57 protein-coding genes (2 of these 57 cut by a window edge) are annotated in these 57671 nt (G+C 35.5%); 10 read left to right on the forward strand and 47 right to left on the reverse strand.

Features of this window, described 5'->3' with window-relative positions:
- Positions 1-479 carry the 3' portion of a TetR/AcrR family transcriptional regulator gene (locus CBF35_RS07160; protein WP_126779567.1) on the forward strand. The gene continues 121 nt to the left of window position 1, outside the view, so 479 of the gene's 600 nt are visible here — the last part of the coding sequence; its start codon lies off the left edge, out of view; it ends in the stop codon at positions 477-479.
- A gap of 55 nt (positions 480-534) precedes the next feature.
- Here the strand turns inward: CBF35_RS07160 and CBF35_RS07165 are convergent, their stop codons facing one another.
- From CBF35_RS07165 to CBF35_RS07200, 8 genes are all read right to left on the reverse strand, one after another.
- Positions 535-2376, reverse strand: coding sequence for an ABC transporter ATP-binding protein (locus CBF35_RS07165; RefSeq protein ID WP_126779569.1), 1842 nt, complete (start codon positions 2374-2376; stop codon positions 535-537).
- Positions 2377-2391: 15 nt separating this feature from the next.
- Positions 2392-4773: an ABC transporter ATP-binding protein gene (locus CBF35_RS07170; protein WP_126779571.1), complete on the reverse strand. Its 2382-nt coding sequence runs from the start codon at positions 4771-4773 to the stop codon at positions 2392-2394.
- Positions 4770-5219: a MarR family winged helix-turn-helix transcriptional regulator gene (locus tag CBF35_RS07175; RefSeq protein ID WP_126779573.1), complete on the reverse strand. Its 450-nt coding sequence runs from the start codon at positions 5217-5219 to the stop codon at positions 4770-4772. The genes CBF35_RS07170 and CBF35_RS07175 overlap by 4 nt, the downstream gene beginning before the upstream one ends.
- Positions 5220-5471: 252 nt before the next feature.
- On the reverse strand, positions 5472-6251 hold the full coding sequence (locus tag CBF35_RS07180; RefSeq protein WP_126779575.1) for an ABC transporter ATP-binding protein: 780 nt from the start codon (positions 6249-6251) through the stop codon (positions 5472-5474).
- An 18-nt stretch (positions 6252-6269) separates the two neighbouring features.
- Entirely contained in the window at positions 6270-7310 is a 1041-nt protein-coding gene (locus CBF35_RS07185) for a taurine ABC transporter substrate-binding protein (RefSeq protein ID WP_126779577.1), read from the reverse strand.
- 2 nt (positions 7311-7312) lie between these two features.
- Positions 7313-8092, reverse strand: a complete 780-nt coding sequence (locus tag CBF35_RS07190; protein ID WP_126779579.1) for an ABC transporter permease — start codon at positions 8090-8092, stop codon at positions 7313-7315.
- 72 nt (positions 8093-8164) lie between these two features.
- The gene (locus CBF35_RS07195) at positions 8165-9868 is read right to left on the reverse strand and encodes an FAD-dependent oxidoreductase (RefSeq protein WP_126779581.1); all 1704 of its coding nucleotides are present in this window, start codon (positions 9866-9868) and stop codon (positions 8165-8167) included.
- Between the two features lie 57 nt (positions 9869-9925).
- Positions 9926-11227 carry a YeeE/YedE family protein gene (locus CBF35_RS07200; protein ID WP_126779583.1) on the reverse strand — a complete coding sequence of 434 codons (1302 nt, stop codon included), beginning with the start codon at positions 11225-11227 and terminating at the stop codon, positions 9926-9928.
- Positions 11228-11423: 196 nt separating this feature from the next.
- Between CBF35_RS07200 and CBF35_RS07205 the strand changes: the two genes are divergently transcribed.
- Entirely contained in the window at positions 11424-12296 is an 873-nt protein-coding gene (locus tag CBF35_RS07205; protein ID WP_126779585.1) for a LysR family transcriptional regulator, read from the forward strand.
- Positions 12297-12456: 160 nt separating this feature from the next.
- Here CBF35_RS07205 and truA read toward each other — a convergent pair whose 3' ends face one another.
- Positions 12457-13197, reverse strand: a complete 741-nt coding sequence (gene truA / locus CBF35_RS07210; protein ID WP_126779587.1) for a tRNA pseudouridine(38-40) synthase TruA — start codon at positions 13195-13197, stop codon at positions 12457-12459.
- 164 nt (positions 13198-13361) lie between these two features.
- On the opposite strand from truA, the gene CBF35_RS07215 reads away from it, so the two are divergent.
- The 4 genes from CBF35_RS07215 to CBF35_RS07230 are packed head-to-tail and all read left to right on the forward strand — an operon-like array spanning position 13362 to position 16063.
- Positions 13362-13736, forward strand: a complete 375-nt coding sequence (locus CBF35_RS07215; RefSeq protein WP_126779589.1) for an ArsR/SmtB family transcription factor — start codon at positions 13362-13364, stop codon at positions 13734-13736.
- Positions 13733-14668 (forward strand): ABC transporter ATP-binding protein, encoded by a 936-nt coding sequence (locus CBF35_RS07220; protein ID WP_126779591.1) that lies wholly within the window; start codon positions 13733-13735, stop codon positions 14666-14668. Before CBF35_RS07215 ends, CBF35_RS07220 begins: the two co-directional genes overlap by 4 nt.
- On the forward strand, positions 14661-15431 hold the full coding sequence (locus tag CBF35_RS07225; RefSeq protein ID WP_126779593.1) for an ABC transporter permease: 771 nt from the start codon (positions 14661-14663) through the stop codon (positions 15429-15431). The genes CBF35_RS07220 and CBF35_RS07225 overlap by 8 nt, the downstream gene beginning before the upstream one ends.
- A 29-nt stretch (positions 15432-15460) precedes the next feature.
- Entirely contained in the window at positions 15461-16063 is a 603-nt protein-coding gene (locus tag CBF35_RS07230) for a GNAT family N-acetyltransferase (protein ID WP_126779595.1), read from the forward strand.
- Positions 16064-16147: 84 nt separating this feature from the next.
- Here the strand turns inward: CBF35_RS07230 and CBF35_RS07235 are convergent, their stop codons facing one another.
- The 6 genes from CBF35_RS07235 to CBF35_RS07260 are packed head-to-tail and all read right to left on the reverse strand — an operon-like array spanning position 16148 to position 22914.
- A complete protein-coding gene (locus CBF35_RS07235; protein ID WP_126779597.1) occupies positions 16148-17002 on the reverse strand; it encodes an ROK family protein in 855 nt (284 codons plus the stop codon).
- Positions 16999-19002, reverse strand: coding sequence for an alpha-amylase family protein (locus tag CBF35_RS07240; RefSeq protein WP_126779599.1), 2004 nt, complete (start codon positions 19000-19002; stop codon positions 16999-17001). The genes CBF35_RS07235 and CBF35_RS07240 overlap by 4 nt, the downstream gene beginning before the upstream one ends.
- Positions 19002-19967 (reverse strand): glycosylasparaginase, encoded by a 966-nt coding sequence (locus CBF35_RS07245; protein WP_126779601.1) that lies wholly within the window; start codon positions 19965-19967, stop codon positions 19002-19004. The genes CBF35_RS07240 and CBF35_RS07245 overlap by 1 nt, the downstream gene beginning before the upstream one ends.
- 16 nt (positions 19968-19983) lie before the next feature.
- Positions 19984-21300, reverse strand: coding sequence for a Sapep family Mn(2+)-dependent dipeptidase (locus CBF35_RS07250; protein ID WP_126779673.1), 1317 nt, complete (start codon positions 21298-21300; stop codon positions 19984-19986).
- 12 nt (positions 21301-21312) lie between these two features.
- Positions 21313-22038, reverse strand: coding sequence for a GntR family transcriptional regulator, LSA1692 subfamily (locus CBF35_RS07255; protein WP_126779602.1), 726 nt, complete (start codon positions 22036-22038; stop codon positions 21313-21315).
- Between the two features lie 24 nt (positions 22039-22062).
- Positions 22063-22914, reverse strand: coding sequence for a YitT family protein (locus CBF35_RS07260; RefSeq protein ID WP_244922577.1), 852 nt, complete (start codon positions 22912-22914; stop codon positions 22063-22065).
- Positions 22915-24114: 1200 nt separating this feature from the next.
- Between CBF35_RS07260 and CBF35_RS07265 the strand changes: the two genes are divergently transcribed.
- Positions 24115-24441 (forward strand): hypothetical protein, encoded by a 327-nt coding sequence (locus CBF35_RS07265; protein ID WP_126779603.1) that lies wholly within the window; start codon positions 24115-24117, stop codon positions 24439-24441.
- Positions 24442-24676: 235 nt separating this feature from the next.
- On the opposite strand, the gene CBF35_RS07270 is transcribed toward CBF35_RS07265, so the two are convergent.
- The 25 genes from CBF35_RS07270 to CBF35_RS07390 all read right to left on the reverse strand — a co-directional run bounded on the left by CBF35_RS07270 (position 24677) and on the right by CBF35_RS07390 (position 46506).
- Complete coding sequence (locus CBF35_RS07270) at positions 24677-25330, reverse strand: helix-turn-helix domain-containing protein (RefSeq protein WP_126779605.1); 654 nt, start codon at positions 25328-25330, stop codon at positions 24677-24679.
- Positions 25331-25517: 187 nt separating this feature from the next.
- Positions 25518-26048: a hypothetical protein gene (locus tag CBF35_RS07275; protein ID WP_126779607.1), complete on the reverse strand. Its 531-nt coding sequence runs from the start codon at positions 26046-26048 to the stop codon at positions 25518-25520.
- Positions 26038-26670: an ATP-binding cassette domain-containing protein gene (locus CBF35_RS07280; protein WP_126779609.1), complete on the reverse strand. Its 633-nt coding sequence runs from the start codon at positions 26668-26670 to the stop codon at positions 26038-26040. Before CBF35_RS07280 ends, CBF35_RS07275 begins: the two co-directional genes overlap by 11 nt.
- Before the next feature lie 14 nt (positions 26671-26684).
- On the reverse strand, positions 26685-27407 hold the full coding sequence (locus tag CBF35_RS07285; RefSeq protein WP_126779611.1) for a hypothetical protein: 723 nt from the start codon (positions 27405-27407) through the stop codon (positions 26685-26687).
- Positions 27404-28090, reverse strand: coding sequence for a hypothetical protein (locus CBF35_RS07290; protein ID WP_126779613.1), 687 nt, complete (start codon positions 28088-28090; stop codon positions 27404-27406). The genes CBF35_RS07285 and CBF35_RS07290 overlap by 4 nt, the downstream gene beginning before the upstream one ends.
- Positions 28080-28880, reverse strand: coding sequence for a hypothetical protein (locus CBF35_RS07295; protein ID WP_126779615.1), 801 nt, complete (start codon positions 28878-28880; stop codon positions 28080-28082). Before CBF35_RS07295 ends, CBF35_RS07290 begins: the two co-directional genes overlap by 11 nt.
- A gap of 578 nt (positions 28881-29458) precedes the next feature.
- Positions 29459-30031, reverse strand: coding sequence for a hypothetical protein (locus CBF35_RS07300; protein ID WP_126779617.1), 573 nt, complete (start codon positions 30029-30031; stop codon positions 29459-29461).
- Positions 30032-30225: 194 nt separating this feature from the next.
- Complete coding sequence (locus tag CBF35_RS07305) at positions 30226-30774, reverse strand: hypothetical protein (RefSeq protein ID WP_126779619.1); 549 nt, start codon at positions 30772-30774, stop codon at positions 30226-30228.
- Positions 30775-30954: 180 nt separating this feature from the next.
- Complete coding sequence (locus CBF35_RS07310) at positions 30955-31302, reverse strand: hypothetical protein (protein WP_193990027.1); 348 nt, start codon at positions 31300-31302, stop codon at positions 30955-30957.
- A gap of 2 nt (positions 31303-31304) precedes the next feature.
- A complete protein-coding gene (locus tag CBF35_RS07315; protein ID WP_126779621.1) occupies positions 31305-31934 on the reverse strand; it encodes a hypothetical protein in 630 nt (209 codons plus the stop codon).
- 755 nt (positions 31935-32689) lie between these two features.
- Entirely contained in the window at positions 32690-33064 is a 375-nt protein-coding gene (locus tag CBF35_RS07320; protein WP_126779623.1) for a hypothetical protein, read from the reverse strand.
- Positions 33065-33242: 178 nt separating this feature from the next.
- Positions 33243-33548: a DUF4176 domain-containing protein gene (locus tag CBF35_RS07325; RefSeq protein WP_126779625.1), complete on the reverse strand. Its 306-nt coding sequence runs from the start codon at positions 33546-33548 to the stop codon at positions 33243-33245.
- Positions 33541-33756: a hypothetical protein gene (locus CBF35_RS07330; protein WP_126779627.1), complete on the reverse strand. Its 216-nt coding sequence runs from the start codon at positions 33754-33756 to the stop codon at positions 33541-33543. The genes CBF35_RS07325 and CBF35_RS07330 overlap by 8 nt, the downstream gene beginning before the upstream one ends.
- A 126-nt stretch (positions 33757-33882) precedes the next feature.
- Positions 33883-34215, reverse strand: a complete 333-nt coding sequence (locus CBF35_RS07335) for a DUF4176 domain-containing protein (RefSeq protein WP_126779629.1) — start codon at positions 34213-34215, stop codon at positions 33883-33885.
- A complete protein-coding gene (locus CBF35_RS07340; protein WP_126779631.1) occupies positions 34208-35110 on the reverse strand; it encodes a hypothetical protein in 903 nt (300 codons plus the stop codon). Before CBF35_RS07340 ends, CBF35_RS07335 begins: the two co-directional genes overlap by 8 nt.
- Positions 35111-35112: 2 nt before the next feature.
- Positions 35113-36705: a T7SS effector LXG polymorphic toxin gene (locus tag CBF35_RS07345; RefSeq protein ID WP_126779633.1), complete on the reverse strand. Its 1593-nt coding sequence runs from the start codon at positions 36703-36705 to the stop codon at positions 35113-35115.
- A 78-nt stretch (positions 36706-36783) separates the two neighbouring features.
- Complete coding sequence (locus CBF35_RS07350) at positions 36784-37116, reverse strand: DUF4176 domain-containing protein (protein WP_126779635.1); 333 nt, start codon at positions 37114-37116, stop codon at positions 36784-36786.
- Positions 37109-37297 (reverse strand): hypothetical protein, encoded by a 189-nt coding sequence (locus tag CBF35_RS15010; protein WP_228025968.1) that lies wholly within the window; start codon positions 37295-37297, stop codon positions 37109-37111. Before CBF35_RS15010 ends, CBF35_RS07350 begins: the two co-directional genes overlap by 8 nt.
- Positions 37298-37620: 323 nt before the next feature.
- A protein-coding gene (locus CBF35_RS07360) for an IS3 family transposase (protein WP_425330183.1) occupies positions 37621-38747 on the reverse strand; the annotation gives its coding sequence in 2 pieces (ribosomal slippage) (positions 37621-38516 and positions 38516-38747; 1128 coding nt in all).
- Between the two features lie 70 nt (positions 38748-38817).
- Positions 38818-39072: an alpha/beta fold hydrolase gene (locus CBF35_RS07365; protein WP_228026139.1), complete on the reverse strand. Its 255-nt coding sequence runs from the start codon at positions 39070-39072 to the stop codon at positions 38818-38820.
- Positions 39073-39163: 91 nt separating this feature from the next.
- On the reverse strand, positions 39164-40093 hold the full coding sequence (locus tag CBF35_RS07370) for a helix-turn-helix transcriptional regulator (protein ID WP_126779640.1): 930 nt from the start codon (positions 40091-40093) through the stop codon (positions 39164-39166).
- 110 nt (positions 40094-40203) lie between these two features.
- Positions 40204-44565 carry a sacsin N-terminal ATP-binding-like domain-containing protein gene (locus tag CBF35_RS07375; protein ID WP_126779642.1) on the reverse strand — a complete coding sequence of 1454 codons (4362 nt, stop codon included), beginning with the start codon at positions 44563-44565 and terminating at the stop codon, positions 40204-40206.
- A gap of 2 nt (positions 44566-44567) precedes the next feature.
- A complete protein-coding gene (locus tag CBF35_RS07380; protein ID WP_126779644.1) occupies positions 44568-44978 on the reverse strand; it encodes a hypothetical protein in 411 nt (136 codons plus the stop codon).
- A 435-nt stretch (positions 44979-45413) separates the two neighbouring features.
- Positions 45414-45728 (reverse strand): hypothetical protein, encoded by a 315-nt coding sequence (locus tag CBF35_RS07385; protein ID WP_126779646.1) that lies wholly within the window; start codon positions 45726-45728, stop codon positions 45414-45416.
- A 415-nt stretch (positions 45729-46143) separates the two neighbouring features.
- Complete coding sequence (locus CBF35_RS07390) at positions 46144-46506, reverse strand: hypothetical protein (RefSeq protein ID WP_126779648.1); 363 nt, start codon at positions 46504-46506, stop codon at positions 46144-46146.
- A 273-nt stretch (positions 46507-46779) separates the two neighbouring features.
- On the opposite strand from CBF35_RS07390, the gene CBF35_RS07395 reads away from it, so the two are divergent.
- Entirely contained in the window at positions 46780-48357 is a 1578-nt protein-coding gene (locus CBF35_RS07395; protein ID WP_126779650.1) for a hypothetical protein, read from the forward strand.
- 61 nt (positions 48358-48418) lie between these two features.
- On the opposite strand, the gene CBF35_RS07400 is transcribed toward CBF35_RS07395, so the two are convergent.
- Positions 48419-49174 carry a hypothetical protein gene (locus tag CBF35_RS07400; RefSeq protein ID WP_126779652.1) on the reverse strand — a complete coding sequence of 252 codons (756 nt, stop codon included), beginning with the start codon at positions 49172-49174 and terminating at the stop codon, positions 48419-48421.
- Positions 49175-49220: 46 nt separating this feature from the next.
- The gene (rlmH, locus tag CBF35_RS07405) at positions 49221-49700 is read right to left on the reverse strand and encodes a 23S rRNA (pseudouridine(1915)-N(3))-methyltransferase RlmH (RefSeq protein ID WP_126779654.1); all 480 of its coding nucleotides are present in this window, start codon (positions 49698-49700) and stop codon (positions 49221-49223) included.
- A 407-nt stretch (positions 49701-50107) separates the two neighbouring features.
- On the opposite strand from rlmH, the gene CBF35_RS07410 reads away from it, so the two are divergent.
- Positions 50108-51388 carry a S1C family serine protease gene (locus tag CBF35_RS07410; RefSeq protein WP_407290332.1) on the forward strand — a complete coding sequence of 427 codons (1281 nt, stop codon included), beginning with the start codon at positions 50108-50110 and terminating at the stop codon, positions 51386-51388.
- Between the two features lie 55 nt (positions 51389-51443).
- On the opposite strand, the gene CBF35_RS07415 is transcribed toward CBF35_RS07410, so the two are convergent.
- The 5 genes from CBF35_RS07415 to yycF all read right to left on the reverse strand — a co-directional run bounded on the left by CBF35_RS07415 (position 51444) and on the right by yycF (position 57055).
- Positions 51444-52250 carry an MBL fold metallo-hydrolase gene (locus CBF35_RS07415; RefSeq protein ID WP_126779658.1) on the reverse strand — a complete coding sequence of 269 codons (807 nt, stop codon included), beginning with the start codon at positions 52248-52250 and terminating at the stop codon, positions 51444-51446.
- 74 nt (positions 52251-52324) lie between these two features.
- Positions 52325-53137, reverse strand: coding sequence for a two-component system regulatory protein YycI (locus CBF35_RS07420; protein ID WP_126779660.1), 813 nt, complete (start codon positions 53135-53137; stop codon positions 52325-52327).
- A complete protein-coding gene (locus tag CBF35_RS07425; protein ID WP_126779662.1) occupies positions 53137-54456 on the reverse strand; it encodes a YycH family regulatory protein in 1320 nt (439 codons plus the stop codon). The genes CBF35_RS07420 and CBF35_RS07425 overlap by 1 nt, the downstream gene beginning before the upstream one ends.
- Positions 54453-56273, reverse strand: coding sequence for a cell wall metabolism sensor histidine kinase WalK (gene walK / locus CBF35_RS07430; protein WP_126779664.1), 1821 nt, complete (start codon positions 56271-56273; stop codon positions 54453-54455). The genes CBF35_RS07425 and walK overlap by 4 nt, the downstream gene beginning before the upstream one ends.
- A 74-nt stretch (positions 56274-56347) precedes the next feature.
- Entirely contained in the window at positions 56348-57055 is a 708-nt protein-coding gene (gene yycF / locus CBF35_RS07435) for a response regulator YycF (RefSeq protein ID WP_126779666.1), read from the reverse strand.
- Between the two features lie 198 nt (positions 57056-57253).
- Between yycF and CBF35_RS07440 the strand changes: the two genes are divergently transcribed.
- Positions 57254-57671 carry the 5' portion of a hypothetical protein gene (locus CBF35_RS07440; RefSeq protein WP_126779668.1) on the forward strand. 251 nt of this gene lie beyond the right edge of the window, so only the first 418 of its 669 coding nucleotides appear in the window; it begins with the start codon at positions 57254-57256; the stop codon falls past the right edge of the window.

Here is a 57671-nt window from a genome sequence, read left to right on the forward strand (position 1 = left end):
CCTTGAGTGTTAAACAAATTTGTGATGAAGCTAGTGTTAGCCGTTCAAATTTTTATAATCATTTTGACGATAAATATCATTTACTACTTTTTTATCTAAATTTAATTTATCATAACTTACAAAATAAAATTTCTTTTAATAATAATCGGCTAATCTTTGATGATTTTTTATTATACATTCAAGACCATGGCCTTTTTTTCAAATCCTTATTTTCATATGAAAACGGCACGGAACTTAGTAAGTTACTTGAAAATGTAGTAACTGAAGACATTACTAGTTTTTTTAAAGATAGACATTCAAAAGATAACTTAGAAGATAATTTATTAACACAACTTCAAATTGTTTTTCTGACTGGCGCTTTAACTAACACGATACAATGGTGGGTCTGTCACGATTTTCCCGTTTCAATTGCTGAAATCAGCCAAGGACTTGACGATCTGATTAAGCCTGATCTCTTAAATCCACCAAAAAAAGACTAACCTAGCAGCTAAAACTGCTAGGTTAGTCTTTTAATTATCTTAGACTGTTGCTGATTTACTCAGCAACTTCTTCAAATTGTGAATTATAAAGTGAGGCATAATAACCACCTGCCGCTAATAATTCATCATGGGTTCCTTGCTCTTTAATGTCCCCATCTTGCATATAAAGAATCTTATCAGCATCTTTAATTGTTGATAGACGGTGAGCAATGACAAATGACGTCCGTCCTGACATCAAGTTATTCATGGCCTCTTGAATCAAGCCTTCTGTCCGCGTATCAACAGAAGAAGTTGCTTCATCAAGAATTAAAATTGGTTTCTCAGCTAAGATTGCCCGGGCAATCGTCAACAATTGCTTTTGCCCTTGGGAAATATTCGAAGATTCCTCATTTAGTTCCATATTATAGCCACCAGGTAAGGTTTGGATAAATTGGTGAACGTGAGCGGCTTTAGCAGCTTCGTAAACTTCTTCATCCGTTGCTTCTAGACGACCATAACGTAAGTTCTCCATGATCGTTCCTTTGAATAACCAAGTATCTTGTAAGACCATCCCGATGTTTTTCCGTAAGTCACCGCGATTAAAGTCTTTAATATTATGGCCTTCAATTTTGATAGCGCCACTATTAACATCGTAGAAACGCATTAAAAGTTTAACCATCGTTGTTTTACCAGCGCCAGTTGGTCCCACAATCGCCACCATTTGACCTGGCTCAACGTGTGAGCTAAAGTCATTAATAATGTTACGATCTGCCGTATAACCAAAGTTAACATGTTCAAAATCAACCATACCTTCAACGTGATCCAATATGACTGGATTTTCAGCAAACTGAGCTTCTTCTTCTTCACCTAAGAATTCAAAGACTCGTTCCGCTGCCGCTGCCATTGATTGTAACATGTTAGACACTTGGGCTAATTGAGCAATCGGTTGGGTTAAGTTTCTAACGTATTGAATAAAGGCTTGGATATCACCGACGGTAATCGCGCCACTGTATGCCATCATTCCCCCGAAAATCGCGACTGCCACGTAACCTAAGTTACCGACAAAGTTCATGATTGGTTGCATTAAACCAGATAGAAATTGTGATTTCCAAGCTGATTTAAATAAAATATCATTTTGTTCTTTAAATTCTTTTAAAGCATTTTCTTCTTCGTTAAAGAGACGAACGATGTTATAACCACCGATTGTTTCTTCAACTTTCCCATTAATTACCCCAAGATATTCTTGTTGGGTTTTAAAGTATTTTTGTGAGTTTTTCACGACGATCATAATTAAAATTAATGAAATTGGCACAATTAAGACGGCAATCCCGGTCATTTTAACTGAGATTGATAACATCATAATAATGACACCAATAATCGTGAAAGTTGACGTAATCAATTGGGTAATTGATTGGTTCAAGGATTGACCAAGTGTATCCACATCGTTCGTTATCCGTGATAAGACTTCACCTGTTGTCCGACTTTCAAAATAATTCATCGGCATCCGATTAATTTTCTCAGAGATTTCTTTCCGCATTCGGTAAGTGATTTTTTGAGAAATCGTCGACATGATCCAACCTTGGAAAATTCCAAAGAGGGCTGCCACAACATACAAGCCTAGCATGAAGAGCAAGATGCCACCAATTTTCGTGAAATCAATGCCGCCTGTTCCTTGATATTTTTTAATTAAGCCATTAAATAATTCAGTAATGGCTGATGATAAAATTTTCGGTCCCCAGATATTAAAAACCGTCGATGCAATTGCAAAGATGACTACTAGGATCATTGGAAGTTTGTAGCTACCAATATAGGCTGCTAGTTTCTTAATTGTTCCTTTGAAATCTTTGGCTTTTTCGACTTTCGCCATCGGTCCATGTCCACCGCCGCCACGAGGGCGATTTTGATTTTTTTCTGTCATTATATTCGCTCCTCCTTACTCAGCTTCTTCAATGCCTAATTCAGCGTTACTTAACTGTGATTGGGCAATTTCTTGATAGACTGTCGATGTTTCCATTAATTCTTCATGTTTCCCTTGAGCGACAATTTTACCTTGATCTAAAACGATAATATTGTCTGCATGTAAAATCGTTGAAATCTTTTGGGCCACAATAATTTGCGTGGCGTGATTGACTGTTTCTGATAAAGCTTTTCGTAAAGCCACATCCGTCTTATTATCTAAGGCTGAAAACGAGTCATCAAAAATCAAGATTTTAGGATCTTTAGCTAAAGCGCGAGCAATTGATAAACGTTGCTTTTGACCGCCTGAAACGTTCGTTCCACCTTGGGATATTTCCCGGTCATAGCCTTTTTCATCAGAATTAATAAATTCTTCCGCTTGAGCTATTTTAGCCGCATGTTTCATTTGTTCTTCAGAAATTACCGCATCACCAAATGTGATGTTTGAAGCGATATCGCCTGAGAATAACACGCCTTTTTGTGGCACGAAACCAATCAGTTCATGTAATTTATGTAATTTTAATTGTCTAACATCGATGCCGTCGATAGTAACTTGACCTTCTGTCACATCGAAGAGACGAGGAATCATATTAACAATCGTCGTTTTACCAGAACCGGTTGAACCGATAATCGCTGTCGTTTCTCCTGGTTTAGCTACAAAGTTAATATCATGTAAGACATTTTCGTCGGCATCTCCATAACGGAAATTAACACCAGAAAACTTAACTTCACCTTGGAAGTCAGCTTTATCTTGTGGATTACTTGGATCAGTAATCGTTGGTTCTGTTTCTAAAACTTCTTCTACCCGACCAGCAGCCACATTCGCTCTTGGTAAGATGATTGAAACCATTGATAACATCATAAATGACATTACAATTTGCATGGTATAAGTAATGAAGGCCATCATGTCACCGACTTGAAGTTGCCCCATATCCATATTATGACCACCAACCCAAACGATTAGCACGGAAATACCGTTCATCATTAACATCATCATTGGCATCATAATCGACATTGCTCGGTTAACAAATAACTGAGTCTTCATCAAATCAGTATTGGCACCATCAAAGCGTTTTTCTTCATGTTTTTCCCGAGAAAAAGCACGAATAACTGGTAAACCAGTAATAATTTCCCGAGAGACTAAGTTGACTCTATCAACTAAATTTTGTAATGCTTTAAATTTTGGCATTGTGAAAATTAAAAGCGTGCCGACTAACAGCATAACTGCTGAAACAGCGATTCCTAAAATCCAGCCCATGCCTGTGCCTGTTTTATAAACTTCATAAATCCCACCAATCCCTAAAATCGGTGCATACAAGACAATTCGCATAATCATCACGATTGCCATTTGCATTTGTTGAATATCATTCGTATTCCGGGTAATTAATGAGGCTGGTGAAAATTTATCCATCTCTGTGTTAGAGAATTGTAACGTTTTTTCGTACTGACCGACCCGTAAATTACGACCGACAGCGGCTGCGACTAATGATGCAATCAAGCCGACGATAATCGCTGTAACGGCTGCGACTAAAGTTAAACCTAACATTTTACTTCCGGTTTTCAGCATGTAATCTGTTTGAATTTTTTGAATATCCATGTCTAAAGCTTTGTATTCAGCTAAAGTTAATTGGATTCCCACGGTTTTCATTGAATCTGTTCCTAAATCCCCTAAGCCCTCGATTGTTGCTTCACGGGCTGCTTTAACTTTAGCAGGTAAGGCTGCCATTTTAGTATCAAGTTCAGCAGCAATTTTTTGCGCTTCCGCCCCTTTTTCTTGGGCTTCTTTAGCTAAAGCTTGAGCCACAGAGGCTTTTTCAGCGGCTTCCGTTGGATCAGTGGCAGCCATTGCTTCGGCACTAGCAGCTTTGGCTTGTTCGCCTAAGCTAGCCGCATTTGCACCAAGCTCTTGGGCTTTTTCGCCCTCTTGGCTAAAACTTGCAACTTCATCCATGATGACTTTCGCTTCACTGCCATTAGCCGACTCTTTAGATTGTGATGAAGCTAACATCATCATTGGTAAATCAAAAATCTTGGCTAACTTAGCTTCAGTCATGCCATCTTTTAATTTCAATTGATAAACCTCAACTTTTTCACCGTCAATTGTCATTGTCTTCAATTGATAGTTTTCAGCAATTGTTGCTTTTTCCTCTTCAGTCATGAAGAGCTCAATCCCTTGCAGGGTTGTTTGTCTTATTTTAGTCGGAGTGGAATATTCCAGACCTCCTTGTTGAATACCTACGTCAACGATATCTGAAGTTAAGCCTGGCAAGCTTAACTCACTACGAGCTTGTACGAATAATAGTCCAAGAACGACGATGACGGCGTACCAGTATTTGCCAAGATGTTTAAAAATCTTCACTGTTGGTCACCTTCCTCTTTCGGAGTAATTTTGTGGGAGTAATCTATGAAAGTTGCAATTAGCTCAACTAACTTCTTCGTATCTGTTTCTCCCATTAAGTTAAAAATTTTGATCATCTTGTCATGCATCTCTTTTTTCTCTGATTTGGCAACTTCTTTGCCACAATCGGTTAAAGTGACACTGATTCGTCGACGATCATCAGGGTCCATATTGCGAGCAATCATCTGCTTTTTTTCTAAACTGCCTAAAATAACCGCAATTCGCGCACTTGATAAATTTAATGATTCTGCAAGATGTTTCGGACTAGTTGGTTCTCCTAAACGAGAAAGAAACTTAATCACAACAGTTTCACCTTGGTTGCTTTTTTCTAAGCGACTAAAGGCGCCATGACGGTTCTTAACCATTAGATTAATCAGTGTTTGTTCAGCTTCCTCTGCAAATCCCATGAAATTCCTCCTTCTTTCAAAATAGTTACCTTTTGTTAATAGCTAATAGTATTAGTAACTAGCACTACTCGATAATATGGCAAATTTCAAACTATGTCAACAGTCTTGAACTAAAAATTAAAATGAATCCGTTTTATTAGTAAAAACTTATTTTTTATGACAGAAAGAGGCGGGTTCTTACTATAGATAGGTAAGTATTAGCGGTTGCTCATTTTCTCTAACTAAAAAAACATCTCCCACTCAGGAAGATGTTTAACTAATCATTTTTAAAATTGCAAGTTTGTCTTTAATATAATTTTGATCTAATTCAACTTGATAGTCTTTTGTCGTCAAAATTTTCTGGGAATAAGGAACTGTAATTACTTCTTCAATCTCACCTGTGCCTTTTGACATGACTGCGACTTTCGTTCCTAAGGACAAAGCTTCATCAATATCATGGGTAATTAGTAGCAAGGTTTGCTGATTTTCTTGCCATAACTTTCGTAAAAACCGTTGCATTTTAACTTTCGTAATCGCATCTAAAGCACTAAAAGGCTCATCCATTAAAATAATCTCAGGTTGATTCGCTAAGGCTCTAGCTAAAGAAACCCTTTGCTTCATTCCACCAGATAATTCAAAAGTATGACTATCCCCAAAGTCTCGTAAGCCGACTTGTTCCAAATAAAAATCACTAATCTCTCGGCACTCAGCAGGCGTCTTTTTACGAACTTTCGGCCCGTATTCAATGTTGTCTCTGACTGATAACCAGGGATACAACATTGAAGTTTGGAAAACAACTCCCCGTTGCCAATCGGGTTTACTAATCACTGTCCCTGCCATTCGGCAGTTCCCCCTAGTTGGTTGCAAGTATCCGGCAATTAATTTTAACAACGTACTTTTACCACAGCCAGAAGGGCCTACTAGACAGATAAACTCCCCCGCATTAATTTCTAAACTGACGTCTTTTAAAGCCGTCACTGGCCCTTGATGACTGTCATAGACCATGCTAACATTTGCCACATCAATAATTGGCAACCCTTCTTGACCTGACATAACGACTCCCCTCCTAACTTATTTTAATGTTGCTTCCAAATAACTAGTATCAATAAATTGATTAATTGCTGCACTTGTCGGAACTTCTGCCAAAACTCCTTGATCTTTTAAAAACTCTGCCGTTTCTAAAAAGACTTGTGAGAATGCTCCTGGCTTCTCTTGTGTTCCTAAAAACCCTTCTTGTAATTGTTCTTCTTTAGTTAACCAGCGCGTGCCTGCCATTTGTGCTAAGGCTTCTGTTTCTGTTATGTCTAAGGCTTTGGCAGCTGCTTTTCCGGCCTTCTTAGGTTCCTTTTGATACAACTGAACCCCTTGATTCAAAATATCGAGGTAACTAGTCACTAGTTCAGGGTATTTTTTTGCAAAATTTTCGTGGACTAACTCAATGTTAGCCGTTAAATAACCTGCCGCTGCAAGCTCTTGACTATCGATGATTACTTGGCCTTTTTCCTTAAGGACAGACAAGGTCGGCTCCCAAGTATAGGCACCGTCAATGTCCCCTCGTTCCCAAGCTGCGACAATTTCACTCGTCTGCATATCTAACAATGTCACTTGATCAGCTATCCCTGCTTCTTTTAAGCTATTTAGCAAGCTATAGTGAGCAGTTGAACTAAAAGGCGTCGCAATTTTTTTACCGACTAAGTCAGCAACTTGACGAATCTCGGTCTCCCCTTGGACGACTAAGCCTTCACTTGAGCCAATAATTTCATGCAACCAAATTAACTTAACTGGTAAATCTGAGCCTAGAGCCACAACACCATTCGTGTAACCCATTTCTGCAAAATCAATACTGCCAGAAGCAAAGGCTTGATTAGCAGCTACTCCCGAGTCAAAAAAGACAAATTTTTGTGAAATCCCTAGCTCGTCGAAATAAGTTGAAAAATAATTTTCAGCAATTGCCACTTGTTTATCGTTAGGCACTCTAATAATACCAATCCTAACTTCTTTAGGATATTCCTGATCAGCCCCTTGCTTGTTATTAGAGTCACAGCCACTGACTAGAAATAAACTTAGACAGAGGAAACCTAAAACCATCACTTGACCTTTTATTTTAGACATCTTTAACTTTTTCCTTTCCAAAAAATTAATTTTTGTTCAATTTTTCTTAAACCTAAATCGAGTAAGATTCCCGTTAAGCCCATTAAAATGATCCCAACAAACATCACATCGCTTTTCAAGTAACGGGAGGCGTCAATTACCATCCAACCGATACCTGAGGTTGCAGCAATCATTTCCGCCGATACTAACGTCGTATAAGCCACGCCAACAGCTGTTCTGAGACCTGTAAAAATTTCTGGTAAACTTCCAGGTAAAACGATTGTCAGAAAAATTTGACGCTTACTGGCACCTAATGATTCTGCACTTAATAATAATTCCTCACTGAGATTACCAACTGCCGAAACACAAGCTAAATAAATTGGCGCAAAAGCGGCTAAATACAGTAAGGTGACTTTTGAGGTTTCATCAATGCCGAGCCACAAAATTAAGAGCGTGTAATACGCCAAGGGTGGCAGTGGCCGATAAAACTGCACGACTGAATCAACAATCGCTCGAAAAGGTTTGAAATAACCACTTAACAAACCGAGAGGAACTGCTGTCAAGACAGCTAAGGTCGTTGCTAAAGTTAAACGGTACAAACTAATCGCCCCATGTTGCCAAAAAGAAATACCGTTGTAACCCTCTTTCACAATTTTGCCAAAGGTTTTAAGCACTTGGATTGGTGAGGGGACTAAGCGAGAAGCCACCAAACCTGTTTCTGTTAGAAGCAACCACAATCCAATAATCACAAACCACGTTCCCCAAGTTAAAACTTTATATTTTTTTTCAGTGACTTGCTTCATCTAGCTTCACCTTTCCTGTTAAATAAAAGGAGTTAGGTCAATTTCCCTAACCCCTCTTATCTTCATTAATTTTTATAGCAAATCAAAGCGATAATTTGTCATAATCGGTGTTCGCTTTTGCATTTGGTCATTGTAATATTCATACATACTGACCCCTAAGAAGGACCCCATTAAGTTGTAGACATTTGCATAACCTAACATGCCCAAGGCTTTTACCATGTTATAGCTCCGTTGACTTGATAGACAATGAACATAAACAGGTTGATCTTTCGGGATTTCAGACAGGCGTTGACGGAATTGACTAAATGGAATATTAATCGCATTCTTTAAGTGGCCTTCTGCAAATTCATGTGGTTCTCGAGCATCGATGATAAAGGCCGACTGTTCAACTAGCCCTCTAATTTCCGTCACAGGTACTTGTTTGTATTCGCCATTCAAAATATTCAACCCAACAAGAGCTGCCATATTTACAACATCTTTCGCTGTCCCAAACATTGGTGAATAAGATAGCTCTAACTCTTTAAGGTCTTCTAAATTCCCATTCATCGTAATCATTGTCGCAATCACATCAATTCGCTTATCAACATTGCCTTGTCCTAGGGCTTGAGCGCCTAAGATTTGCCCTGAAGGATAAGCAAAGACCAGTTTAAAAAATAAGGGCTTCGCATCTGGCATTAAACCGACTCGATCTTTCGGTATCACATAGGCTGTCCGATAATCTAAGCCTTCTTTTTGACAATCTTTTTCATTTAGCCCTGTTGAGGCGGCATTCATACCAAAGCACTGAATCACTGACGAGCCAATGACCCCTGTGTTCCGATAAGTCTTCCCATACATATGATCAGCAGCAGCTCGTGCTTGCCGTTGTGCGGGACCGGCTAAAGTCAAACGAGTTGGTTTTTTAGTTTGTAAATGAGTCACTTCGATTGCATCGCCGACTGCGTAAATATGTGGAGCTGAGGTTTGATAGTGATGGTTAACTTTAATCCCCCCAGTTTCCCCTAGAGTTAAGCCAGCTTCTTTTGCTAAGGTTGTTTCTGGTGTCACGCCAATTGCCATAATGACTGCGCCGGCTTTCACTTCTTTGCCTGAACTTAGAATAACCGAGTCAGCTGTAATCTCAGTTACAGCATCTTCTAATAATAGCTCGACTTGATTATCAATTATTTCTTTATGTAAAATTTGCGCCATGTCATAATCAAAAGGTGCCATTACTTGATTAGCTGCCTCGACTAATGTGACCTTTTTCTGAGCTAAGTGTAGGTTTTCAGCAACTTCGATGCCGATAAAGCCGCCCCCAACAACAACAACGTCACTAATCTCATTCGCCGTTAAATAGTTTTGAATTCCGTCAATATCAGGAACGTTGCGAACCGTAAAGACGTGGTCTTGGCCAATTCCCTTTATGCTCTGTGGCAAAATTGGGTTAGCACCTGGTGACAAGATTAGTTCGTCATAACTTTCTAAAGTTTCGCTACCTGTGACTGTGTTCTTAACTAGGATTGTTTGCTCAGCTGGGTTAATTTTAATCACTTCACTATTAACTTCTGCCTTGATATTGTATTGTTTATCGAAGACTTCCGGTGTCATTAAGACTAGATTACTAGCTTCTGGCACAATCCCACTTAAATGAAACGGTAAGGCACAGTTGGAGAAGGAGACGAAGGGCCCTCTTTCAAACATCGTAATTTCGGCTGACTCATCAATTCTTCGTGCTCTAGCTGCTGCTGATGCGCCACCAGCGACGCCTCCAACAATTAAAATTCGTTTACTCATTAATAATATCCTCCTCAAATTAATTAAATGTCATACTATCTTTTAAAACTGTGCTACTTATTTTCTAGCTGGGGGAACCATTGACATCTTACCGGCAAATAGTTTCAAACAAGCGACCCCACCGAAACACATAGCCACTAGGAACACCCAGCCGGCAATTGAAAAGGTACTCATCGCTGAATACAAGGCACCGGCATTACAGCCTTTAGCCAAGCGAGCGCCAAAGCCCATCATCAAACCTCCCAAGGCAAAATAACTGCCATCTTTCAAGCTAATTTTGAATTTCCATGAAAAACGACCGGCTAGTAAAAAGGCGATGACCGCTCCTGCGACAATCCCTAAGTTGCGAATCGTCCCACCATCACTTAATAAACCACCATTCACATCTGCGACAATTTTAGTAAAAGCTGGCGAATCAAAAGAGACGCCTAAAGGTTGTAGAACTGCTACTGCCAGTTTCGAAAAGGCACTAGTGACCCCCCATGCTTTCCCCGTTGTTAGTAAGATGAAACTACAGATAAACGCAATCAATAGACCGCCAGTCATAAAGGATAAACGTTCAATAAAGAACTTATGGTATGTCTTAAAACTCCAAAAACCCGAATTGTCTTCTGCTAAGGGTTTTTCAAACTCTTCCCAGTCGCCTAGTGGATTAGCGTAGCTATTTGTTAATTTTCGTTTTTGCTCATAATTAACTGTCAGCCAATAAATCACACCGATTCCGATTAAAGACAAGCCAAAGGCCCCAAGGTAACCAAGATAATCTGGTAAATAAGCTTGTAAACCAACTTTCCCCAAGGCTGATTGATCCACAGTGTAACGGGCCCATTCCCCTGGTGCAGAACCAAGAACGAAAAAGATAAACGCAATTAAAGCCCGACCTTCGCCTTCTCCCATATCCGTTAACGTACCTGAAGCACAACCACCGGAAAAGATCATACCCATTCCGAAAATAAAGCCGCCAATAATCGTTGCAATATTAGCGAAGTGGACATTTTGAGTACCTGGAATAATCAAGTCGCTGTCGCCAGCGATAAAGGCCGGAACTGCGCCATTTTGTGCTGCAAACCATTGGGCGCCTAAAAAGACTAACATCGTAACCGCTAACATTACTAATAAGGCTTTCGTTAAACTTCCCTCTCCACGAACGTAAATTCTTTTAATGCCCCCGGCAAAACCAAACCGTGCTCGAGTTAAAACTATTCCTAATAAGATTCCTGATAATAATTGCAGTGGTAAAATAGCTTTAATCGTACTCAGGTAAAGTCCCAAACAAAAGAGTACAATAATTAACAAAATCCCACCGACTGGTTGTCGTTTATCAAAATTTTCTAGTGCTGCTACTTGTGATTTAGCCACTTCCTCGACCCCTTTTGTGATATTTATCACTAATGATTTTAATTTAACTCATCCGGATATATCCGATTATATAGCAGTTCACGTTGTAATTAAAATAACAAGTTGTTATAATGTAATTACTAAACGGAATAGTTTGATAAATATTTCTCAAAGTTCTTACATTGAAAATAAACCGTTTCTCAAAGGAGAATCCCCCATGCTTGATTACCGATATGAGACGTTCATCGCCTTAACTGAGGCTTTGAATTATACGAAAGCTGCTAAAAAATTAAATCTCAGTCAACCGGCTGTGACTAAACATATTCAATATTTAGAAAATCATCTTGGTGTTCGCCTAGTGGAGTATTATGACAACCAACTTAAAATAACAAGTAACGGTCTTTATTTAAAAAAACAACTCCATAAAATCATGACTGACATTGAAGTAACTAAAAATAATTTCACGGCTACTCTCACAGATAAAACCTTAACCGTCGGAGCTAGTCGCACGATTGGTGAGTATTTTATTTGGGATAAAATCAAAGACTTTCAAAATAATAACGCTTACACAGTTAAACTAACTGTCGACAATACTACTCAATTATTAAGCCAATTAGACAAGCGAGAAATTGATCTCGCCTTAATATCCGGTCCCTTTGATCACAAAGACTATGACTCTCTGGCTTTCTTAACACACGATATTATTTGTGTCTGCGGCCCCTCTCACCCCCTGAAAGATCAAACTGTTAAACTTTCAGCCTTAGCTCAAGAAATGATTTTTATTCGTGAAGAAGGCTCAGGTGTCTTAGCCCTTCTGAAAGAAGCCTTAACCAGCTTGCGATTAACAACCCAACATTTTCCTTTTCAAATGACGATTGGTAACATTCATTTGATAAAAAATTTAGTTACGCATAATGAAGGGATTTCCTTTCTTTACCGGATGTCCGTAGCAAAAGAATTGGCTGCTGGTGAACTTCATCAAATTACGATTGAAAATTGTTCCCCTACTTGTGAATTTAAAATAGTTCAGAAAAAAAATAGTGAGTACACAGTTATTATTAATAAGTTTAAACAGTTATTAAGTACTTGATGGGTGGGATGAGTCATAACATCTATTTTTTCAGTCATTAAAGAGTCATTAAATAAATTCTTAGAAGGCAAAACCTTAACCACTGCACCTAAAACATATCCATAAAAAAAAGACTTAGTAGCTAAAAATCACTACTAAGTCTTTTTTGACTGCTTCACTATTAATTATAATAAACTTCATCCAAGAATAAACCATGTGACGGAACAGTCTCGCCTGCCCCTTGACGGACACCACTAGCAAAGATTTCTTCAATCTCAGCCAATTCCATTTTTCCTGAACCAACTTCTAAAATCGTTCCGACAATGATTCGCACCATATTATATAAGAAGCCATCGCCGACGAAAGTAATTTGCATCATGCTGCCATCTCTTTCTATCGATAGCTCTTTAATCGTTCTAACAGTTGATTTTTTGCTTTTCTTCAAAGAAGAAAAACCTAAGAAATCATGTTCACCAACTAGTAACTCACAGGCTTCCTTCATTTTAGCCGTATCTAGATGTTGGGGGTAATGATAACTATAATAACGGTTAAAGGTTGTTGGGATCTCATTCGTCCAAACGTTATACGTGTATTTTTTACCTTTAGCGTTATAGCGCGAGTGGAATCTTTCCGCTGCTTCTTGAGCTTTAATTACGACAATGTCTCGTGGTAAGTAACGATTTAGAAACTCAACCATATTAGCTAATTTCATCGTTGAACTTGTTTTAAAGTTCGCCACTTGGCCTTTAGCGTGAGCCCCAGCATCCGTTCTCCCTGAGCCGGTAATTTCAATCGTTTCATCAGTCATTCGTGATAACACCCCTTCAAGTTTCCCTTGAATGGTTTTATCTGAATCACCTAGTCGTTGCCAACCAAGATAAGCCTTACCATCGTATTCAATTGTTAATTTAATATTTCTCATGTCTATTATTTCTCCTCTTGTGCTCAGTTTATCGCGCCTATCTATTGTAGCAATAAAATGGCCTGAATACTATTTTTCAGAATCTTTTCAGTCTTTCTTGACTTTATATTGATGATGCTCTATATTAAACATTGACGTCTATCTATATTGAAGGAGGAAAAAGCATGAACTATGACCAACTCTCACTCGTTTTAAAAGCAATGGCTGATCCGAATCGCATGAAAATTATTGATTTACTATCAACTGAGCAGCTTTGTGCTTGTGATGTTTTAGCACACTTTGACTTTACCCAACCGACTTTGTCTCATCATATGAAAGTCCTTGAAAAAGCTGGGATTGTCTCTGTTACGAAAGAAAAGCAATGGCATAATTACGCTTTGAGACCAGCGTTTATTCGCGATTTTAGTGAATCAACCGCCCTCTTACTGTCAAATAGTGAACACGGCTACCTTTGCCAAGCTGAGACTTGTGATTGTCATGTCTCCCAAGGAAAAACTGACCAAAAGAATTCATTAACTAAGGAGAAACTAACAAAATGACTTACGCACTTGAAATAAACAACTTAACTAAAACTTACAGCACTGGCGTTAAAGCCCTCCGTGGCATTAATTTAACTGTGGCCGAAGGGGATTTTTATGCCTTACTAGGACCTAATGGGGCTGGTAAATCAACGACTATCGGTATCATCACTTCTCTAGTCAATAAAACCTTAGGCCAAGTTAAAGTCTTTGATTATGACTTAGATACTGACCTGGTTCGTGCCAAACAACAAATCGGTTTAGTGCCACAAGAGTTTAACTTTAACCCTTTTGAAACAGTGGAACAAATCGTCGTGAACCAAGCAGGTTATTACGGTGTTCCTCGGAAAGAAGCCTTGAAACGCAGTGAAAAGTATTTAAAACAATCTGACCTTTGGGAGAAACGCCACGAACGGGCGCGGATGCTCTCTGGGGGAATGAAACGTCGCTTAATGATTGCTCGGGCCTTAATGCATGAGCCACGACTATTGATTTTAGATGAACCAACTGCTGGCGTTGATATTGAACTCCGCCGTGACATGTGGGACTTCTTACGAGAGTTAAATAATAATGGGACAACGATTATCTTAACGACTCATTATTTAGAAGAAGCCGAAATGCTTTGTCGCAACATCGGTATCATTCAAACTGGCGAACTAATTGAAAATACTAGTATGAAAGCTCTTCTAGCTACTTTACAATTTGAAACTTTTATTTTCGATTTAGCCCCAGCTGAAAAGCTACCAGTCTTAACTGGTTACCAAAGCACTCTTGAAGATGACTTGACCCTAGCTGTCGAAGTCGAGCGTAATCAAGGCTTAAATGGCATTTTCGAGCAATTATCCGCTCAAGGGATTACCGTCCTATCCATGCGCAATAAATCAAATCGTTTAGAAGAACTATTCTTAAAAATTACTGAAGAAAAAGATGTCTTGGAGGAAAAAAATGTTTAATCTTTATTTTACCGCTTTAAAAAGCTTAGCAGTTAAAGAAACCAATCGCTACTTACGAATTTGGGTGCAAACCCTAGTCCCACCAGTCATCACAACTTCCCTTTATTTTGTCATTTTCGGCAACTTAATCGGCGGACGAATCGGTGAAATGGCCGGCTTTACGTATATGGAATTTATTGTCCCTGGACTAATTATGATGTCCGTTATTACTAGTGCCTACTCTAATGTGGCCTCATCCTTTTTCTCACAAAAGTTCCAAAAAAACATCGAGGAATTATTAATCGCCCCTGTTCCGACTCATATTATTATTTGGGGCTTTGTCACAGGCGGCCTTGGCCGAAGTATTTTAGTCGGGACCTTAGTGACTTTAATCTCCCTCTTTTTCGTGCCTTTAGCGGTCCACTCTTGGCTAATTGTAATTATCACCTTATTAATGACTGCCATTTTATTTTCATTAGCCGGTTTGTTAAATGGGATTTTCGCGAAATCTTTTGATGACGTCTCAATCGTGCCAACCTTTGTCTTACAACCATTAACTTACTTAGGTGGGGTCTTTTACTCAATCACAATGTTACCGCCAGTCTGGCAAGCCATTTCGAAAGTTAACCCGATTGTTTATATGGTCTCTGGTTTCCGCTACGGCTTTTTGGGAGTGATTGACGTTCCTGTTTTATTCTCAATGGTGATTTTAATTGTCTTTATTGTTGTTTTATACAGTGTCTGTTGGTACTTAATTGAACGTGGTCGTGGCTTACGTAGCTAAGACTTATAACTAATTTAAGGAGGTTAAGGATGACTAAACATCGCCCTGATTTTACAACTAAACCAACTTTAACAGCTGGTCCGCTTCAACTTCGGCCCTTTGCTGAAGCTGATTTTCAGGAGCTTTTAGCAATCATTAGTGAACCGACTGTCCAACGCTTAACTGGTAGCGCCGCAACGACTGTTCAAGCTCAACAACCTTTCACACCCGAAAGGCTTCAGGCAACAGTTGACTGGTACGCAAGCCGTCACACTCAAACCGATCGCCTTGATTTAGCGATTCACAGCCATGATCTTGGTAAAGTCGTTGGTGAAGTCGTTCTTAATGAGTGGGATCCGGACAATCAAAGTGCTAATTTTCGGATTTTAATTGGTGAAGCTGGGCGTAATCAAGGTTTCGGTAGCTTAGCTACCCAATTAATCGTGACTTACGCTTTTGAATACTTACAGTTGCACCGCTTAGAATTAGAAGTTTTTGCTTTTAACCCTCGGGCCCGTCACGTGTATCAAAAAGCTGGGTTCACCTATGAAGGCAGGCGCCGGGAAGCTTTCAACTTTGATGAGCAGTGGGTTGATAGCGAGCTCTATGCTATTTTAGCAAGTGACTATTTTGCTACTAAAAGGACTACTTAACTTTTACGACTTCCTAAGGACAACATTTAAATTAAAACAGAGAAGAGTTGCCTGACATCAGTCACGACTCTCTTCTCTGTTTTTTTAATTTATTTTCGTTAAAGCTGCCCCAATCAAATTGGCATCATTTTTAAATGTTGCCAACTTGATGTTAGGTCTCAAGGGACAGCGTTGCCCATAAGACATAATCTCAGTTAAGGCTTTTTCGATATTTTCAAGTAATTCTGGATGTTGCGTAATTCCCCCACCTAAAATGAAAAGCTCTGGGTCAATAATGTATTGCAAATTGTATAAACCTAAGGCTAAATAACGATACAAGTCGTGACACAAGCTTTGGGCCAGCTGATCTCCGGCCTCGGCTAAAGCAAAGACTTCTTGACCGCTAAAGTCTCGATCCTTGCCTTGAGAGTATTTGCGAGCCATATGGACGGCAGAACCTAAGATGCTCCATTCATGCCGACCATCGACTAGCATCATGCCGTATTCACCACCATAATAATGCTGACCGCTGCGAATCTCCCCATCTAAGACTGTAACCCCACCAATCCCCGTACCAATGACTAAAAAGACAATGTTCTTAGCAGATTTCCCCTGACCTAAAGCCATTTCTGCTTGGCAGGCGCAATTAGCATCATTTTCAAATGTCACTGGTAATTGATGTTTCTTTTGAAAATACTCAATAAAAGGGACATCGTGTAAATAATGCAGGGAGCTAGCGCCTTCAAGCCAGCCAGTTGTTTTATTAGGCACTCCCGGTACACTAAAGGCGATTCTCTCGATTTCATATTCTTGCCGATAATTACTAATTAAGGCATCTAATTTTTCCGCCATTGTCAACCACGTCAGGGGAGAGTCAAACTGTTGTTTCCCCTGTAACGCCCCATCGTAAATGGCACTTTTGACACTACTACCACCGATATCGATAGCTAAAATCATCATTGGCTTGACTCCATTTGAACTTTAAAGACACTGTGTGGTTGTAAGACAGGTAGCTTAAAGCTCACATAGCCAGCAACTACGTCAAAGTCAATCTCTTCATCAGTGAGAATATTCGTGACTTTCTTAACGCTTGTTTCAGCCACATAACAAGCTAGCTCAATGTCAGCTAAAGGATAATAGTTTTCAATAGTATAAATGTCCTCTGATTTCTTTTCGGTAATGTAATGGAGACTATGAATTAAGTATGTCTCATGATCCACTGATTCATTGACCGTTGTCAGTAAAGTCGATGGCCCATTATGAATTAATTGCTTCATTGGTAAACATTGTTCTAGCACATCTTTCAGTAATTCTTTAATAAAGGCCGGAGCATTTTTACGGTAACTTCTAAAAATTGGTTGACTGAAATAGTACACCCCATTAGTCACGGTGACAGCTGGCGAGCCAACTTGACGACTTGATGGTGCATGTTGGTGAGAAATAAATGTCTTACCTTCCCGGTTGAAGTAAGCTTCGACTGTGTTTAATAACACCTGACTTCTTTCCGCTACTACTTCTTGACCTCTTAAATAAAAGACATGTTCTTCTTTTGGTAAAGCTTTCCCAATCACGTCATTAGGAATAATAAACTCCCGCTGGAATTTCCCTGGTCCAAGGCGTTTAATGCCGTACAACTGACTGACTTTTGCTTTTTCGATCATGGCTTCGTAAGAACCGATAATTTTGCCACCACTTGCCACAAAAGCTAGTAATTTTTCTTCCAAGTCTCGGCTATAAGGGGTACTGTCTGGCAAAATTAACACTTGATAGTCTGAAAAGGCCATTGTTGAATCAATAATATTAAATTGGTAATTAAGTTCTTGCAGTAAACGAGTCACACCAATTAACTCTGGACTAGTTCTCGGCTCATCTGATCCTGGCACCCAATATTCTTCCGGTGTTAAGACGCCAATTTCCACGATAGGACGTGAGGCCAACTTGCAGTCAGCTTCGATTTTAGCGACTGGTCCGTAAACTTGACCAATTAAGTCATAACCGGCTTTCGATAAGACCCCATCTGGATGAAGTTGATCGCCAATTGAAGCACCTAATGCTCCTAAGGCAAACATATTAAAGACTTCAAATTCTAAAGCTGGTTGGTTTTTTAATGAGTGAAAATCTCCCCAGTACGTATGAAATTTACCAGTCATACCGATAACTTCTTTGCCTAAATTCCGGGCATAGCGGGCCGTAATTGGAAAATGATCGTAGCCCCAACCGCCACTTGGCAAGCTTTCTAATTCCAGATGAGAGTAACTTGGTAAATCAGCTTTATCGTGAGGGCCAATGTGAGAGCCATTAAAAAAGACGTTAGTTTCAGGAATTTCTTGCCAAATTAAGGCAGATATTTCAGCTTTAAACTCATGGAGCATTTGTTTTGAATACATTAGCCGGTTCTTTTTGACTGAGGCATCAATGGCCAAATCAGCCATCTTTGCTTGGCAATACTGACAGTGACAATCCACAGCGAATAAAATATCCATGAAGACGCCATCAATCTTTTCCCGGCCAATACTGTCAAACATGTCTAACAAATGGGCTTTAAAATAGTCACGATAAGGGCTATTAAGGCAGATAGTATAGTAAAAATGCGGTTCAGGAATCCCTTGGGTATTAATAAACTCCCCTTGCTCATCAACTGACAACCACTCTGGATGATGACGACTAATGTAACCATCCCATTGAACCGTTGTATAAACTGGCACATCAATGTTCGCTTCATGACAGGCATCAATTTGCTCAATTAGTAGTTCGTGATTCTTTAACTCCGGATGAATCATTTCTGGTTGTCTTTGACTAGGGTAGTATAGCCAGCCGTGGTGACATCTGGCAAAGCAAGTAATCGAATCCGCATGGGCTGCTTGTAAGGTTTCAACAAAGGCTTTTTTATCAAAAGCCGCCCCAATTTCTGGGATAAACTCACTCGTATGAAAATCTAAATGGACTTGTCTTGAACGCATTATTTTATTCCTCCAATCGGTGCTTTAATTCTTGTAGCATAGGCTGCTAACCATTCTTCTGAGGCGACTTCAATCTTAGGCAGTTGGCTACCAGTGACTGGTGTCGCAATGTAAATTCTTGGTTCTGATAAGTGATTCCCGACAACAAAGGAGAATTCAACATTCGTCGCTACTCCCCATTCCCCTTGGGTATTCATACAAACTAATGAAAATGCCCCAACTTTGCCTTTTTTAGCCTGAAGTTTTTGACTAAATTCCCCCATAGCTTGATTAACAGCTGTTTGAGGATCAAGGCCGGTGCCCATTAGCCGGACTGTTTCATAACTTAAACAGCCCTTCATTAAGTCTTCCCCTAAACCAGTAGCTGTCGCCCCACCAATCTCACTGTCTACGTAAAAACCTGAACCTGATAAAGGTGAATCGCCGACTCGACCGACTTTTTTCATAAACAAGCCACTACTTGATGTGCCGGCAACCATACTGCCAGCTTGGTCTAAACCGACCATCCCAATGGTATCGTGACCATTATAAGGATTTAAATTATTTTCTGAAATTTCTTTTAAGCGAAGCTGCCATGTTTGGTTAGCTCGTTCCGTTAACATGTTTTGAATCTCAAAGCCTTCCTTCGTTGCATACTTTCCAACACCATCTCCGACTAAAAAAGAATTAAACCGCTCATGACTTAATTTTTCAGCTACTGCAATCGGATTTTTTACATGAATACTGCCTGCCACAGCGCCGATGTCGTAGTTATCACCATTCATAAAGGCGGCGTCTAACTCGACAATTCCTACCTCATTAGGCAAACCGCCGTAACCAACGGATTTATAGTAGGGATAATCTTCCACCATTTTAATTGCTTCTACTACTGCCTGGGTTGCTGTCCCGCCTTTTGTTAAACCTGCCATCGAATGACTAATTCCTTCGTAAGCCATTCGCCATGTTGCAATCAAACCATAAGCCATCACTATTCCTCCTTAATTATTGACACAATGCTAGCATTGCCTGCATATAAATCTCCATATTTTTTAATAAATCCTTTTCGTCCATGTATTCATCAACGTTATGGGCAATCCCCTTTTGACCTGGAAATGAGGGCCCGAAGGCAACCGTATTTGGCATTGCTCGGGCATAAGTCGCCCCTGTCGTTGTGACTGGTGGCGCGCTAACACCCATGACTTCTTCATAGACTTTTGTCAGTTGTTGGATTTCCGGCTTATTTTTATCGACTAGTAAGCTTGGGTAACTCCTTAAAATATTAAGGTGGCTGCCCGGCGGTAAAGCCGTTTTCAGTCGATTCAAGACTTCCTCTTCCTTATAACTGACGGGATAGCGAATACTGATGCCTAAGCTCATCTCTTTCTCTTCTTTCCGTAATTCAAAGGGGGTCACAATTAAGGAGCCACTTGCTTGATCGGCTAAGGCTAAATTTAAACCTTCACCGTAATGCTTTTCTTTAAAGGCCTCGACTAACCACTGAAAGTAGTCGGTTAATTCACTGTTTTCTGAAGGCAGTTGGCTGATTCTTTCTGCCAAATCAGTAATCGCATTACTCCCCGTTTCTGGTGAATTAGAGGGACTTCTTCGACCTTTGCCGACGACTAACTGTTTGAAGACTGTCGTTTCTAAGAAATCTGGCACAAAACTCGGGCTTTGATCCCCACGAATCTCAGCGATTAAAGATAAACCGCTTTCATTCAGCGGTGTTTTAATTTCCAAGCGAATGATTCCTCGTTCACCGTAAACCACCGGGTATTTACAGTCTGGCGTAAAGGCAAAGCTTGGGGCTTTTTCAGTTGCTAAGTACAGTGGAATATCACTTGAGCCACTTTCTTCATCAGTACCAAAGATAATCCGTAACGTCTTATTCAGTGGCAAAGCCATTTCTTGTAATAATTTCAAGCCATATAAACAGGCAAAGATTGGTCCTTTATTATCTAAGATCCCCCGACCGTAAAGACGACCATTTGCCAGAGATAAATCAAATAGCGGATAACTCCACTTGCCAGTAGCTGCTACGACATCGAGATGACCGACAATGCCAATATAGTCATCGTCATCTTCGCCGATTTGCACATAAGCTAAAGCATCAGCCACGACTTTCGTCTGAAAGCCATAAGCTTTTCCTAATGTTACAATTTGAGCTAGAACTTGCTGATTGCCCTGACCGAAAGGCGCCCCAGGTAAGGCCGCAGTTTTAACACTTGGGATTTTTAAGAGGGTTTGTAAATCTTGATAAAAAGCCTCTTTACTTGCTAAAATCTTTCCTTGAATCGCTGCTTGATACTCGATTGTCAGCACCTCATTTCTTTATTTTCGATAGAGTGTCTGTTTGAAACTATATTTATCTGCACGATAGTAAGAAATATCATACAAGATTGGCGTAGCATTGACTGAAAAGGTTTTTGAATGGACTTGCATAATTGGTAGTCCTTCCCTTATTTTTAACGTCTGACTGAGTGACTCAGTGACTTGGACAGCTTCAACTTCTTGGTGAGAATAAGCAATCGCAATTTTTCTTTCAATTAAGTCAAAGAGTGAGATTTCTTCTAGTAAGGCTTGGGACATCTCTTTTGGTAAATAGTCTTCATTGACATAGAGTTCTTCCAGCGTCATCGGTTCTTCATTAAAAGAACGTAAACGGATAATATGATAGACGCCCTCGGTCTCTTTTAGTTCCAGTTCTTCACGAATTCCTGCTGGAACGTTGACTAGTTTTTCAAATTTAAGAATCTTAGTCATTGATTTCTTGCCATACGCTTTGGCTGCTTCCGTAAAACTTTGTAAACCAGAACGACCGCTTTGAACTTTGTTTTGCTTTGCCATGACATAAGTTCCTTTGCCCCGTTGCTTAAACAAGACTTCTTGATTGACTAACTCATTGATGGCCTTTCTGACAGTCAGCCGACTGACTGCTAATTCATCAGATAACTCATACTCTGACGGCAGTCGCTGAGACGTCGTATACACTTGCTCTTTAATTCTTTTTTCGATTTCAAGCATGACTTCTTCATAGACAGATAATTTTTTTTCCATCAGTTATCAGACCTCTCTTCCTTCTTACCATTCATAAAATTGAGTATTTGTGCTCACACCAGGTGAGACACTAATAAAGGCACTGCGGTCTAACCGGCAGACCAGACTTTCTAAGTTCCGTAGTTCTTTTTTACTGACAATAATGAAGAGGATTTTCTTTTCTTCTTTTAAAAAGGCGCCTTCAACATTGTTGACGACGGTTATGCCTCGGGATAATTCTTTTTGAACGGTGGCAATTAAAGCCTCTGAATGACCTGTGACGATCATCACTTGCATTTTTTGTTGGCGCCGATTGACTTCATCAACTACGTGACCGCTCACAAAGACTCCTAATGCGCTATAAAAAGCATATTCCCAACCGTAGAAAAAACCAGCTGTAAATTGAATCATTAAATTAAAAATAATAAAGATTGTTCCTAAAGACATCGTCGGTTTTTTTCTAATGATGATTCCTAAAATATCTAAGCCCCCTGTAGAAAAATTACTATCTAAAGTAATACCCACAGATAAGCCATGTAAGGCGCCACCGACAATCGCAGAGATAATCGGGTCATCAACGACTTTTGTCACTGGAATCAGATTCATAAAGACGTAGGTTGAAAGCACCGCTGTTGTCGTAAAAAAAGTGAACTCCCGATCAATTAGTTTGATCGACATCAGTAACAACGGGACATTAATTAGTAATACAATTAAAGGGATTGATAAATTCACTTGAAAAAATTCTTTCACAATCGAGACTACTAGCTGAGAAAAGCCGGTAATGCCACTGGCGTAAATATTACCTGGTAACCAAAACAAGTTAAAGGCAATCGAAACGATGAAGGCATAAAGCATGGCAACGATAGTTTTTGAAACTCTTGTGTCGATTTCTTTCAACTAAAACACCTCTTTAGTATATACTGTTTACCCTTACAAGATTTAGTATATACTAAATTCCCGATAAAACAATGCTTTTACCCAATGGTTTTTTACCATTATTTACCAGGTATTCATGAACAATTTTGGATTTATTTGACACAATCAGTCTTTTTTTATAACTAACTCCTTTATATTCCTGACTTTTTCGGCAGATTTCCATCCCTGCCCCTTCTAACAAACTTTGATAATTGGCTGTTTCTTCCTTTTAAATCACAAAAAAACCGCCTGTTCTCTTTTTAGTGGTTCCTTGCCACAATTTTAGAGATGACGGTTTTTGATTTTGGAATCATGGCTCAGGAAGATGGTTTTGCTCGAAAAAACCTACTCACAATTAAACGATCACAAACATAGCCCTTTGCTTGCTGTCTCATTCCAACTAGCTCCCCTCTATGACACAATCAATTAAAAATATTTACTATTCATCCTAAATAGACATGCGAAAGGTAGTAAAGGCAATAACTCAGATATGTAGGCTTAGGGTACACCCTAATCTATTCCATTTCTATATGAATGTTAACTACTAAGTACAATTATTTTAATTATATTTCAAAGCTACAAGTAGAGATTCATCAAATGTTGATATTAAGCTAATTTGAAATCCTTATTCATACAAATCTTCAGTAGCCATATCAGCCACTAAAGAAAATATATTTAGTTCAAAGATATTAGTTGCAAAAAAATGACATCTAATGTATTTTTAACTATAAAGAAAGGAGGGTAAATTATATGCCTAATGACAATCCAATCATACTAAATAATCCCATACCTGATTTTGATGAGACTTTTGTTCCCCCAAAGGAAACTGTTGTGAATAATAAAGTTCGAAACGAAGAGAACATTTTTTGGAAAATGATATTCAAGTGATCTTACCCGAAAAGAATATCATAGTCGACAGAAAAAAACAAAAAAATAAATTTTATAAAAAGTCTTATTACTCGTAAACTATCAATACAAATTTTCATAAAATACTTATCATTAAATTGAATTGACAGAATATTCAAAACATATCGACAAATCCAGTCTGAAAAGGCATGATATAAAAACGAATGTAAGTAATTGTTATGAAAAAATTAATTTTGAAAACAGGAATTTTGTCGATAATATAGAACTGACTGTAGAAAATAGTAACCCCTTAATAAACGAAAGGAGGTTTACAATATGTTTCCAAAATATACAGCATTAACAGTCATTACCATTCTTGGCTTGTGTTTGTCATTTGTTTGGTACGGTAGCTACTCACTAAAAAAAGAAATGGCTGAACTTGAGGCATCAGGTTTTTCACTAATTTATAGTGTCGCTGAAGTCACTTTAACTGATTCTGGTAATTATGATACTTTTATATTAGAGAACGGGCAAGTAATTTCTGCCACACAACAAAATATTAACCACTATCGACTACAACGTCCTGTTAATAAAATAAAGCCTAGTAGAACTGATCCATCTACCTTTTCCCATCATATTTATAAAAAAATGTTGAAGGAGTAAGTATGAAATAATCAGAATAGTAATCTCACACCATTTACATGACTTAAAAGTGTCAACATCATTAGGAGGTAAAGACATGGATAGTAAAGAATGGGATAAATGATTCAACTAATTCCTTAATAATCAGCAACAAAAATAAGACGTGTCGCTTCAAGGAGCTGAGGTTCACCGTCTTATTTATTAATCTTCAGATAGGGATACGTTTCAAATTCTAGTAAATTTTTAGAGACATGCCTTATTCTGAATGCTCTTCCCAGTATTTTAACAGCCATAGCATGTCGACTTGCTTCGTCTTTGCGAAATTATCTAGTTCTGACGACTTAAAGGACTGATTGTCTTGATTTAAGAGACCTAGACTTTTAATGTTTTTATAAGACAAGTCATCGACGAGGCTCCCATCAGCTAAAATAAAACTAACTATTCCATCATTATCATCCTTAACTGAATGTTCATCCCCTTTTAGTTTATAATTAATTGTCTCCACGCCATAAACGGTTAAATAGCGTTTTGCGATTGACTCCTCAGTTCTTTTTTCTGTAACATAATTAATATAAATCCCATGAGCCATTAAGGCAAAAAGCAAAGTAAAAAATGCGATCATTAACATAATTCCCGTTCTTTTTCTCAATTTATCTCGCTCCCTTCGCTTATTTTCAGCTTGAACACTTGCTTCATTATTTGGTTTCTTAAAATCACTAATCCCAGATAATTCCGCCACGGTTACTTCCAATAGATTTGATAAGAAAATGAAATTATAAATATCTGGAATACTTTTATCATTTTCCCATTTAGAAATAGTTTGTCTCGTTAAAAACATCTCCTTAGCTATATCTTCCTGACTTAACCCTCTTGCTATCCGTCCAGCCTTTATTCGTTTGCCAATTGTCATCAACTATCCCTCCTGAATTTAAACTTAATTATACATATACTTCCGACTTAACATAAGGATAGTTCCGTTGCTATCCCGTTTTTTTAACGCAACTAACGGTTGCATCCTTTAGCTAGACTCGTTCTTAGTTAATTCTTTGAATTCAAATAGGCGTGGCTAAGATTTAGCCACACCTAAACAGATTGATTTAATCCGCTAATACTAAGACATAATTTGTAAATTTATTATCCTTCTCTGGCATCAGAAAACTAAAATAACTTGACTCATTCCGTTGCTGGTAATTTTTTATATCAGTCTTAAAATGAATTTTCATCGTTTGTCGTTGATTAAGTTTGACATCGGCTAGATGAAACATTGTTCCATCTAAATTTTCAACATGGATAGCTGGAATAGCAATACTGTAAGGTATCGTTAAAAACATATTTTCCATGACGTTCACATTTTGTTTTTTGAAGCCATAATTATTCTTTTTCTTGTTAATTATTGATAACGTGATGTCCCCATAGTAAGTCTCGTCCTCTTGTCTAATCACTGAATCTTCCACAACAAATTCAAGATTTTCTAATTTGATTAGTTGCTTTTCGACGATTTTTTTTTCAGAAACTACTGGTCCTTTCTGATATATTTTGTTAAGCTTTTGGTATTTTTGGGCTGATAGAAAACTAAACACTCCTAGTAATAGTAAAATACAGCCTAATTTTAGACATTTATTTTTCAACAATCGCTCCTTCTCTCATTAAAAATCGTTTTGTCGTGACTTCATTGATAAACTCATGATCGTGAGAGGCTATAATGAAAGTCGTACCCTTTTCATTGACTCTTTTAATATAGCTAATTAATTTTACGAGGCTTTCTCTATCTAAGGCATTAGTTGGTTCGTCTAAAATAATTAATGGATGATTTCCCAACATGGCTTGACCGATTCCTAACTTTTGCTTCATCCCTAAAGAAAAATTTTTAACTTTCTCGTCTTGGGTATGTTCCAAATTCATTTCTTTTAATATGTCATAAATATCTTCATTACTCACTTCATCTTGTAAAACTTTTAGTAATTCTAAATTTTTGTACGCACTCATAGTTTCGACGACAGCAGGATTTTCGATTAATATCCCTGCTTTGATTGGGTATCTCTCATTTGGCAAGACTTTTTTTTCAGTGACATATATCTCACCACTCGTTTTAATAAGACCTAAGATAGCTTTTAACAGGACTGTTTTTCCTGATCCGTTAATGCCTTCTAAGGTTGCAATCGAACCTTTAGGAATTGATAATGAAACATTATTTAACAATAGTCGATTTTTCACTTTTTTCGATACATTTTTTAGTCTAATAAACGCCATCCTTTATTTCTCCTTCATTTATATTCTTTATTTTTAAAAATAAAATAATAGATTGTAGCCATTAAAATAATCATAAGTATTAAAACTACGATGGCTTTTAGCCATGGCACTTCCTGATAACGGCTAAGCATCGTTAAATTTAATGGGTACAAGCTTATTTTTGTATATGGTGTCAGGATAATAATAAAGCTACACCCAATTACTCCTAAGGCTTTATTAAACAAGCTAATGATTGAATGGATTAAAAGTAATAATAGTAAATTCAAAACTAAACATATAAACAGTAAGGTTAGTTCTTTCACATTTATTTTTAAATTGTCATTCGTTCTAATGAAACAATTAGCTAAATACATCCAGATACTTGTTAAAGTTACGTAAGACAGTGTGACACAAGCTATACAGAGTAGATTTATAGTAAAAAAAATACGCTTCTTGTATTGTAATCCTCTTAAAAGTATCGCTTTTTTTTCCCACAATTCAATCAAGGCTGTGCCGATAATAAAAATTGGGGCAATTAAATAAATAACCCAAGCCACTGGTAGCTGAATCGACGGTTCTCCTACTTCAGCAATGGCAATACCACGGAAAAAGACCGTGGCAATATTCGCCTGAGGGTTATTAATAATTTGGAATGATAAAAAAATCATAGCCAGCCCTAATCCGATCACCCATAAGTAAACTCTTTTTTGGATTAACAAACTAAAGGCAGTCAGTTGGCTACTAGTTAAACTTCTCATAGAAACTCCTTTTTATTAACAATATTTTCAATTATGATAAACAATCCACCGATTAAAGCAAGTAGCAGCAAAAGGTTAGCCAAGTTTTCGATGACACTGATCATATTTGTAAAGGAATAGAATAGTTTAAAACTATTGTTCACACTTAAAATAAACATAGTCAGATTAAAAACAAACGTCACAACGAAGGCCAGCGTTTTATTATCAGTTAAAAGGACAAGCAGTAAGCTAACTAAACAATATGTTAGGGAGACAGTTCCCCCGGAGATCATTGCTAAGAAATAACTGAATGGTGGTAGATAGTTAAATAACCAAATGCCACTTATTCCTAAGTTGAATGCGACGATACTAACATTTGCTAACAAATAGAAACCGCCGACGACAAATATCGAAGTAGCTATCATTTGATAAACAATGATTCGTTTCTTTTGACAGGCATAAATATCATGAAGTCGAATTTGAAATATGCTTAAGACACTTATTATTTGGACTGGAAATACAATAAAACAAAAAGTATATCGGTTGAATATCCGATTAAAGAGAGCAATATTTAGCTCATGACTCAGTTTAATTTTGAATGATGAAGTCAATCCTAACACCATTGAAACACTAATTAAAAAAAAGATTAGTTTGATATGATTAATAACTAAGATTTTTTGCTGTTTAACAATTTTACCAAGCAAGTTTTTTCCTCCCATAAGTCATCACTGTAAGCACGTATAAACTGAGGAGTACTGTAATTGTTAAGCTAAGGACTAAAGAGAGATTTTCATTAGCTGATTCTTTGAGAAAATCTGATGGTACATAACTCATTTTATTAGGTAATTGAATAAAGGTATTTGCCATTAATAAACACACTTCTAACAATAAACTAGATATTAATACAGTAAATTTATTATTAATAATGAGGCCATTGACTGAGACAAATGCTGCAAATAGTCCTGCAAAACACGAACAAAAGACTATTGATAATAAGCCATGACAAAAAGGGTGGGAATAGTAGATTGAGACTAGCATCGTATTTTGATTATTAATTAATAAATTATTATTTAACATCATATTCGGAATGATATTAGGAAGCAGTAAAAAATATAATAAAAAATTAGTTATTAATATACTAAATATCACTAAAAAACCTAAGATAAAGGCTGTTGTCACGTACCCCTTCAAAATTTTCAGCGGCTTATAATGGATTCTCAAATGCCTAATAAAACCTGAGTCGATGTCTTCTTTTAAAAGATTCCCACCTGGAATACTTCCAATGAGTGGCAATAAGATAAAGAAAATCACTGGGCTAAAATTAAATGGATCTATGGATAACCATTTTGTATAAGGTGAGTCATAAAATTGATTATCCATTAATAATTTTAGAGAAACCGTCTCAAATATTTGTAAGAGCGATATAATAATACCGACTAATAAGGCTAGGCACACCGTGTTTAAATTAATCCGTTTTAAAAAGTAACTTCCCATTCAATCCTTCTCCTCATAAAGTAATCCGTAGATAATTTGGCATGGTTTTACTACGTCACAATAATAATAAAATAAAACAGCCAGAAATTATATAACAACCGTATTTTGTCGTCAACTTTGCTAGTGAGTCTACAATGTTTCACTAAAACTAAATTGAGAGATTATACGCCCAAAGTACTAAAGATGTACAAAAAAAATGTCTGAATTAAATGTATTAGCCATCTCTATCACATTCATTCTTGAACTTATAAGATAGTGATTAACTATTAATTAGAGCCTATACAAACATTTTGGTTTTTAAATAGCTGATGCAACCTTCAAGAAATATTATCGATTTTAGATACTATAAACATCTTGGGAAAATTTTTAACAACTGTGATATTAAAAAGCCACCCTACAAATAGGCTGGCTTATCTGCTAATAGATATTTGCTATATTATCTTTAATAATAACTTCTAAATTATTATCTAAAATAATTTTAAGTGCTGCTAAAAAAAATTTCCTTATTTAATTGACCTTGGAAATAAATAAGCCTGCATACTCAAAATAACTTACCATACCAATAGGCAATAAGTTCATTAGAATTTACCTACTTTCATTTGATTTAATATTTTTTTCAAGTATCTAGTTACTCTACTATGTCTAAAAAAATTCATATTTGCCATAAGAGGCAACAAGAAAGAGCATACTATACTTAAACAAAGTAACGAAGTATAGTCTGATTTATCAAAGAACATAACCGATATAAAAATGAAAAAGAAAATCCATACTAGCAATAATACTATTTTTATTTCCTTTATTTTTTTAAAATTTATTAAACAATCTTCAATTTCTTGTATATTCAAATTTATTTTAGTGAACTGATTTGAAGAATACGACCGGTGGATCAAAAATAAGCATACACCGCCTAAAATTAAACCAAAGAAACAGGCAAGTAAGTAATTTATTCTCATGCTTCCAACAATATTATTATTCAAAATCAAATTTAACGGAGCTATAAATAATGCAGCACCCCCCCACTTTTTATCAAAATTCTGATTTTTCAATCTATAAAAATGTTGAGACTTCCCTTCGTAGTAAATCACTGTGTTATCTTCTTGATTGGTATACAAATATGTATATCTTTCTTTTTCTTTAGTAATTATTTCCATAATGAACCTATCCAATCTACTCCTGCTTTTATTGCATTCCCAACAGTTTTTTTCAATTTATCATATCCATAATCAATAGCTGTATTCGAAACTATTACTGCTCCCCAAACAAAAATGGTAGCCCTCATCTGTTTATCCTAAAGCATCATGTACTGATGCTGATAGTTATTTTAAGACCCTATAAAATATCAATGCTATTCTTGCAATTTAAACTTACTTTCTATAATCGAAAAAACTTTGACTTTATTAAAATAATTAGTAAACACAAATAAAATAGTCACTAACATACTAGAAATAGTCACTCCTAAAAAATATTTCCATGTTCTATTAAAATAAAATGCAAGACAGATATATCCTAACAATAGACACAAAATAGCACAAAAGATAAGTTGAGTTGATTGCAATTTTTTCCCCTTATCTACATATTCTTCTATTTCGTCTTTAGATAATTTGATTAGCTCAAAAGACTGAGCCTTGTCAAAATATCTACTAATAATATGAGCAATACAACCTGACAGAATTCCTAAAGTAACGGCTGCTAATGTTAGTAACATGAAATTCCCTTCTATTGGTTGATACTTTAGCGAACGTGCTGCTATCATTGGTAACACAGTTAAAATGTATATTCCTGATGGTGTTTCGGGTTCTCCCCTAACAAATGAATTCTTAGATATATCAAAGTATAAGTGACTTTCTCCGCGGAATTTGTTTGTTACTAAAATATTGTTTTTTTCTAAAAACATGGTTCACTCCTATATTTTAAAATTTTAATCTATTTTCCACTAAAAAAAAGAGATAAACATGTCATTGCTCATCTCGTCTCAATTTGTGTCTGGTAAGCTATCAAATCTATAATTTCTTTAATTAGTTATAAATTTTTCCGCATAAATTTTATAGTTCGGCTTCTCTTTAGTGTTCATTGCCTAAATTAAAGTACCATCTAAATAGTCATCACTTGCTGTTTTCATAAATAAAGCTACATCAGTGTTTCCTTTTTCAGGAAATATGACTGAGTATGTTTCATCATCGATTGTAAGACCATAATATTTAACTCCGTTTGAAGTACCAACAGGGTTTTGTTTATAGTTCTTTGTTTCAGTCACTTCATTAGTTGAAATGGTTAGTTCTTTATCTTTAATTTCTATCGAATACACATTCGCTTCCGCATCTTCTCCTTGCCAACTTTTTTGAAGCTCCTTAGATCCTGAACAACTAACCATAATAATCAGAGTTGTACACAGTAAAAAAAATGCTTTGAATTTATTTTTCATGTTTAATCCTTCTCTTCTAGAAATGATGAATTATATTTACTTTTTAATTCTTTGCTCCAAGTATACTCGTAATTAGTCTCTTTTGATTTATACGTAACTTCATTCGGCGAATAATAAGCATTATCATAATAAACTGTAAAAAAGAAAGCTAATATTTGGTAGTCATTGTTTAATGTATTTATTGTGTACGTACTTTTATTATTATAGGATAAGTTATCCTTTTCAATTAAGCCAATTTGAACGTTCTTAGAGTTGTACATTGGTATTTTCAATCCTTTTTTCCCTAAGCCGACTGCATAAAAGTAATAGATTTCATCATTATAGTTTAATTCGAAGAACGTATACCCAAACAACCATTTTGTTCTTCTTTCACACAATGAACCCATCAACTTATTATTTTCATTAAATATTTGAAATGGAAGAAGTCTAACATTTTTAGTATAATCAAAACGACTTAATGCATCTTTAACAATCAAAAATTGAAGTTTAAATTTTTTACTTGCTACAGATATATTAATTTTGGTTCTCAAATTCATTGGTATTTTAGTTGTTCCGATAGTTTTATTTCCTTCTCTTAGTTCATATGCTTTACCAAAGTTCGCTTTAGTTTGGATAAGTCTATTTGTCAACATCAGGTTTCTCATTTCCTTTCCAAGCCACTTATTTTATAACTAACTATTTTTCTGTCTTAATAAACTTCGCCATAAAAAAACAATACCCCCAAAATCACTACGATTATAAATATAAATAACTTTTCTTGCACAATAAATGGGAAGATTATTGTTAAAGATATTAAGAAACAGAACATCATTATTGCAGTAATTAAATTTAATGTCTTTTTAATTTGGTAACTTTTCTTAGATCTTTGCTTTAATCTTTTTTTAATTCAATGCCTTCAATAGCATACCTTCTCAAAGAAATTAATAGCAACTAGCCTTAAACTATTTTTTCCGTCAAAAGAAATGTTCTGCAGTTTGCCTTCCTTAATCACAAAGCTATCCACTATTTAGACTCCTTTATTATTATTTTGTACACCACCTGTTGATTTGAACTAACCCTACCATTAAAAAAAGTTAGTGATAAAACACTAATTGTTAAAAATATTACTAATCTTTCTTGTACGATAAATGGTATAACTATTGTGAGTACAAACAGAAACACACCTAATACTACTAAAACTACTGTCGCCCTTAAAATATTAATTATATTCATCTAGTTTTTCACCACCATTTCAATACTTGTTGTGTCAATTGTAAGGGGCTTTTGGCATACCCCACACCTACTTCTATCAACTTTCCAGCTCTTTTTTTTAATTCTCTTTCAATCTTCTTTTTACGATAAAAAGAAATTAGAAAAAGGCTTGCTATCAATAACAGCAAAAAAAAGATTAAATTAGCGATACCCGTAAAAATATCCAACGATATATTACTTTTCCCCATAACCATTCTAATGGTATTTGATTCCTCAATAGAGCCCCCAGAGGAATCACTATTGCGATACCTAGATAGTTTTTTTCAGAAATTTTTTTTGTTCGTTTTATAACTTCTTCTCCATTAATCAAAAATTTTCGTAATAATATATTAGTTTTGTATATTTTTCTATTGAATTTGTACTGCTTAAATCCAACTACAAAAAAATTTTGTCGTACCAAGTATTCTTCATTATTTTTTGTAAGCAATAATAACCAACCTGGAAGAGTTTTCTGGCTATCAAATGAGATATTCAATAGTTTTCCTTCTACTGTTTTCATACTTTTTTTCACGTCAACACCCCACTAAAGAAATCACTAACCGTACTTTTCGCCGTTGCTAAATTACTGGCAATGGCACTCATTAAATTGTCAGACTCACTACTTGAGTAAACTGACCCCATGTTAAATTATTCCTTTCTTGCGCAACAATTTATTTATAAGTATGTCTAACTAATTTAACGTTTCTTTTTTAAAAACCGATTGAATCATTTTTAGTTTTTATATCTTCGTCTTGGTCATTTAAGTTTATTTTCCATTCATTATATACTTCCATAAAACGTTCTTCATCATCATCTGAATAGCCTTTAAATACAGTTTTATCGATGTCTTGATGATTAAAAAATATCGTTGTCTCTGGATTTAGTCCGGTTGGATACAAGACAGACATGTAATCAGCAAATGTATCTTTGCCTGTTGTTTGATCACTATAAATTGCTCCGCGACCAACAACTACTAATTTTTGTAGCCCTTCTTCTAGTAAAACAATACTACCCAAAGGTTTTTTTCACCGATTCAGACTTTTCATCGTATAATTTATATGCTCCATCCTTGAAGTCTTCATAAAAATTAGGTTTCCAAAATTGTATGCCTTTATTAGCTAATCCGAAAACACCACCAACGATAGCTCCTACTGGTCCACCTACTGCCGCCCCTAAAGTCATCCCTTCAAGCGGTCCGATACTCTTCAATGTATCTAATCCCATGTTAAATTATCCCTTTCTTGCGCAACGTTTTGTTATTAAATGTTTTACATTTTAAATAAAGAAGCTAAAACACTAATGTTAGCTTCTTTATTTATAAGTATGTCTAACTAATTTAACGTTTCTTTTTTAAAAACCGATTGAATCATTTTTAGTTTTTATATCTTCCTCTTGGTCATTTAAATTCATTTTCCATTCATTATATACTTCCATAAAACGTTCTTCATCTTCATCTGAATAGCCTTTAAATACAATTTTATCCATGTCTTGATGATTAAAAAATATCGTTGTCTCTGGATTTAGTCCGGTTGGATACAAGACAGACATGTAATCAGCAAATGTATCTTTGCCTGTTGTTTGATCACTATAAATTGCTCCACGACCAACAACTACTAATTTTTGTAGCCCTTCTTCTAGTAAAACAATGCTTCCTAAAGGTAATAATTGATTAGTTTTAGTCATTTATTTTCTCCTCTTTCTCAGTTCCTTTGATATGTTTATTAAAATACTTTTCTCCATACCATTCTAATTGCGTTTTACCTTCCCACTCACGGTACTCTTCTGGATACTTGTATTGATAATAGCCGTAGAGTAGATAAGGTAAAATTAAGTAGGATTCAACCACAATTACTGCTATATTCATAAGAAACCACATCGTTATAATTCCTATAAAACCGACGATATCAGTCCGACCCCCGGCAGTATTTGGAAATAAAACTTTCCATATCATAATAATTATTACTGCAACCCATCCATATTTCATGATGAAATTTAGTGAGTGTTGAATAAAATTATCTATTTTATTATTTTTAAAATTTATAACAAATAATAACTCATTTAATGATTTTAACTTACTTCTCACTATTGCATAGCCTATAAAAACAACCATAAAAACTAATGCCAAAGTTCCAAAAATTGTTAGTGACACATAAGAAAAAGTTAGAAAAAATAAATTAGTTTCAATTACTAGCCAAATTATATAGTAATTGAGATTTAGTTGTCCTCTGTACCTTGATAAATATAATTCTCCTCGATCTCTAAAAATTAAAACTAATAATATCCAAATAATCAATAAAACGAAAAATAACCATACAGGCAAAAAATTAATTGGTGGTTTTGGAAATGGACTTTCTCCTAATTCTCCTTTTGAACCTTTTGTAGTAAGATAAGATATCAAATAATTAATACCGATTAATAAAACGACTAATAGTAACCCGAATATTTGTACCTGTACTTTTTTTCTCCCAGCCGGGTCTGGCAAGCTATTGACATCTTTATTCATGTATTGCACAAAATTATCATCTAATAAGTTCAAACTACTTTCAAAATCAGCGGACATTAATCTAGGGAGTTTCATTCTTACCACCCAAACTTAATCTTTGAAAAATTAACAGAAGATATAGCCTTTCCTATTGATTTTCCTGTGTTTTGTACATCTTGATAAACATTCTTAACTGTCTTTAATCCTTGATTAACACCTTTTCCAATATCATTAGCAAGCTCTTTTACTTTTTCAGCTTTCTCATCATAGAACTCATATGCACTAGCTTTCATACTATCGTACAAATCAGGCACAAAAAATTGTCCCAAAGAATTTATTCCCCCGACAATGCCCCCAATTACAGCACCTGCTACAACTCCTGAAACTGTTCCAATAATAGGGACAGGTATTGCTGTTCCTATTACTCCTCCCCAAGCTGCCCCTAAAGTCATCCCTTCAAGCGGTCCGATACTCTTCAATGTATCTAATCCTCCACCGATAACCCCTTTGCCGATACTGCCGGTCTTTCCATAGGTATCGATGCCACTAGATACAAATGTAACGCCAAGTTGTACATAGGTCGCTACTGTCGCTGCTTTACCTAAGCCTTTTAGGACCCCCAATTCTTTTGCCCCTTGCACAAATTGAGAATTTTTTAAACTTTCACCTACCCAGGTTTTTATCGGATTTGTAAATTTATTAAAGTTTTCAAAGGCTTTTCCTAATGTATCTATTTTAGGTATCCACTTGCCTTGAGCTACCGCCTGTCCAAATGCTTCGTATTTAACTAAGCCATTAATTAATTTTGTTTGACCACCAGAGGGAAGTTTATCTGCTAGCATCCAAAATTCATCATTAGCAAGAAGTTTTTTTACTACTGATGCGGGGTAAAGTTTTAACAACATTTCAAACCGTTTGATGTTGTCTGTTTTATCGCCTTTCATCGGTTTTAATAGGTCTTCTGTTTGTTTATATAATTCTAAATAAGCATTATTCGCTGTTTGTTCGAGAGTCTTTTCAGCATTTGGTTGGATTTTACTAAACCAACTTTTATCCGTTCCTCCTGGTAAGGAATACGACCCATCACTTTTCACTGTCGTTCCATTCAAGACAAGTACGCCTTGCATCGCAATGCTCAGCTCATCTAAGCTTTTGCTGAAAAGACCATTTGTCTGACTAGAAAAATCATGTAACTTTTTAATTTTTTTTAAGTCTTTATCAATATCAGCTTGCAGACTATTTGCCATCTTCTCAAACTTCTTCTGCGTCTCTCTTAACAGCTCTTTTACCCCTGGCAGGGGATTATTCATTGCCATATTTCCCGCCGCTTTAGCCAATGCTTTTAAAGCGGCTTTTGAGGCTTTCATCAGTCGTAGCTGCGTTATTAATTTCTCTTCATCTAGAAATCCCTCACTGGAAATAGCTTTATTCGCTCCGGTATATTTAACTAAATCATTTTTGATACCTTCAATCGACGTGCTGACCCGACTGATGGTGGGCAGAACTAACTCTGAAAACAAACCTTTGCCTGCCTTATAAGCCGCGCCTGACAACGTTCGGCCATTGACGGCGGTAATTAAACGTTGACTGCCTGATTTTAAATCACTAACCGTACTTTCCGCCGTTGCTAAATTACTGGCAATGGCACTAATCAAACTGTCAGAATCACTACTTGAATAAACTAATCCCATGTTAAATTATTCCTTTCTTGCGCAACGTTTTGTTATTAATTTTTTATAAGTATGTCTAACTAATTTAACGTTTCTTTTTTAAAAACCGATTGAATCATTTTTAGTTTTTATATCTTCCTCTTGGTCATTTAAGTTTATTTTCCATTCATTATATACTTCCATAAAACGTTCTTCATCATCATCTGAATAGCCTTTAAATACAATTTTATCGATGTCTTGATGATTAAAAAATATCGTTGTCTCTGGATTTAGTCCGGTTGGATACAAGACAGACATGTAATCAGCAAATGTATCTTTGCCTGTTGTTTGATCACTATAAATTGCTCCGCGACCAACAACTACTAATTTTTGTAGCCCTTCTTCTAGTAAAACAATACTTCCCAAAGGTAATAATTGATTAGTTTTAGTCATTTATCTTCTCCTCTTTCTCAGTTCCTTTGATATGTTTATTAAAATACTTTTCCCCATACCATTCTAATTGCGTTTTACCTTCCCACTCACGGTATTCTTCTGGATACTTATTTTTGTAATAGCCGTAGAGTAAATAAGGTAAAAATAAATACGCCTCTAGAACAATAAATGCAATATCCAATACAATCCACATAGCAATGATACTTATAAAACCAACGATATCCGTTCGAACCTCAGTAGTGTTCGGGAATAGTATTTTCCATAAAACTACTATAACCACAAATATCCAACCATATTTAAACACGAAATCAAATATTTTTTGAATAACTTCATCAATCTTTTCTGATTTTAATTCTATTTTAAATAATTGATTTTTTAATGACTTCGACTTACTTCTAAAAATAATGTAACCAACTAATACTAAGAAAAAAATTAATCCTAGAACTCCATAAAAAGTTAAGCTGGATCTAAGTCAATATCTTGGACAGTTTTTAGTAGAGACAATTAGGGCAATTTAACCTTTTCAAGGTCTTTAAATTCTTGCGGAGTTAAATAATTGATAGAACTATGGATTCGGTTTCGATTATAAAAACCTTCAATATAACTAAATAATTCACGTTTCGCCTCTTCAAAATCTAAGTAAGTAGTCACGTATATTTCTTCTTTTTTTAACGAGGCGTGAAATGATTCAATTGCAGCATTATCATAAGGTGTTCCTTTACGACTATAGGAATGTCTTATTTTATTATCTTTAAGCCATTCCTCAACTTCTAACGCTGTATATTGGCTACCTAAATCCGTATGTAGAAGCATTCCTTCCGGAATGTGATACCGTTGTTTTGCTAGTTTAAGTGTTTGTAAAACACAATCGACAGTCATTCGCTTAGAGAAAGTATAACTAATAATCTTTTTCGTGTGTAAATCCATAACAGATGACAAATAACACCAACCATTTTGTTTGGTTGGGATATACGTGATATCAGCTACCCATTTTTCACAGATTTTTTTAGTAGAAAAATCCTGATTTAAGATGTTTTCCTTTGAAACAATTGGTTTACTAGACCTCTGCGGTCTATACTTTTTAACCACAATGGATCTCAAATTCAATTGTTTCATTAGTTTTTGGACATGTTTAAAGGAGACAGAAATCCCTTCTTTTAACAAGACCTGATGGATTTTCGTTGCACCGTATCGCTGTTTAGTATTAAAAAAAATTGTAGAAATCTTCTTCTTTAACTGAGTATTTCTGATTTCTGTAGCTGTCAAAGGTTTATTTCTATAAAAGTAATAAACGCTCCTAGGAATTTCTAATAACCTGCACAACAAAGAAACAGTGTATTTTTCACACCATTTTTCAATGAACTGAATTATTGACGTTATATCTTTCGAGAGAATATGGCAGCGGCTTTTTTTAGTATTTCAAGTTCCTCCTTTAATCTTGTATTCTCTTTTCTCAATTCAGCGGCTTCTTTTCCTGTAAGTCCTGTGGATTTACTTGGAGTGTATAAATTTTTCCATTTGTAAATAGTTGCTTCAGATATGCCATATTCTTTCGCTAAGCTTCGAACAGAACGTCCTGTTTTATTTAACTCAATAATCATTTCTTTAAAATCTTCTGTGTATCTGGTCATAGAAAATCATCCTCTCGTAGATAAGTTTAATATATTTTCGTCTCTACGAAAAGTTGTCTAAGATTTGATACTAACACCAGTCATATTTGCTGACTTCTTTTGGACAAGAGGAGTTACCATACCCTCGTTGATTTGGAATAATAACGTGATAGCCGGCCTCTACTAATGAAGCTACTTGATACCTCCAAGAGTAGGCATGTTCTGGCCAGCCGTGACAGAGAATAATAGGATTCCCTTTATTTTCTTGTCCCGCTTCAAAAACTTCTAGCTCCACACTATTAACTGAAATAAGCTTTGATTTTAAAAATTTATGATTGCTTGTCATTTAATATTCCCCCTAGTTAATATAAAATTCTCTTACAAAACTATGTTAACATGGTGGTTTGACAACTGTGTGTCAGCTTTGAAAAACTTTATTAGTTATATTTGTTTGCCATCATTCTAAGTTTAGAAGCAATTGTTCGCCGAAAATCAGTTGGCGCTAAAACTTCTATCTGATCACCAAAACTAAATATCAGAGAGAATAGCCAATCTTTGTCAGGAAGTGTGGCTGTCACAAGGAGCTCACCTGTTTCTAGAATCTCGATATCTTCTTCGTTAAAAACATCCGCCACCCGCGACTTCATGATAGGCGAGACTTTTAAAACAAGGGGGACCATGTTTGTTTGTTCATTCTCTAATGCAGCAATCTCATGATAGGATTTTTCTCGACGTTCAAAGGATTCCTCTTCAATGCGGTAATCACTAATCCGGGACACTCTAAACAATCTATAATCTGCTTTTAAAAGGCAATAAGTAAATAAATACCACGTATAATTTTTAAATATCAAGGACATTGGTTCTATTTGTCTTTCGCTAGTGAGGTTATCATAATTTCTATAGCTAATAGTCAGTACATGCCGTTGCGTGATCGCCTGTCTGATTGTTTTAACTAAAGCTTTTTGATCAGGAGAATCACCATAAGGATGTAAGTCTATGATGATTTGTTCCGAATGCAGTTTTAGATAGTCTACTTTGTTTTCAGGAACAATATTTTGTAATGTTTCTATGGTTGACTCTAACTCAATGTCATCAACTGTAGAATTAATATCCTTGAGGACAGAGAGCAGGGAAGATAAATTATTAAGCGTCAACACTTGATGACTTAATTTATAATTCTCATAAATGCTGAATCCCCCATTATTTCCTGAATGAGAAATGATGGGGATACCTGCTAAATTAATTGTTTCAATGTCTCGGTAAATCGTTCTAACTGAGACTTCAAATTTCTCGGCTAGTTCATTTGCAGTGACACGAGTTCTATTAAGTAACATCACGATAATAGTTAACATGCGTTCTATTTTCATCTTATCCACTCCCCTTTAATGCCAAAACCTCATTACTTATGATACGCATGTGGGTATCGTGAGTGGATGAGGTTATTTAAATATTAATAGTTTTTAAATGCGATATTAGTCTATTCTTCTTCCTTCTCTTGAAAAAAGGTAAATAAAAATCTACTTGGAATTTCTAAGCCCTCTAAATCACTATATTTATGACAACTTATTTCACAAGTGTCACGATTTACTAATACCACTTCATATGTATCTATATGCTCAATCATGGAATTATACTCATTTAAAGTCATTTCAAATTCAGTTTTAGAAGATTTCACTTCGAAATATCTATTCCCATTTTCTTGATCTCTAATCCACATATCACATACGATTCCATCTGGTGGAAGATTATTTCTATCAGATGGAACCTCAGAATATTTAGAGTGCCAAATAACTTTCCCTTGCTTACAGAGCTCATTATATGCTATTTTTTCCGCACTCTCACCTGCCATCTCATTTGCCAAATTTCTCCTGTCATAATAACCTCTATCTCTTTCCCCTCGGCCATTATTACTCATTTCCTTATTTAGGGAATCATTTTTTTGGAGCTTTACCTTAATTGTAGATGTTGCTGAAACATCTACCTGGTTATTCTTTTGAGCAGTACTTTTTTCATTTACAACTTCTCTATAATTGTCAATCTCTTCATTTAAATTCATAGGTATATCAAAATATAGATGTGACTTCATTTCATTATGGTTCACTATGAAAGAATCAAATTCATTCATATCTATGTCAGCCATCTTTATCACATTCTTAACATTAGTATTATATACATTATCAATATCTATACTTTCCGAGTTACATGATTTCAATTCTGAAAAAGTTTCTTTAAGTATTGATTCTATATCTACATATACAGAATTTTCAACTTCTAAAGAATTTTCATCAAAGTTTTTATACTGATTTATTCTATTCAAATATATATCTTTTAAATTTGTATCATCATACTTAGCTAGTTGATAACATTTTTGTTCAAACTCTTCTAAGTATTTCTTTAAATGCTCTTTAAAAGACTTTCTCCAATAAGGTCTTACATCAATATTCAATATTTTATCGACTTGATTCAAATCCAAAATATCCATATTTATATTTTTTAATAATTGCATTATAAAAAGTACTTCTGATTCTGGAAGACTTTGGTTATAGAAATTTATACTATTTAATTCAATTTTCTCATCAGATGTAATACCTCTATCAGAATTTTGATTAAACCAATCTAGTATCTTCTTAGCTATAGTATCTGTTATCCATAGCTTTTCATGGTATTCTTCCCAAATTATATCATTATCTTTTAATAGTTTCTTTTTTTGCTCATCTAAAGTTTTAGAAAAATAGAGTTCAATCTTATCCTTATCAATATTTATATTAATTCTGGAAATATAAATATCAACCAGTGTTTCAATAAATGACTCATTGATAAATAGTTCTTTCATTATTACATCAGGTATCTTTACATAGTAAATTCCTTTTTCTTTTATAGCATAATCAAAATTTTCAACAAATCCATTTTCTAAATTTTCTACTTTTTTACATAATACAATCCTAGTTGATTTTAAAACTTGCATATTTGTATCTGTAAGCTTTAATAATGCTGAAATAGTTGTAATTATATCACTTTCAGTTTCTTCCCATTCTTTTTGACTTCTAGAATTTAAATGAGACTTGTAAGTTGACTCAAACTTATAACTATTTACTCCAAACCATTTACTTATATTTTTAGAGTTATTTCTATATGCAACATTCATAAAGTGAGTGCTCTTATCAGTCCTAGGTGGCCTATTTATCGCATATTTTACTTCTGTATTCAGATAAAAATTCCCATCAGTACAGTAAATAGATAATCCTTCTGAATTATAACTAGGATTATCCTCTTTTTCTTTTAAACTATCTAGTTTTTTAGAATATACGTGTTTGCTAATTTCGCCTTTAGGATCTGTTTTGAGATTGAGATACTTCAAAATACTATAATAATCTGATTCTGCTAACTGTGATACATCTGACTTAAAATCCAAAACTCTAATTATTTCATCTGAAATATTCATTCCAATTAAGTCTGCTTTTTTTATCCCACAAATCCCATCAATATTTTGTGCTAATTTTTCATAAAATACAATTTGATTCGGGGCATACCTTTTCTCTTTGATTGTTATCCACGGAACTGTATTAAATAAATATTTTATATAACTTGGCGTGTTACCACTAAATTCTTTTGGATACCACTCTTGCCCTATTTTATATTTGATTATTCCAAACTTTTGGGAATTAATTAGTTGATTCCTAAGTGCATCATCATGGTGTAACCAATTTATTATTTCAGCGGTAGGAGTTCTTAACAACACGTCTTTAAGTTCAAGAATACTATCAAACTCTATATAATTGATATCTATATTTCTTTTTTCACTTGTTTTCCTAATTACCGATTCAACTAGGATTTTTATATAGTTATTTTTAAAAAAATCATCTTCAATCAATTTCTTTTCTATTGGTGGAAACCTATTTACATTTATTTTTGTTAAAAATTCAATAAATAACTCTTCATCTTCAATGGATATTCCCAACTCATCCATAGATACTAGTGGTTGAAAATCAGTTTCTTTAAACAATACTTCGCCTATATAATTATTATAACTAGAATCGATGTATACTTTATTAGCTCGTTTAACTTCTTTAGAAACCACTGGCAAATTTAGTTCGAGGTTTATATTTTCTATACTAATTGATATCTTAGGATTCATGTGACTCTCAAATAACCAAAATATAAACTCTTTACTATGGTCAAAATTATCTTTTACTGAAGCATTAATCGGACTAACTATTGCCTCAGTTGTTTGTTCAGTAAAGGATAGTTTTGCTACTTTATTTAACCAATTGAGTAACTTTCTTGTATCACTACTTCCTTCTATCCCCTCAAACTCATGATCATTTTTTAATACATCTATCAAAGTCTTTTGATATGTTGAGTCAATAATCTTTAAAGATACCCAGTTTTTTCCAGGAAACTCATTAATAACATTGCCATCAAGAAATATTGAATCACTTTTTCCTATCCACACACCTGATTTATCTTTTAATAGTTGTGGTAAATTCTCTGATTTAGGGTATTCATTAACCCACCAGACTAATACTCTCATTTTCTCTTCTTTAGTCCAATGGGATGAACTTTGGTTAATCATCTTTACTAACTCTTCCGGAGTAAATCTTCTACTTCTTTCTAATAAAATACTATTACGTTTGTCATCAGTCGACTCAATTAGTAAGTTATTGACCTTAATCGATTCGAAAAAGAAGGGTGAATTCTCATAGAACATGGGCGCTTCCGCTAATGAAACTGGTTCTCCTGTAAATACTGGTAGAACTTTTGCTCTTTCAAATTGCTCATTAAAAACAGTATTAAAATCATTTCCTTTTATATTAAGGGTCGAAGGAAATTGACTAGTTTTCACGAGACTATCAAATATTTTATAGTTCTTATCTCCACTTAATAAAGAAGCTTTTTCACAAATAAAATGAGCTAATAATGATAAAAGCTCCTTATTTTCATCACTATTTTTTATAGAATTACGATCTGTTTTTAAATCAAATGTAACATGACATTTCCATTTTATTGGAAAATCAATTTTAGTTGCAAAATATGAATACAGCACATTGGTATGAGGATCAATATTATCATCGTATGCTATTACCATTTCATACTTTTTCTCATTTATTTTGCCACGTTTTGTAAAAACATCAAAAGTACTCGATTCATCATTCTCTACAATGATTATTTTTTCATTTTCTTTTTTTCGAGTAAATACACTTTTTTCAGTGTTAACTCTTACTTTCAAGTAAGTGATTTTATCTAAAAATAACAAAGTATAGTTATCTATTTCTTTCAATTGTCGTTTTACTTCTTCAATTTTATCATTATCACTAATTGTTATTTTTATTACTGTAGTATAATTTTTTTTATCAATTTCATGGATAATTTCTGGTGCAGCTAAAAGTGGAGTTGCTACGTCAATCCCATATGATTTAAAATGCTGATTCCGAAATTCCTCAGAAAATTTAATACTTAATCCTGTGCTATAAACAGAGATGTCATTAGACCAATTCAGTATAGATCTAAAACCTAGCCCTTTTTGACCAATCACAGAATCATCATTTCTTTTATTTAATGATAAGTGAGGAAGTATAACACTTTTTACTCCTTCAAAATTAAAAGGTTCTCCGGTGTTTGAGACAGTCAATACTTCGCCTATTAATGAGATATATATTTTGCCTTCATTATCTACTTGATCAACAGCATTTTGTAGTAATTCCAATATTTCACGTCCCTCATAATCATCACGAGAATCATTTTCTAAGTTTAATGCCTGGATAATATTTTCGTGATTTGCCTTATAAGTATTGAGAATCTCATTATCCCTGTAGGACTTTACTAAATTATTTAAAGTCATTTCTATCTCCTTGCAAATCTTTTTTCATTTCTTTTATCTTTTTTGTACTGAAATTTCGCATACCTTGTAATTCTTTTATCAAAGATTCCTTCTCTTTCTAGTAATTTGATACTAGGTTCTATCAGATTAATAAAACTTTCTTTCAAATTATTAATTTTATCTTCATCATCTGTATTAGAATATATTTCTATTATACCTCCTTTTTCAAAGTGAAATTCCATAAGTTTACTAGGACATATTAAATTATTAAATACCTTTGAATAAATATTACTGACATTAAATTCTTTTACCTCAAATTCATCATTCTTTTCACTACGCTGCACTTTTAAAATATTGCACAAATTATTCATAATCATAAAAGAGCAGAACACAATGGGGGATGTTATAACAACTGATTTATCTAATTTTTCCAAACTTGCTAGCTTTTCATAGTCTTCAAATTCATCACAAAATATTTTAGACATTCTTAAATAAGTAAATGATCTTACTAAAATTTTATCGCTTTATCTATTAGGATTATTTGGTAGTCCATACATATGTTTTCCAATATACCTGTCCATAGATTTATTCAAATCTATGAGGGGTGCTTCTAGTCTTCTTTCCAAGTCATTGACTCATTTAAAGAATAATTTGATAGTTAGCTTGTATTATAATTGAATAATTTCTCTCTATCAATACAAAAATCCTTCATAATAAAAAAGGGTGGTTTAGCCGGTTAGGGCAGCATAAACAGAGTCTACTTAATACAGTAAAACTATCCCAATATTAGATTAAATAAAAACAATTATTAAGAAAAACTCCAAAAGATTTCACAACTTACTTTTTCACTCCTCACTCCCTAATACTTGTCATCCATCAATATAATTCCCATCTTCATCGTAATCCTCGTTGCCACTACCAACTCTAGAACTTTGTGTTATTTTTGATGGTCGTTCTCTTTGTTGTTCTTTTGCAATAGAATCAAATAGCTCATCTGCCTCTTTTCTATAGTTATCTGCAATTTTCAACAGAGCTTCATCTGATACGTTACTTTGGTTGAACTGATCTAGGTATGTCAAAAATGTATTTTCATAAGATAACTGTCTTTGTTCGTTTGCTTCATCCAACGCCTTTCTAACATTATCTAAATTTATTAAAGGGTTATGATTGTCCTGTATTGACATTATCTGTTCTTACGACAAACCATTCACTTGATTATACGCCTTTAACCAATCTGACAACTCAAACGCTGTTGCATAATCTTCACTTTTGCATGCTTTTTGATAATCTTTATACTTAGATTGTACTTCCTTAAAAGTAACCCACTCGTCACTGTCATTGTAAAAACCATCTTTATTTTCTTTTGTGTCTTTAGTTTCTGTTTTTACTTCATTAGTGACTTACTCTTGTTTTGGATTTTTATTACCACAAGCACCTAACACAGTAATCGTTAAAACAATTAAAGTGATATAACATATTTTTTTCATGATGATACTCCTATTCTTTTTAAAGTTTATTATTTAAACGAGTTAATATTTTTATCTTCAATAGCTTTTTTTACAGTTTCTTCATTCACATTCAAATTGAAGTAGCTAATAGCTAGATAAGTGTTGCTAGTAAGTACAACCAGCCACTTAAACCAAATCCTGAGTTAATAGATACCGCATAATAAGCCACTGCTGCATTCCCATCACCAATGTTGTTTCGTAAATTAAACTTCATAACCATCAAAATAGCTAACGAAATCATTGGTGCCACAAAACGAATTAGTTTTTGTTTTGAATTTAATTTTAATTTTTCAAAATGATGTCCAAATAATAGTAATAAAATCGCATAAAATGTACTCCCATTAAAGATTAAATGATATCCTGAGATACCGTAAGTATCTGTGTACTTACCAAATTTTTCACCATAGGTAAATAATTGCCTAACAAATAATGTTACTGAAATTTTTAATGACAAACTCTTTCCAATTAGTTTCTTTCATTTTTTTCTTTATCCTCCTTGATATGTTGGTTCTCTTACTTGTTTCCTCCTGTCATATATATTTTGGAACATACAAAAAGCCCAATGAAAAGCATTGTTATTGGACTCATTGTTATAATATATATTTGATTTTAAGTAATAATACATTACAATTCTATTTTTGCTTAATACACCATCAATTAAACAACAAATATGGTACTATTAATACAAGTTGTATACTAATATTTTTATATAATAGGGGGATTAACTTTGGTAAATAAAAGAGTTGTATATGGAAATAGATTAGAAAATAATACAAACAAAAAAAGAGAACGACGTATTGAACATAATAAAAGAAAAGATGCCTCCATAGAGAGAAAGGAACTAATTTTCAAAAAAGAACAGAGAATGAATGTAGGTCAACAAGCAGGCACTACATTTGGAAGTATCAGTTCAAGTGGTAATATGTACAATCACGATAAATATGCTACCCCTCGTGGTCACGGGTTCGCTGCAGAGGATGCTAATCATTTACATGATACTATTCATGGAAAAAAAGCAAGTTTGGTTGGTGCTGACAATGCAAAACATGGTGCTGATAGAATAGTTAATGGCACTGAAATTCAAACAAAATATTGCAAAACTGGTAGCAAATGTATTTCAGAGTGTTTTGAAAATGGACAACTTAAGTATTTAAATTCAGAAGGAACTCCAATGCAAATAGAAGTTCCTTCTGATAAATACGTTGATGCTGTAAAAGCCATGGAAAATAGAATTCGCAAAGGAGAAGTAAAAGGAGTAACTAATCCTGCAGAAGCAAAGAACATTGTTAGGCAAGGTAATTATACGTATGAACAAGTTAAAAATATTGCGAAATCTGGCAATATAGATTCAATAAAATTTGATGCAACTAATGGTGCGGTTATAGCTACTACAGCATTCGGAATATCTGCAACTATCAGTTTTGCTGTTTCAATTTGGAATGGTGAAGATGTAGATATCGCATTAAAAAGTGCCGCATTTTCAGGAATTAAAGTCGGTAGTGTTACATTTATATCAGCAGTAGTTTCATCACAACTTTCAAAAGCTGGCCTTAATAGCGCTTTAGTTGCAAGTAGCGAACAAATCGTTTCACTTATTGGGCCTAAAGCATCTGCAATTTTAGTTAATGCCTTAAGAAGCGGACAAAACATCTATGGAGCTGCTGCAATGAAAAGTGCCGCAAAGCTTCTTAGAGGAAATGTTATTACTGGTATCGTAACTGGGGTCGTTCTAGAAACTGTAGATATTGTTGATATCTTTCGAGGAAGAATCTCCGGAAAACAACTTTTTAAAAACTCCTTGGAAACAGCTAGTACTATAGCTGGTGGTAGTGCAGGTTGGGTTGCTGGAGCCACTGCTGGCGCAGCCTTAGGTACTCTTGTGCCAATTGTTGGTAACGCTGTAGGTGGCATTATTGGTGGTATTGTTGGTTCTGTAGATGGTGGAGTTATTTCTGCAAAGGCGACTAAAACAGTAACTGGTCTATTCCTTGAAGATGATGCTGAGGAAATGGTCAGAATTATTGAGAAAGAGTTTAGTATAATTGCAAATAACTATTTACTAAACCGCGAAGAAGTAGAAGAAGTAGCTATACAGATGCAAAGTGTACTAAAAGGAAAAACTTTAAAAGACATGTATAATTCCCCATCTAAGATTGATTTTGCAGATAACCTTATAATTCCTATTGTGGAAAATATAGTTACAGGTCGTAAAAAAATTATCTCTCCTTCAGTGGAAGATTTCTCAAAAGGAATTCAATTTTTACTAGAAGATAATTTGGAAGATCATTTCTTAGAAACTGTTTAGTTTAAATAATTCATAATAATAATTGGTTTGATCATAAAATTAACTTTATGATCAAATCAATTTAATTATAATCAGAAAGAATTTTCAGTAACTTCTCTTGTGCATCCCGATCTTCTGATACTTTAAAAGGTTTCTGTTCATCAGGCCAATAATCAAAGTTGCCTTCATCATCTGTCACGTAGAAACCATCACTGAACGCTACATTACTATTATATTCATATACAACTCCATTATCTGCTAATAAATATTTTACTATAGGTTTATCTGTATTTGCTACTTGGCTAAAACCTATAGCTAACCCAGGTGTGTTTTCACTATCATTAATCTCATCAGTTAATCCTGTCGTTCCAAATTCGGAATAATAAAATACAACTCCTCCCACAGCATGTACTAGATAGATACTATCATCAATACTAATACTTGGATCTTGTCGCTGAACTAAAATATGCTGACCTTCAGTAGTTTTGGCATACCAATCTCCCCGACCGCTTGCCCCATGAGTAAAATAAGCACCATTAACAGCCATACCACCTATTTCAGCTCTTTCACCTGCCCAATTAAGAAATTCATTAGTTATTGATCTTTGTTCTTCAAATGAATATCTTTTTTGAGCGATACTAGTTATAGAATTCTTATTTTTTGCTTCAACGGATGAGTCTAATACCATACTATTACTAGTAACTTCCGAAATAGATGAACTCGATTCGCTAGCAGTATCTAAATTTATGATATTTGGATCTTCTTTATTCCCACATCCTGTAGTAAGTACGAATAGTCCACTTAATAATAAACCAAGCTGCCTTTTCTTACTAAACAACTCTATCATTCCTCCAATCTGTACTATCAATTTTACAAAAACCTCATCACTTATGATACGCATGCCCATTCGTTATCCGAAAACACCGATAAACTTGTTCACTTAAAATCAAGCGCATCAGCTGATGGGGATAAGTCACTCGGCCAAAGGAGATGTGTTGATTGCTCCGATTAAGAACTGCTTGAGATAAACCTAAAGAGCCACCAATGACAAAAGTGATCGTGCTCTTCCCTTGGGTCGTCACTTGATCCATCGAGGCTGCGAAAGCTTCTGACGTATAATCTGTGCCATTAATGGCCAAGGCATAGACGTAGTCGCCTTCGCCGATTTTACTTAAGATTTTTTGACCTTCTTTTTCTTTAATCATTAACATCTCTGTCTCACTTAAGGTTTCTGGGGCTTTTTCGTCAGGAACTTCAATGATCTCAAATTTACAATATTTCGTTAGACGTTTCGCGTATTCGTCAATTCCTTGTTTCAAATATTTCTCTTTTAATTTACCAACAGCGACTATTTTCACTTTCATCTACTCAATCCTTTTCTCTTTTATACTCTCTTTAAATAGTAAGCTACTTAGATCAAAAAACCAAGGGAAAGTTATCCACACTTATCCACAGTTTTATCCACATATCAACAATTCATCTCTTAACTTTTGAGTGATTTAAGCCTATTCTGACAATCCTTCGAAAAAGTTATCCACTATCCACAGTTTCTGGGGATAACTACTGGGGATAACTTCGTTTTTTTAGTGACCATTTATTTAATTTCTTCTTACTTCTTCGATGATTGTTATCATTTTTCAAGAATTGACAGTGTTTTTATCCTATTTCTTTCATAGAATATTCAAAGTCTCAGATTAGACTAGAGGTATCAAGTAAATGTATACTACTTATAAAGAGATTGAAAAAGGAGGAAAGGTGCTCAGCACCGCATATTATGAGAAAAGATGTTACCCCATACACACCTAAGAAAAAAAGAGGTTCTTTTGCTGGCGGCTTACTTGGCGGGATTATTGGTGGCGCCCTGACTGTTGGCGTTGGTTTTCTATTACTTAAACCAGGTCTTTCCGCAGTAACCGACGAATTAACGACGAACCCAACGACACCAGACAATAAATCTGCCCAAATCAGTAATATTAAATACGATGTTGAATCAGATACTTCCAAAGCTGTGGAAAAAGTCCAAGACGCTGTCGTTTCTGTTGTCAACTTAAAGAAAAAACAACAAATCAGTGATTTTGGTAGTTTCTTTGGCCAAATGGAAGAGCCTCAAGAAAAAGCTGAACAAAGCAGCGACGAGGCCGACTTAGAGGCTAGCAGTGAAGGTAGTGGCGTCATCTATCGAAAAGATGGTGACAAAGCTTACGTGGTTACTAACAACCATGTTGTTGATGGTTCTGATGCCTTAGAAGTTTTATTAACAGATGGTTCAAAAATCAAAGCTAAATTAATTGGTAAAGATGCTTATTCTGACTTAGCTGTTTTAGAAATCGATGCTAGCAAAGTCAAAACAACAGCTGAATTCGGTGATTCTGATACTGTCAAAGTTGGCGAGCCAGCCATTGCCATTGGTTCACCTTTAGGTTCGATCTACGCTAATAGTGCCACTCAAGGGATTATTTCCGCTAAGGATCGTAAAATTACTAATAAAAACGAAAGTAATCAAGATGTGAATATCAATGCCTTACAAACCGATGCGGCGATCAACCCAGGTAACTCTGGTGGGCCACTAGTTAACGTAGCTGGCCAAGTTATCGGTATTAACTCAATTAAAATTACTCAAGCCGCTAGTGGCGTTTCCGCTGAAGGCATGGGCTTCTCGATTCCAAGTAATGATGTCGTAGCGATCATTAGCCAATTAGAAAAAGATGGCAAAGTCTCACGACCAATGCTTGGTGTGACGATGACCGACTTATCCACAATTAGTAGTGAACAACAAGAAAAGATTTTAAAAGTCCCAGCTGAAGTCACTGCCGGAGTCGTTATCCGTAGTATTCAACCAGCTTCCCCAGCTGAAAAAGCCGGTATTCAACAATACGATGTGATTGTTGGGATTGATGATGCTGAAATTACGAGTGGTACTGATTTACAGTCTGCTTTGTATAAGAAAAAAGTTGGCGATAAAATTAAAGTCAACTTGTATCGTGAAAAAGACAAGAAAACGATTGAAGTTGAATTAAGCCTCGATCAAGATGCCTTATCTAAAAGCGAATAAGCACAAAAAAAGAGCCTTAGGCTCTTTTTTTGTGCTTATAATACTAATTAAGCGATTAAATGGCAAACAAACTAGATGCTTGATCCGGGTCAGTATCGTAAACCATAAAGTCTTTACCTACACCTAAGCCATTTTCTCGCAAGACGTTTTCCATTGTCATATGAGCAAGTTCTTTAATATTGTTCTCACGACTTAAGTGACCAAGATAGATTCGTTTCGTCTTATTGCCAATTAAATCTGCCATCACCAGTGCGCCGTCTTCGTTTGAGAGGTGACCTTGATCTCCGAGAATCCGTTGTTTCAAACTCCAAGGATAATTTCCCATCCGTAACATGCTGAGATCGTGGTTACTTTCCATTAAGTAACCATCGGCATTTTTAATTGTGCCACGAATCCGGTCACTACAATAACCAGTGTCCGTTAAAATGGCAAAAGCTTTATTATTGCGGTGAAACTGATAAAATTGAGGATCAGCAGCATCATGGGAGACGCCAAAACTTTCAATATCCATATCACCGAATGTTAACGTCTTACCCATTTCAAAAATATGTTGATGCTCAGGACTAATTTTCCCAAGATTTTTAGCCATGGCTTGCCATGTTTTTTCGTTAGCATAAACATCGATGTTATGTTTTCTTGAAAGAACACCGACACCGTGAATATGGTCCGTGTGCTCATGTGTGACTAAAATGGCATCTAAATCGGCTGGGGTTCGCCCAACTTCTGCCATCAAACTTGTAATTTTTTTACCACTTAAACCGGCATCCACTAGAATTTTTTTCTTCTCTGACTCTATGTAAAGAGAGTTTCCAGTACTACCACTGGCTAAAATGCTGACTTTAAATGCTTCTTCACTTTTCACCCTTGGTTTCTCACTCCTTCTATGCTTATCAATCAATGATTGACTAAGTTCATGATTTGCTTCCTTAGTATACGCTATTTTTTCATTTCTGGCACACTTGATGAAATAATGGAATTCGTAAAGCCATTAATTCGTTCAACTAAGATATTTTTCTTATTGGTTTCAATCCAAACAAACCAGGCTGGAATATAGACATTTTTGCCTCTAACAGTGAAAATTCGTGAATAAGCCAGTTGGGTTTTAAGAATTTTTGACTCACTAGGTATCCGGTTGTTCAAGTAAAGATTTTCAATCGCTGCACTTTCACTAATGACTTCTTGTTTTTCCCGTAAGGGATCAATTTCCGTCAGATGACTTTGACTGTAGCCGATAACTAAACTTTCCGCTGGGCTCATTTCTTCAACTTCTAAAGATAACTCCGAGCTTTCATCATTAAAAGGCAGTCCTTCAAACTTTTGGGTAAAGACATACTTAGTACTATCCGGTAAACTTTCATTTAAGAAACCATAGTCTTTACTGTATAAAATAAAGTCATCTTTCGTTACTAAATTTAGCAGTTCTTGATTGGCTTCGGACTTAGTAAAGGGAACTTGTTCGCTACTAGTTAAGCGGCGATTTAAGCGCGTGTCTTGATTGCCAGCTAAATTCGTTGTACCAGGAAAACGGGTTCCTTGGGCACTTAAATAATAACCTTCTGAGACTTCTTGGGAAAAGCTATTATTAAAGGCAATCTTGTCGCCTTTCAACCGGGTTTCAATTTGCGCCAAGTTACCAGTTTCGGGAATCGGGGCTGTTTCAATCATGCCTTGGCGGTATGTCACTAGTAAAAAGATATTGAGGCTGAGGAAGGCACATAGGAAAATTAGTTCGATTCGTTTAAAATCCATTAATTTTCGCCCCCTTGTCTATTAGTCTCTGGTTGCAAATCTGTGATGGTCGTCCATTCCCCTTGGTACTTGATATACCACTCTGGAACTAAATCTACCACTTGTTTCGTTTCTTGGTTAGTTTCCCAAGTGTAGCCAATTTGTAACGACTCCATGTCTTCAAGGGAGACCCCTTGAGCTTTTAAATCAGCGATGACTTTTTCCGTACTTGGTAAAATCACTTCTTCATCAGAGGGAATTGGTACTTGAATCGTTTCTTGGTTAGTCGCAATTTGGACATTTTGATTTTGTTTCGTGACTTCCACTCGTCCCCGGCTATGGTCACTAAAAATCGGGTAACCTTCGACATAATTGCGATAGACGACTTGGTTTTTTGACCTTTCAAAATAACGTAAGGTTCCCATTGAGTTAGCAATTTTTTCAATATAATAAAAACTACCGTCATAAATAGTCGCCGTTTCTGTTCGGTCTGTGTCATGATTTTTCCTTGGGTTGTAGCGGCCATTAAAATTGATTTCCCCCGTATTGTAACTAACATTGAGACTACTGCCTTCAGCATTCATCAAGTTGATGTCACGACTTTCTTTGTTGTCATCATTCGGAAAAATCTCCTGACTATTATCAAAGAAGGCTTGAGAGAAAGCGGTATACGATTGGGTCGCTAAAATGTAACTGTATTTTTTTAATTTTAAATCTTCTTTAAAATGATAGAAAATTGGTAATTCGGTATCTTGATGTAAGACTTCTAAAAAGCGATTATTGTCATCTCTTAATAATTCTTTGATTGTGCTCAAACTACCTTTATAAGTTGTTTCGTAAATTTGATAGTCATTATCCGTCATTAGATAGAGCTTATTGTCATCAAATGATAAGACCATGCGCTCAAACAGCATGTCTTGATTTGGGCCTTTTTTTGGTTCACTGCCATTAATTTCATAAAAGTAATTTAAAGGGAGGGGATCAGAAAAAAATAATTCAAGGGAATTACGTTTAAGTTGCTTCTCAAAAAATTTATTTTTATCTTTGTCACTATACTGGCTAAGACTACCAATTTCCAGCTTGATTAGCTCTTTATTAACATTGACGATTAAATTTTCTTTATTCGTAAAGAGGTGCTTGCCTTCTTCATTATGATAGATTAATTTGACTGGTAAAAAAACGTCTTTGGCTTGCTTTAAGGTCACGGTACTTTCCGTGCCTTGATTCCCTTGACTGACGTCCTTACTGCCAGAATTAGTCCAAATTTTGGCTGATAAGTAGAGACTTAAGAGAATCATGCCTACGAGTAAGACACGGATTAATTTGTCGATAAATTTCATAGCCAATCATCCTCCTCAATAGGTTCGTAAGGCAACGATAAGTAAAAGGTCGAGCCTTTGCCTTCTTCACTTTCCGCCCAAATTGAGCCGCCGTGGTCTTGGATGACTTCACGAGAAATCGCCAAGCCTAAGCCAGAGCCGCCCATGGCTCGAGAACGGGCTTTATCCACTCGGAAGAAGCGATTGAAGACCCGTTTGACATCTTGTTGAGGAATTCCCATCCCTTGGTCGGAAATCGTAATAATCACATTGTTATGGGTTTCTAACAACGTACAAGTGATTTCGCCACCATCTGGGGAATATTTCAACGCATTGTTCATAATATTATCTAGGACTTGAATGATTTTATCTGGGTCCACTTCCGTCCAAATCGTGCGACGGGTAAACTCTTTTTTAATCGTGTAATTTTTATTTTCACTTTTAATCATCATTTCAAATCGTTCTAAGACAAAGTTAACCATCTCGTTTAAGTTAACAAGTTCTAACTGAATCGGACTTTTTTGGGAGTCAATTCGCGATAGATGGAGTAAATCATTAATCATACGAATCATTCGGTCAGTTTCTTCTAAAGTCACCCCTAAAAAACGAGGAGCGATTTCTGGATCTTGCCAGGCACCGTCTTGTAACGCTTCAATATAACTACGCATACTCGTTAAAGGTGTCCGCAGTTCATGAGAGACATTGGAAACGAACTCCCGCCGTTCTCGCTCATTTTTCTCTTGCTCGGTGACATCATGTAAAACACAGACTAGGCCACTAATAAAACCTGACTCCCGACGAATCATGGCAAAATCAGCTTTTAAGATTGATTGGTCTTCTTCCGACTTACTGACATCAAGTAACTGCTCATTTCGTTCTTCTAGTAGTTCTCGCAAAGTATAGTTTTCTTGGATATTTAATAATTCTAAAATCGACTTACCGATGGCTTCTTCGTTAGTGGTTTCTAACAGCAGTAAAGCCATCTCATTAACGATAACCACTTTTCCTCGCCGGTCAGTTGCGATGACACCATCAGTCATATGAGATAACACGCTGTCTAAACGATGGCGTTCAGCTTCTAAAGTATCTTGGGCTTCTTCAACTCGGTCAGAAAGTTCATTAAACGTTTCCGCAAGCTGACCTAACTCATCTTGGCCATGGACTTCAATTTCTCCTGAGTAGTCTCCTTGGGCAATTTTAACTGCTTGTTGTTGCATCTCACCAATTGGTTTCGTAATCGTTCGGGCAACTAGTAAGGCGACTGCTAAGGAAATCGAAATGGCAATCATTGAGGCCGAGAAAAAGATTAAGGCCGTCTCACTGATTTCAGTATATTTACTTTCAATGTCACTTTTCACATAAAGGGCGCCAATAACAGCGTCCCCTGCTGGTGATTTAATTTGTTGGACGTTAATATAAACTCTTTTTTGAGTTAAGTAATCTTTTTGTTCTCGTCTTTTTTCAGTAAAATCATTTAAGTCGGCAATGTCGTTTTTCTTACCGACATCCCCTTGTTTATTAGCATCTGAAGTCGCCCGGACAATCCCTTTATCATCAACGACTCGGACTTCAAAAACGTCTCGTTTCGAAAATTCATTGACCGTGCGCCGTAAGGTTAAATCCCCTTGTTCATCAACCGTCATTAATTCGCCACTTAAATTCGACGCCAATTGCTCGACTTGTGAATTCATCGTTTCTTCAAAGTTAGTAATATTGTTTTTTTCTAGTTCACGAATAAAAATAGCCCCGATGATCTCCACTGAAATTAATAGCAGTAGGACAAACACCATGGCAATTTTAAAGTGAACAGATTGAAAAAAACGAATTTTCTTCCTCATGTTCTAACCTCCTGATATAAACTAAAAAACAGCTTAGCTCAACTAACGTCAGCTAAGCTGTTTCAGATTTTGTTTTAATCTTGTTCTGGGTTTCTTAAATAATAACCAACACCACGACGAGTAACTAACCAGGCCGGATGACTTGGACTATCTTCAATTTTTTCCCGGAGACGACGAACGGTTACATCAACTGTTCGGACATCGCCAAAGTAATCGTAGCCCCAAACGGTTTGTAGCAAATGTTCTCTGGTCATGACTTGACCAAGATGTTTGCCTAAGTAATGGAGTAATTCAAATTCACGATGGGTTAATTCAATTTTTTCACCACGTTTAGACACAATGTAAGCGTCTGGATGGATTGTTAAGGCCCCAATTTCTAATTCATTAGATTCATCTTCTTCTTGGGCTTTGGCACTGACATTTCCTTGGCGTCTTAAGTTAGCTTTGACACGAGCAACGAGTTCTCTGTTTGAAAAAGGTTTAGTTACATAATCATCGGCACCTAATTCTAAGCCTAACACTTTATCGATTTCTGAGTCTTTAGCAGTCACCATAATAATTGGCATGTCGTAATTTTTACGAATTTCACGGCAAACTTCTAGACCGTCAATTTTAGGTAACATTAAATCTAGTAAAACTAAATCAGGTTCAACTTCTTTGACTTGGGCAATGGCTTCTTCCCCATCATAGGCTGTAAATACTTCATAGCCTTCTTTAGTTAAATTAAATTTGACGATATCTGATATCGGCTTTTCATCATCTACAACTAATATTTTTTTCATACTTATCTTTCCTCCTCTTGCTACTCTAAGTTTTTTCTTCACAAGGATGTCACTCTTTATTATACCTTACTTTGCCTTGAGATTAAACTCTAGACTCTTTTCTGACGAAACTCTTAGCTTTTTTCAGTAAAAAAGGTATCTTTTTCGAAAAAATAGCGTACCATTAAAGTAACTAATTATTTAAGGAGGTTTTTTTCTGTGTTCGAAAAACCAATAAATATCCTGGCATGGCTGCTAGCTCTATTTTTCTTAGTTATTCTAGGAGGGTTAGCTTATTATTTGACGACTCGTGTTAAGGAATTAGAAGCAGAAGTAATGGTTTTAAAAGCTGACCGCCGACGCCACTTAACGAAACAAACAGCCCACTTAAAACATCGCAAACTGGGAGATGATACTGAAATCCATTCCAGCAAAAGCGGTGCCCCTGACATTGACTGGCTTGAATCATTCGCTCATTTAACAGATCGCTTAAATAACCAATCAATGATTTTATTCACGGCTTCAAAAAATATTATCGATGCCCATTTAACGATAAAAAATAATTTAGCAACGACGGCGACCCATATCTTTAAAGGTGATAACATGGCAAGTTACCAAGAAACCGCTATCGGCCTTG

This window comes from Vagococcus salmoninarum (genome assembly GCF_003987495.1).
Lineage (GTDB): Bacteria > Bacillota > Bacilli > Lactobacillales > Vagococcaceae > Vagococcus_D > Vagococcus_D salmoninarum.

Coding starts and splice junctions, on each gene's coding strand:
- CBF35_RS07165 (WP_126779569.1), bottom strand. CDS start 2,376: ATGACAGAAAAAAATCAAAATCGCCCTCGTGGCGGCGGTGGACATGGA.
- CBF35_RS07175 (WP_126779573.1), bottom strand. CDS start 5,219: ATGGGATTTGCAGAGGAAGCTGAACAAACACTGATTAATCTAATGGTT.
- CBF35_RS07180 (WP_126779575.1), bottom strand. CDS start 6,251: ATGTCAGGTCAAGAAGGGTTGCCAATTATTGATGTGGCAAATGTTAGC.
- CBF35_RS07185 (WP_126779577.1), bottom strand. CDS start 7,310: ATGTCTAAAATAAAAGGTCAAGTGATGGTTTTAGGTTTCCTCTGTCTA.
- CBF35_RS07190 (WP_126779579.1), bottom strand. CDS start 8,092: ATGAAGCAAGTCACTGAAAAAAAATATAAAGTTTTAACTTGGGGAACG.
- CBF35_RS07195 (WP_126779581.1), bottom strand. CDS start 9,868: ATGAGTAAACGAATTTTAATTGTTGGAGGCGTCGCTGGTGGCGCATCA.
- CBF35_RS07205 (WP_126779585.1), top strand. CDS start 11,424: ATGCTTGATTACCGATATGAGACGTTCATCGCCTTAACTGAGGCTTTG.
- truA (WP_126779587.1), bottom strand. CDS start 13,197: ATGAGAAATATTAAATTAACAATTGAATACGATGGTAAGGCTTATCTT.
- CBF35_RS07215 (WP_126779589.1), top strand. CDS start 13,362: ATGAACTATGACCAACTCTCACTCGTTTTAAAAGCAATGGCTGATCCG.
- CBF35_RS07220 (WP_126779591.1), top strand. CDS start 13,733: ATGACTTACGCACTTGAAATAAACAACTTAACTAAAACTTACAGCACT.
- CBF35_RS07225 (WP_126779593.1), top strand. CDS start 14,661: ATGTTTAATCTTTATTTTACCGCTTTAAAAAGCTTAGCAGTTAAAGAA.
- CBF35_RS07230 (WP_126779595.1), top strand. CDS start 15,461: ATGACTAAACATCGCCCTGATTTTACAACTAAACCAACTTTAACAGCT.
- CBF35_RS07235 (WP_126779597.1), bottom strand. CDS start 17,002: ATGATGATTTTAGCTATCGATATCGGTGGTAGTAGTGTCAAAAGTGCC.
- CBF35_RS07240 (WP_126779599.1), bottom strand. CDS start 19,002: ATGCGTTCAAGACAAGTCCATTTAGATTTTCATACGAGTGAGTTTATC.
- CBF35_RS07245 (WP_126779601.1), bottom strand. CDS start 19,967: ATGGCTTATGGTTTGATTGCAACATGGCGAATGGCTTACGAAGGAATT.
- CBF35_RS07255 (WP_126779602.1), bottom strand. CDS start 22,038: ATGGAAAAAAAATTATCTGTCTATGAAGAAGTCATGCTTGAAATCGAA.
- CBF35_RS07265 (WP_126779603.1), top strand. CDS start 24,115: ATGTTTCCAAAATATACAGCATTAACAGTCATTACCATTCTTGGCTTG.
- CBF35_RS07270 (WP_126779605.1), bottom strand. CDS start 25,330: ATGACAATTGGCAAACGAATAAAGGCTGGACGGATAGCAAGAGGGTTA.
- CBF35_RS07280 (WP_126779609.1), bottom strand. CDS start 26,670: ATGGCGTTTATTAGACTAAAAAATGTATCGAAAAAAGTGAAAAATCGA.
- CBF35_RS07285 (WP_126779611.1), bottom strand. CDS start 27,407: ATGAGAAGTTTAACTAGTAGCCAACTGACTGCCTTTAGTTTGTTAATC.
- CBF35_RS07295 (WP_126779615.1), bottom strand. CDS start 28,880: ATGGGAAGTTACTTTTTAAAACGGATTAATTTAAACACGGTGTGCCTA.
- CBF35_RS07300 (WP_126779617.1), bottom strand. CDS start 30,031: ATGGAAATAATTACTAAAGAAAAAGAAAGATATACATATTTGTATACC.
- CBF35_RS07305 (WP_126779619.1), bottom strand. CDS start 30,774: ATGTTTTTAGAAAAAAACAATATTTTAGTAACAAACAAATTCCGCGGA.
- CBF35_RS07310 (WP_193990027.1), bottom strand. CDS start 31,302: ATGAAAAATAAATTCAAAGCATTTTTTTTACTGTGTACAACTCTGATT.
- CBF35_RS07315 (WP_126779621.1), bottom strand. CDS start 31,934: ATGTTGACAAATAGACTTATCCAAACTAAAGCGAACTTTGGTAAAGCA.
- CBF35_RS07330 (WP_126779627.1), bottom strand. CDS start 33,756: ATGGGATTAGATACATTGAAGAGTATCGGACCGCTTGAAGGGATGACT.
- CBF35_RS07335 (WP_126779629.1), bottom strand. CDS start 34,215: ATGACTAAAACTAATCAATTATTACCTTTAGGAAGCATTGTTTTACTA.
- CBF35_RS07340 (WP_126779631.1), bottom strand. CDS start 35,110: ATGAAACTCCCTAGATTAATGTCCGCTGATTTTGAAAGTAGTTTGAAC.
- CBF35_RS07345 (WP_126779633.1), bottom strand. CDS start 36,705: ATGGGATTAGTTTATTCAAGTAGTGATTCTGACAGTTTGATTAGTGCC.
- CBF35_RS07350 (WP_126779635.1), bottom strand. CDS start 37,116: ATGACTAAAACTAATCAATTATTACCTTTGGGAAGTATTGTTTTACTA.
- CBF35_RS07365 (WP_228026139.1), bottom strand. CDS start 39,072: ATGACAAGCAATCATAAATTTTTAAAATCAAAGCTTATTTCAGTTAAT.
- CBF35_RS07370 (WP_126779640.1), bottom strand. CDS start 40,093: ATGAAAATAGAACGCATGTTAACTATTATCGTGATGTTACTTAATAGA.
- CBF35_RS07375 (WP_126779642.1), bottom strand. CDS start 44,565: ATGACTTTAAATAATTTAGTAAAGTCCTACAGGGATAATGAGATTCTC.
- CBF35_RS07385 (WP_126779646.1), bottom strand. CDS start 45,728: ATGTCAATACAGGACAATCATAACCCTTTAATAAATTTAGATAATGTT.
- rlmH (WP_126779654.1), bottom strand. CDS start 49,700: ATGAAAGTGAAAATAGTCGCTGTTGGTAAATTAAAAGAGAAATATTTG.
- CBF35_RS07420 (WP_126779660.1), bottom strand. CDS start 53,137: ATGGATTTTAAACGAATCGAACTAATTTTCCTATGTGCCTTCCTCAGC.
- CBF35_RS07425 (WP_126779662.1), bottom strand. CDS start 54,456: ATGAAATTTATCGACAAATTAATCCGTGTCTTACTCGTAGGCATGATT.
- walK (WP_126779664.1), bottom strand. CDS start 56,273: ATGAGGAAGAAAATTCGTTTTTTTCAATCTGTTCACTTTAAAATTGCC.
- yycF (WP_126779666.1), bottom strand. CDS start 57,055: ATGAAAAAAATATTAGTTGTAGATGATGAAAAGCCGATATCAGATATC.